43 protein-coding genes and 1 other RNA gene (1 of these 44 running past the window's edge) are annotated in these 57,671 nt (G+C 65.9%); 20 read left to right on the forward strand and 24 right to left on the reverse strand.

The annotated features are described in order from the left end of the window. Positions 1-409 precede the first annotated feature (409 nt). Genes J7367_RS04900 through J7367_RS04910 form a run of 3 tightly spaced genes read right to left on the reverse strand, consistent with a single transcriptional unit; the run spans position 410 to position 3,538 of the window. Positions 410-1,459 carry an ABC transporter substrate-binding protein gene (locus J7367_RS04900; RefSeq protein ID WP_007971217.1) on the reverse strand — a complete coding sequence of 350 codons (1,050 nt, stop codon included), beginning with the start codon at positions 1,457-1,459 and terminating at the stop codon, positions 410-412. Further along, entirely contained in the window at positions 1,459-2,844 is a 1,386-nt protein-coding gene (locus J7367_RS04905; protein WP_057663737.1) for a sensor histidine kinase, read from the reverse strand. The genes J7367_RS04900 and J7367_RS04905 overlap by 1 nt, the downstream gene beginning before the upstream one ends. After that, positions 2,837-3,538 carry a response regulator transcription factor gene (locus tag J7367_RS04910; protein WP_007962611.1) on the reverse strand — a complete coding sequence of 234 codons (702 nt, stop codon included), beginning with the start codon at positions 3,536-3,538 and terminating at the stop codon, positions 2,837-2,839. The genes J7367_RS04905 and J7367_RS04910 overlap by 8 nt, the downstream gene beginning before the upstream one ends. A gap of 266 nt (positions 3,539-3,804) precedes the next feature. Here J7367_RS04910 and J7367_RS04915 point away from each other — a divergent pair, with 266 nt between their 5' ends. From J7367_RS04915 to J7367_RS04930, 4 genes are all read left to right on the forward strand, one after another. Further along, complete coding sequence (locus J7367_RS04915; RefSeq protein ID WP_057663741.1) at positions 3,805-4,998, forward strand: OprO/OprP family phosphate-selective porin; 1,194 nt, start codon at positions 3,805-3,807, stop codon at positions 4,996-4,998. A 226-nt stretch (positions 4,999-5,224) separates the two neighbouring features. Next, positions 5,225-6,553, forward strand: a complete 1,329-nt coding sequence (locus tag J7367_RS04920) for a CitMHS family transporter (protein WP_057663744.1) — start codon at positions 5,225-5,227, stop codon at positions 6,551-6,553. A 124-nt stretch (positions 6,554-6,677) separates the two neighbouring features. Beyond that, entirely contained in the window at positions 6,678-7,418 is a 741-nt protein-coding gene (gene phbB / locus J7367_RS04925) for an acetoacetyl-CoA reductase (protein WP_007962607.1), read from the forward strand. Positions 7,419-7,657: 239 nt separating this feature from the next. Continuing rightward, positions 7,658-8,689 carry a LacI family DNA-binding transcriptional regulator gene (locus J7367_RS04930; protein WP_007963280.1) on the forward strand — a complete coding sequence of 344 codons (1,032 nt, stop codon included), beginning with the start codon at positions 7,658-7,660 and terminating at the stop codon, positions 8,687-8,689. A gap of 140 nt (positions 8,690-8,829) precedes the next feature. On the opposite strand, the gene J7367_RS04935 is transcribed toward J7367_RS04930, so the two are convergent. Continuing rightward, complete coding sequence (locus J7367_RS04935) at positions 8,830-10,149, reverse strand: MFS transporter (protein WP_057663747.1); 1,320 nt, start codon at positions 10,147-10,149, stop codon at positions 8,830-8,832. Positions 10,150-10,414: 265 nt separating this feature from the next. On the opposite strand from J7367_RS04935, the gene J7367_RS04940 reads away from it, so the two are divergent. Next, a complete protein-coding gene (locus J7367_RS04940) occupies positions 10,415-12,871 on the forward strand; it encodes a TonB-dependent receptor (protein WP_057663752.1) in 2,457 nt (818 codons plus the stop codon). Positions 12,872-12,905: 34 nt separating this feature from the next. After that, positions 12,906-14,825, forward strand: coding sequence for an alpha-amylase family protein (locus J7367_RS04945; RefSeq protein ID WP_057663755.1), 1,920 nt, complete (start codon positions 12,906-12,908; stop codon positions 14,823-14,825). Between the two features lie 178 nt (positions 14,826-15,003). On the opposite strand, the gene J7367_RS04950 is transcribed toward J7367_RS04945, so the two are convergent. Then, positions 15,004-15,684, reverse strand: coding sequence for a type 1 glutamine amidotransferase domain-containing protein (locus J7367_RS04950; RefSeq protein WP_007963298.1), 681 nt, complete (start codon positions 15,682-15,684; stop codon positions 15,004-15,006). 171 nt (positions 15,685-15,855) lie between these two features. Here J7367_RS04950 and J7367_RS04955 point away from each other — a divergent pair. Beyond that, positions 15,856-15,931: non-coding RNA, sX9 sRNA (locus J7367_RS04955), on the forward strand. Between the two features lie 46 nt (positions 15,932-15,977). Here the strand turns inward: J7367_RS04955 and J7367_RS04960 are convergent. Continuing rightward, positions 15,978-17,240 carry a flavohemoglobin expression-modulating QEGLA motif protein gene (locus J7367_RS04960; RefSeq protein ID WP_057663759.1) on the reverse strand — a complete coding sequence of 421 codons (1,263 nt, stop codon included), beginning with the start codon at positions 17,238-17,240 and terminating at the stop codon, positions 15,978-15,980. After that, positions 17,240-18,331: a ribosome small subunit-dependent GTPase A gene (gene rsgA, locus J7367_RS04965; RefSeq protein ID WP_057663762.1), complete on the reverse strand. Its 1,092-nt coding sequence runs from the start codon at positions 18,329-18,331 to the stop codon at positions 17,240-17,242. Before rsgA ends, J7367_RS04960 begins: the two co-directional genes overlap by 1 nt. A 152-nt stretch (positions 18,332-18,483) precedes the next feature. Here rsgA and J7367_RS04970 point away from each other — a divergent pair, with 152 nt between their 5' ends. From J7367_RS04970 to J7367_RS04980, 3 genes are all read left to right on the forward strand, one after another. Further along, entirely contained in the window at positions 18,484-19,755 is a 1,272-nt protein-coding gene (locus J7367_RS04970) for a pyridoxal phosphate-dependent aminotransferase (RefSeq protein WP_057663764.1), read from the forward strand. Next, a complete protein-coding gene (locus J7367_RS04975; protein ID WP_057663767.1) occupies positions 19,755-20,405 on the forward strand; it encodes an SGNH/GDSL hydrolase family protein in 651 nt (216 codons plus the stop codon). The genes J7367_RS04970 and J7367_RS04975 overlap by 1 nt, the downstream gene beginning before the upstream one ends. Before the next feature lie 453 nt (positions 20,406-20,858). Further along, positions 20,859-21,530, forward strand: a complete 672-nt coding sequence (locus J7367_RS04980) for a class I SAM-dependent methyltransferase (RefSeq protein WP_057663770.1) — start codon at positions 20,859-20,861, stop codon at positions 21,528-21,530. Positions 21,531-21,680: 150 nt separating this feature from the next. Here the strand turns inward: J7367_RS04980 and J7367_RS04985 are convergent, their stop codons facing one another. After that, complete coding sequence (locus J7367_RS04985) at positions 21,681-22,472, reverse strand: polysaccharide deacetylase family protein (RefSeq protein ID WP_007963688.1); 792 nt, start codon at positions 22,470-22,472, stop codon at positions 21,681-21,683. A 45-nt stretch (positions 22,473-22,517) separates the two neighbouring features. Here J7367_RS04985 and grxD point away from each other — a divergent pair, with 45 nt between their 5' ends. Together grxD and J7367_RS04995 are read left to right on the forward strand one after the other, a co-directional pair. Next, complete coding sequence (gene grxD / locus J7367_RS04990; protein WP_057663772.1) at positions 22,518-23,444, forward strand: Grx4 family monothiol glutaredoxin; 927 nt, start codon at positions 22,518-22,520, stop codon at positions 23,442-23,444. Between the two features lie 198 nt (positions 23,445-23,642). Further along, a complete protein-coding gene (locus J7367_RS04995; protein WP_057663775.1) occupies positions 23,643-24,512 on the forward strand; it encodes a hypothetical protein in 870 nt (289 codons plus the stop codon). A 154-nt stretch (positions 24,513-24,666) separates the two neighbouring features. On the opposite strand, the gene J7367_RS05000 is transcribed toward J7367_RS04995, so the two are convergent. Further along, entirely contained in the window at positions 24,667-25,233 is a 567-nt protein-coding gene (locus J7367_RS05000) for a DUF924 family protein (protein WP_173644191.1), read from the reverse strand. A gap of 133 nt (positions 25,234-25,366) precedes the next feature. Here J7367_RS05000 and J7367_RS05005 point away from each other — a divergent pair, with 133 nt between their 5' ends. The 4 genes from J7367_RS05005 (at position 25,367) to J7367_RS05020 (ending at position 30,626) form a co-directional block, all read left to right on the forward strand. Next, positions 25,367-26,776, forward strand: coding sequence for an amidohydrolase (locus J7367_RS05005; RefSeq protein ID WP_057663777.1), 1,410 nt, complete (start codon positions 25,367-25,369; stop codon positions 26,774-26,776). After that, positions 26,773-28,053 (forward strand): amidohydrolase family protein, encoded by a 1,281-nt coding sequence (locus J7367_RS05010; RefSeq protein WP_057663780.1) that lies wholly within the window; start codon positions 26,773-26,775, stop codon positions 28,051-28,053. The genes J7367_RS05005 and J7367_RS05010 overlap by 4 nt, the downstream gene beginning before the upstream one ends. Before the next feature lie 300 nt (positions 28,054-28,353). Further along, complete coding sequence (locus J7367_RS05015) at positions 28,354-28,680, forward strand: hypothetical protein (RefSeq protein WP_057663783.1); 327 nt, start codon at positions 28,354-28,356, stop codon at positions 28,678-28,680. Between the two features lie 356 nt (positions 28,681-29,036). Continuing rightward, entirely contained in the window at positions 29,037-30,626 is a 1,590-nt protein-coding gene (locus J7367_RS05020; protein ID WP_057663786.1) for a rhamnogalacturonan lyase B N-terminal domain-containing protein, read from the forward strand. Between the two features lie 389 nt (positions 30,627-31,015). Here the strand turns inward: J7367_RS05020 and J7367_RS05025 are convergent, their stop codons facing one another. Beyond that, entirely contained in the window at positions 31,016-31,831 is an 816-nt protein-coding gene (locus tag J7367_RS05025) for a cellulase (protein ID WP_007963675.1), read from the reverse strand. Positions 31,832-32,312: 481 nt separating this feature from the next. Here J7367_RS05025 and J7367_RS05030 point away from each other — a divergent pair, with 481 nt between their 5' ends. After that, positions 32,313-33,257 carry a DegV family protein gene (locus tag J7367_RS05030; protein WP_007963674.1) on the forward strand — a complete coding sequence of 315 codons (945 nt, stop codon included), beginning with the start codon at positions 32,313-32,315 and terminating at the stop codon, positions 33,255-33,257. 218 nt (positions 33,258-33,475) lie between these two features. Here J7367_RS05030 and def read toward each other — a convergent pair whose 3' ends face one another. Further along, positions 33,476-33,991, reverse strand: coding sequence for a peptide deformylase (gene def / locus J7367_RS05035; RefSeq protein ID WP_007963672.1), 516 nt, complete (start codon positions 33,989-33,991; stop codon positions 33,476-33,478). Between the two features lie 333 nt (positions 33,992-34,324). Further along, positions 34,325-34,747, reverse strand: a complete 423-nt coding sequence (gene arsC / locus J7367_RS05040; RefSeq protein ID WP_007963670.1) for an arsenate reductase (glutaredoxin) — start codon at positions 34,745-34,747, stop codon at positions 34,325-34,327. A 346-nt stretch (positions 34,748-35,093) separates the two neighbouring features. Between arsC and J7367_RS05045 the strand changes: the two genes are divergently transcribed. Together J7367_RS05045 and J7367_RS05050 are read left to right on the forward strand one after the other, a co-directional pair. Continuing rightward, positions 35,094-35,519 (forward strand): hypothetical protein, encoded by a 426-nt coding sequence (locus tag J7367_RS05045; RefSeq protein WP_022559930.1) that lies wholly within the window; start codon positions 35,094-35,096, stop codon positions 35,517-35,519. Further along, on the forward strand, positions 35,512-37,170 hold the full coding sequence (locus J7367_RS05050; RefSeq protein WP_057663791.1) for a PA domain-containing protein: 1,659 nt from the start codon (positions 35,512-35,514) through the stop codon (positions 37,168-37,170). Before J7367_RS05045 ends, J7367_RS05050 begins: the two co-directional genes overlap by 8 nt. A 232-nt stretch (positions 37,171-37,402) precedes the next feature. On the opposite strand, the gene J7367_RS05055 is transcribed toward J7367_RS05050, so the two are convergent. From J7367_RS05055 to J7367_RS05110, 12 genes are all read right to left on the reverse strand, one after another. After that, positions 37,403-41,932, reverse strand: coding sequence for a cellulose biosynthesis protein BcsC (locus J7367_RS05055; protein ID WP_057663793.1), 4,530 nt, complete (start codon positions 41,930-41,932; stop codon positions 37,403-37,405). Continuing rightward, positions 41,914-43,086, reverse strand: a complete 1,173-nt coding sequence (gene bcsZ, locus J7367_RS05060) for a cellulose synthase complex periplasmic endoglucanase BcsZ (RefSeq protein ID WP_057663796.1) — start codon at positions 43,084-43,086, stop codon at positions 41,914-41,916. Before bcsZ ends, J7367_RS05055 begins: the two co-directional genes overlap by 19 nt. Beyond that, on the reverse strand, positions 43,083-45,410 hold the full coding sequence (gene bcsB / locus J7367_RS05065; RefSeq protein ID WP_057663798.1) for a cellulose biosynthesis cyclic di-GMP-binding regulatory protein BcsB: 2,328 nt from the start codon (positions 45,408-45,410) through the stop codon (positions 43,083-43,085). The genes bcsZ and bcsB overlap by 4 nt, the downstream gene beginning before the upstream one ends. A gap of 44 nt (positions 45,411-45,454) precedes the next feature. Continuing rightward, the gene (bcsA, locus tag J7367_RS05070) at positions 45,455-47,599 is read right to left on the reverse strand and encodes a UDP-forming cellulose synthase catalytic subunit (protein WP_057663801.1); all 2,145 of its coding nucleotides are present in this window, start codon (positions 47,597-47,599) and stop codon (positions 45,455-45,457) included. 83 nt (positions 47,600-47,682) lie between these two features. Then, positions 47,683-48,159: a hypothetical protein gene (locus J7367_RS05075; RefSeq protein ID WP_057663805.1), complete on the reverse strand. Its 477-nt coding sequence runs from the start codon at positions 48,157-48,159 to the stop codon at positions 47,683-47,685. Between the two features lie 28 nt (positions 48,160-48,187). Beyond that, the gene (locus J7367_RS05080) at positions 48,188-48,643 is read right to left on the reverse strand and encodes a hypothetical protein (RefSeq protein ID WP_022559937.1); all 456 of its coding nucleotides are present in this window, start codon (positions 48,641-48,643) and stop codon (positions 48,188-48,190) included. Between the two features lie 201 nt (positions 48,644-48,844). Next, the gene (pncB, locus tag J7367_RS05085) at positions 48,845-50,032 is read right to left on the reverse strand and encodes a nicotinate phosphoribosyltransferase (protein WP_057663808.1); all 1,188 of its coding nucleotides are present in this window, start codon (positions 50,030-50,032) and stop codon (positions 48,845-48,847) included. 389 nt (positions 50,033-50,421) lie between these two features. Then, positions 50,422-51,390 carry a hypothetical protein gene (locus J7367_RS05090; RefSeq protein ID WP_039732032.1) on the reverse strand — a complete coding sequence of 323 codons (969 nt, stop codon included), beginning with the start codon at positions 51,388-51,390 and terminating at the stop codon, positions 50,422-50,424. Beyond that, a complete protein-coding gene (locus J7367_RS05095) occupies positions 51,372-52,667 on the reverse strand; it encodes a hypothetical protein (protein WP_057663810.1) in 1,296 nt (431 codons plus the stop codon). The genes J7367_RS05090 and J7367_RS05095 overlap by 19 nt, the downstream gene beginning before the upstream one ends. Positions 52,668-52,716: 49 nt before the next feature. Then, complete coding sequence (locus tag J7367_RS05100; RefSeq protein ID WP_057663814.1) at positions 52,717-54,624, reverse strand: glycosyltransferase family 2 protein; 1,908 nt, start codon at positions 54,622-54,624, stop codon at positions 52,717-52,719. A gap of 10 nt (positions 54,625-54,634) precedes the next feature. Continuing rightward, positions 54,635-55,669 carry a hypothetical protein gene (locus J7367_RS05105; RefSeq protein WP_057663816.1) on the reverse strand — a complete coding sequence of 345 codons (1,035 nt, stop codon included), beginning with the start codon at positions 55,667-55,669 and terminating at the stop codon, positions 54,635-54,637. Positions 55,670-55,796: 127 nt separating this feature from the next. Next, the gene (locus tag J7367_RS05110) at positions 55,797-56,636 is read right to left on the reverse strand and encodes a glycosyltransferase family 2 protein (protein ID WP_057663819.1); all 840 of its coding nucleotides are present in this window, start codon (positions 56,634-56,636) and stop codon (positions 55,797-55,799) included. 602 nt (positions 56,637-57,238) lie between these two features. On the opposite strand from J7367_RS05110, the gene J7367_RS05115 reads away from it, so the two are divergent. Beyond that, positions 57,239-57,671, forward strand: partial view of a phosphotransferase gene (locus J7367_RS05115; protein ID WP_057663825.1) — the 5' end (the start) only. It continues 725 nt past the right edge of the window; only the first 433 of its 1,158 coding nucleotides appear in the window; it begins with the start codon at positions 57,239-57,241; its stop codon lies off the right edge, out of view.

Here is a 57,671-nt window from a genome sequence, read left to right on the forward strand (position 1 = left end):
GCCGGCGATGGGGAGCGTGCGTCTGTGAACCGGGAAATTCCCGCGGAAAGCGCCAGAAATGGCGAAATTCCGAAGTTCCAAAAGCCACTCTTCGGAACGACGCCACCTTCCGCCCTGTCAGGTCTCGTTGTTCAGACCTTCCCTAGAGTCTGTCGTGTACTTTGAGGTGAGTGCGAAGCGTCCTGTGGCGCGCCCAGGCAAGACGTGCGCTGCAGCCCGGGCTGGCCGCCTGGGGCAAGGCGCACAACGTGGTCGGCGCGCCACAGGGCGCTTCCCGGAGGGTTGGCGGTCAGCGGCACGGAGCGCGCGCCGCGCAGCTTGCCTTGGCGCCAGCCAAGCCGGCGCCACGCAGCACCCGCTCCGTGCCGCTGACCGCCAACGCATCTCATCTCAACGTACATAACACGCTCTAACGCGGCGGCTGTGTGCTCGCCCGCCAGGCATCCAGAAACTGGCGGCGTTTGAGCTTGTCCAGGTACACCAGCAGGCCGGGGCCGAGCGGGATCGGGCGGAATGGTGGCTGCGCCGAACCGCCGCGGCCGCCGGCGGCCGGCAGGATCGGCATCAGCCGCGCCTCGCGCGACAGCACCTGCTGGCCGCGTGGCGAGAGCAGATAGTCGAGAAACCGGCGCGCCTCCGGTGCATGCGGCGCCGTCTTGGGGATCACTGCCGTGCGCAACGCCACCAGCGTGTAGTCCTGCGGCTGCACGATGCCCAGCGGTGCCCCCGCATCGATGCGGGCCTGTGCGTAGGAGCCAAGCACATTGTAGGCCAGCAACAGTTCGCCACGGCTGACGCGGTCGAGCAAGCTGCCGGTGCGCTCTTCCAACACCACCCGGTTGGCCCCCAGCGCCGCGAGCAGCGCACCGGCGATACTGCCCACCTGGCCGTCCTGGGTCGCGAACAGATACCCCACGCCGCTACGTTCGACATCGTAGGTGCCGACCTTGCCGCGCAGCGGTGCATCGGGCGCGCGCAACAAGGCCAGCAATTGCCGGCGCGTGCGCGGCACGCGGGCGGCATCGAGCTTGCGCGTGTTGTAGACGATGGCCACCGGCTCGTAGCTGATGCCGAACACTTCATGGCGCCACTGCGCCCATGCCGGCAAGGCTTCGGTCTGTGCGGAGCGATGCGTCAACGCGTGGCCGTCGTTCACCAGCTTGGTCTGCAGATCCATGCTGGCGCTGATCAGCATGTCTGCAGCAGGTGCGCCATAGCCTGGGTGCAAATAACGGTCATAAATGTCCCAGGCGATCACGTCTTCGTAGATCACCTCAGTGCCCGGATGCAACCGTTGGTAGTCCCGGATGACTGCACCGAACACTTCCAGGTCGGTGGAGCCCTGCACGCGCAGCTGCACACGCACCGGGCCCTGTGCAGGAAAGCGCCGCACATCGCCTGGCGCCGCGCAGGCGATGCCATGGACCAGCAGCAACACCAGCATCCACATCGGCCGCATCACGCGCCTCCTCCAGGAAAATGCAGCGAGGCGATCAAGCCGCCACCGATGCGGTTGGCCAGATCAATGCGCCCGCCATGCGCTTCCACCACGCGCTTGACGATGGCCAATCCCAGCCCGGCGCCGCCGGCCGGCGCATCCACCCCGCGTACGAAACGCTCGAATACACGCTCGGCTTCGGCGGCCGGAATGCCAGGGCCATGATCGGCAATGGTCAGTACGTGGTGGTTGCCGTCGCTGGTGAGCACCACCTGCAGCGGGGCACCGGCACCGTATTTGCAGGCGTTGTCGATCAGGTTTTTCAGCGCCTCGCGTAGCAGCAAGGCATCGCCACGCAGCAGCGCCGGTTGCGGGTCGACTGCCAGCTGCACGCGCGGTGCGCCTGGGCTGCGCGGCAACGCTTCGTGCAAGGCCTGATGCAACACCTCGGCCAGATCCACGGTGGCAAAGCGCTGCAGGTTGGCACGATGGATCACGCTGGCATCGCTGAGCAACTGATTGAGCAACCGGCTCATGTGGCTGGCGTTGCGCTCGATCGCCACCAGGCTGCGTTGCATCTCGCGCGGGTCGTCGTCGTCCATCGCCAGCTGCGCTTGCGCGCGCAAGGCCGCCAGCGGCGTGCGCATCTGGTGCGCGGCCTCGGCCATGAAGGCGCGCAGGGTTTCGTTGCTGGACGAAAGCCGCGCCATGAACCGGTTGAGCGCGGTCACCATCAACTGCATTTCCTGCGGCGCCGGCACGTTCAGCGGCTTGAGGTCGGAGGGCTCGCGCCGCGACAGATCGCCCTCGATGCGCTGCAGCGGCCGCAACGCGCGGTAGACACCCAGCCACACCAGGCCCAGCGCCAGCAGCGACAGCACACCGATCGCGACCAGGGCGTTGAGCACCACATCGCGCGCCACCGCATCGCGTGCGCGCCGGGTCTGGCCCACCTGCACGCGCACCTCGCCCTGCCCCGACGCCGACGCCACCCGATGCATCACCACCGCAAAGCGCACCGGCTCGCCGCTGTACTGCGCATCGAACAACAGCGGCCGCTCGTCGCGCGGCGCACGCGGCGGCAGCGGCAGCGTGTCTTCGCCGGTGATGGTGCGGCCCTGCGCATCGAACACGCGATAGAACACGCGGTCTTCCGGCGCCATGCCGAGCAGATCCAGCGAGGCGTACGGCAGATCCACCTGCCAGTCGCCGCCGACCAACGCCACGCTGTCGATGATCGACAGGGCCGAGGACACCAGCAGGTGATCGTAGGACCGATTGGCCGCACGCTGGCCGTAATCGCGTGCGGCAAAGAACAGCACCACCGCACCCAGCAGCGACAGGCTGCCCAGATACAGCAGCAAGGTGCGCCGGATGGACGGTGCCACCGTCAGCGGCTCAGCCATCGACGCCCGGCTCCATCGGCGCGTGCGGGTCGGCTTCTTCGAGTTTGTAACCGGCACCGCGCACGGTGACGATACGCAACGGCGCGGCGGCCAGCTTGCGCCGCAGCCGGCCGACATACAGCTCGATCGCGTTGGGCCCGGCGTCATCGTCGAAGCCGAACAGGCCGTTGCCGATCTCGTCCTTGCCAACCACCTGCCCGAGCCGTCCGATCAGGATTTCGAACAGGCGATATTCGCGATTGGGCAACTCGATCGGCACGCCATCCAGCAACAGCGTGTGCGCGGCATTGTCGAAGACGAATCCACCGATCTGCACCACCTCGCTGGCCTGGCCCCGATTACGCCGCAGCAACACGCGGCAACGCGCTTCGAACTCGCGGAAGTCGAACGGCTTGCCCAGGTAATCGTCCGCACCGACATCCAACGCCTGCACGCGGTCTTCGATGCCATCGCGCGCGGTCAGCATCAGCACCGGCGTGGTATCGCCCCGCTCGCGCATGCCGGCCAGCACCCGCAGTCCATCGAGTTTGGGCAAACCGATATCCAGCACCACCAGATCGAAGCTCTGATACCGCAACACACTCGCCGCCGCCAACCCATCGGCCTGCCAATCCACCGCATGCCCGCTACGGCGCATGCGCCGCACGATGGCATCGGCGAGGTCGGCATTGTCTTCGACTAGCAGAAGGCGCATGGGGCGGGGATTCGTGAATAGGGAATGGGGAATTGCAACGGCGCTGGGCCGCGGCCGGAAGGTAACAGGCCCAGAGAACAAAAGCTTCTACACCTCGGCAATTCCGCTGCCGCGATTTCGCTGTTGCGATTCCCCATTCCCGATTCCCCATTCCCACGCACTGACAGGTCCATGACAGCTTCGCCGGACTAGGCTGCTGCCCACGCGCCGCGGCGGTTGTGCGGTGCATCGCTGAACGTGATTCACACATGTACCTGGGAGGGTCTGTGAGCAACGACACTTTGCGTTTGCGTGCCTTCGGCGCCTGCGCGGCGATCTGCCTGGCACCGGCGGCACATGCAGCCGACGAGGCCGGCCCGGTCACTGCCGAACTGGGCGGACGCGTGCATTGGGACTTCACCGTGTTCGACAACGACGACCGTGGTGCACGCGAGCACAACGACACCCAGTTCCGCCGCGTGTGGCTGGATGTATCCGGCAAGTTCTACGGGTTCAATTACAAGGCCGAGGCAGATTTCGCCGGCCTGCAATACGAGGCAGGCAGCCGCGGCATCCTGGCGCGCGATGTCTATATCGCCAAGAAGTTTTCGGCCGGTACGTTGACCGTCGGCCAGTTCAAGCAGTACTTCTCGCTCGATGATCGCACCGGCTCCAACTACGGCCCGTTCCTGGAACGCGGCTATGCCTCGACCACGCTGGCGCCGATCTACCGCAAGGCCATTTCCTGGCAGACCAATCGCCCGGATGCGACTTGGTCCACGTCTGCCTACAGCCTGGAAAGCATCGATAATTCTTCGACCAAGGGCGGTGCGCTCGGCACGCGCCTGACCTACGCGCCGGAGATGGGCCAGGCACGCCTGCGCCACCTGGGTATCTCGCTGGCGCACGAGCGCTATTCGCATCCGGGCAGTGGTGGCGCTTCATCGCTGTTGATCCGCCCACGTCCGGAAAACGATCTGGCCAACAATAGCCGCATCACCCTGGCACGCTTTGCCGATGGGCGCGATACCGATTTCGATAAATGGTCGCTGGAATATGCCGAAGTGCTCGGGCCATGGTCGTGGCAGAGCGAATTCAGTGGCGGTCTGCTCGACGATGGCGCGCAGCACGCCGAGGTGTTGGCCAGCTATGGGCTGGTCAGCTGGTTCGTCACCGGCGAATCGCGCGGGTACGACCGCAAGACCGGCCGCTTCAGCCGCATCGCCACGCCCAACCGCCCCTCCGGTGCGTTCGAGCTGGCATTGCGCTACGACTACATGCGTGGCGACCAGCATCTGGACGGGCAGCCGGACTTCATCAACGCCAGCACGCAATCGTGGACGCTGGGCGGCAACTGGTATTTCAAGCCGAACCTGCGCGTGATGCTCAACGTGATCGATAGCCGCAACCGCAACCGCATCGCCAACGCAGTGGTCGACCGCACGCTGGCGGTGACCGGCCGCTTTCAGTACGACTTCTGATGCGCAACTGCATCGTGTCGGCAATCGGAAAGACCCACATGCGCACGCTGTTCGCGCATATCTGCGCAACGCGCCGCTACGTCGGTACGCCCGCGCGCAACGCCGCGCTTGCGTTACCCCGCGTGCGTCCAGCAGCAACCGCGCACCTGCATGGTCAGCGCTGCGCACCTTGCGCAACGCTGAGCTCCACTCTCCCCCTGTTGTACGCCTCAAAGGATTCGCCCGCATGCTGACCGCGCTCGGTTTCGGAATGGTGATCACCTTCATGTACCTGATCATGAGCAAGCGGCTATCGCCGTTGGTGGCTCTGATCACGGTACCGATCGTGTTCGCGTTGCTGGGCGGCTTCGGCACTGGCATCAACGAGATGATGCTCGAAGGCATCAAGAAGATCGCGCCCACCGGCGTGATGCTGATGTTCGCCATCCTGTACTTCGGGGTGATGATCGATGCCGGGCTGTTCGACCCGCTGGTCGGCCGCATCCTGCGCCTGGTCAAGGGCGACCCGCTGAAGATCGTGATGGGCACGGCGATCCTGGCGATGCTGATCTCGCTCGACGGCGACGGCTCCACCACCTACATGATCACCGTCTCGGCCATGTTGCCGCTGTACCAGCGCCTGGGCATGAACGCGCTCAACCTCACCTGCGTCACCATCCTTGCCAGCGGCGTGATGAACCTGACGCCGTGGGGCGGCCCCACTGCGCGTGCGGCCACCGCACTGCATGTGGAACCGGGCGATGTGTTCGTGCCGCTGGTGCCGGCCATGCTGCTGGCGATCGCCGGCATCCTTGCACTGGCATGGTATCTGGGCATGCGCGAACGTCGCCGCCTGGGCGTGGTGCGTCTGCCGGCGGACGGCAACTGGCTGGACACCAGCATCCCCGAAGACAACGACGCCCTGCCGCGCGTGGAAGACACCGAGGACATGAAGCGGCCCAAGCTGCTGTGGGTGAATCTGCTGTTGACGTTGGTCTTGATGGGCGCGCTGGTGAAGGGCGTGCTGCCGATGCCGGTGCTGTTCATGATCGGCTTCGCGCTGGCGCTGATGATCAACTACCCCAATCTGGCCGAGCAGCGCCGCCGCCTGGTCAACCACGCCGGCAACGTGCTGTCGGTGGTGTCGCTGATTTTCGCTGCCGGCATCTTCACCGGCATCCTGTCCAACACCGGCATGGTCGAAGCGATGTCGCGCAATTTTCTGGCCGTCATTCCCGACAGCTGGGGTCCGTACCTGGCGGTGATCACCGCCATCGTCAGCATGCCGTTTACGTTCTTCATGTCCAACGACGCGTTCTATTTCGGCGTGCTGCCGATCCTGTCCGAAGCCGCAGGCCATTACGGCATCACCCCGGTGGAAATGGCCCGCGCTTCGCTCGCCGGCCAGCCGGTGCACCTGCTCAGCCCCCTGGTGCCATCGACCTACCTTTTGGTCGGGTTGGCCAAGGTCGACTTCGCCGACCATCAACGCTTCACGCTCAAGTGGGCGGTGCTGATTTCGCTGTTGATGCTGGGCGGCGGGTTGTTGTTTGGCCTGTTCCCTTTGGCGCGCTAGCCGCGCGCCGGAATTCGGCATTCGGGATTGGGGATTCGCAAAACGCGAACGCCAATGACCGCTGTGGCGAATCCCCTCATTCCCGATCCCGAATCCCAACTCCCAACTCCGAAGGAGTTACACAATGACTCTCCGCATCGCATACGTCACCAGTGGCATGGGTAGTGTCGGTACCGCGATCTGCCAGAGGCTGGCGCGCAGCGGGCATACCGTGGTTGCCGGTTGCGGGCCTAATTCGCCACGCAAGGCGTCGTGGTTGCGCGAGCAGCGCGAGTTGGGCTTCGATTTCGTGGCATCCGAAGGCAATGCCGCCGATTGGGAGTCCACCGTGGCTGCGTTCGCCAAAGTCAAGGCCGAAGTCGGCGAGATCGATGTGCTGGTCAACAATGCCGGCGGCAGCCGCGACACCTTGTTCCGGCAGATGACGCGCGACGACTGGAATGCGGTGATCGCCAGCAACCTGCATTCGCTGTTCAACATCACCAAGCAGGTGGTCGACGGCATGACGTCGCGCGGCTGGGGGCGCATCGTCAACATCGGCTCGGTCAGTGCACACAAGGGCCAGATCGGGCAGATCAATTTCGCCACCGCCAAGGCGGCAATGCATGGCTTCAGTCGCGCGTTGGCGCAAGAGGTCGCCTCGCGCGGGGTCACCGTCAACACCATCTCTCCCGGCTATATCGCCAGCGCCTCGATCAGCAGCTTTCCACCGGATGTGCTCGATCGCCTGGCCACCTCGGTGCCGGTGCGCCGGCTCGGCAAACCGGCCGAAGTTGCCGGACTGTGCGCCTGGCTCGCCTCCGATGAGGCCGCCTATGTCACCGGTGCCGATTACGCGGTGAATGGCGGGCTCTACATGGGCTGAGCAGCGCACACCCGACGGCCGTTGCGCTGTACGCACAACACGCTCTCGCCGCGCACCTGTGCATGTCCCGCTGCCCGCCCGCCCCGCATGTCCGGCGCCCGATCTGCGGGAGCGCCCACAAGGCCAGCAGATCCGTGCGCGTGTGCGCCCCGCCAGCGTGCACAAGCAGCCGCCACCGTGCGGACAACCCGCCTCTAGTGCGAACTGATTACACTCTGGCTTTTCCGCAGCGCGCTGCCATGGCCAAACCTTCAGACCGCACAACGCTCACTGCCCGTCCGCAGATGGCCGACATCGCGCGCATGGCGGGCGTGTCCGAATCCACTGTGTCGCGTGCCCTGGCCGGCAGCCCGGTCGTGGCCGAACGCACCCGCGCCTATATCAAGCAGATTGCGGCCGATGCCGGCTATCAGGTCGACCCGGTGGCACGCAGCCTGCGCGCCAAACGCTCCAACACCGTGAGCGTGGCAGTGCCGATGATGCATGCGCTGGATCAGCCGCTCTCGGACCCGTTCTTGATGACCATGCTGGCGCTGCTGGCCGAAGAGCTCACCGGACGCGGTTACAGCATGCTGCTGTCCAAACTGGACCGGCATCAGGATGGCTGGGTGGAACAACTTGCGCGCGGCAGCCGCTCCGACGGCGTCATCGTGCTGGGGCAAAGTTCCGAACACGCCGCGCTGGATGCAGCCGCACGCGACGGCCTGCCGATGGCGGTATGGGGCAGCCGCATCGATGGGCAGTCGTACATCAGCGTGGGCAGCGACAATTTCCAGGGCGGCGTGCTGGCCACCGAACATCTCATCGCCAGCGGCCGCCAACGCATCGCCTTTTTGGGCGATGACCAATTACCAGAGGTGGCGCCGCGATTTGCCGGCTATCGCCACGCGCTGGAACGGCACGGGCTGGAATTCGATACGCGGCTGCACGCGCGCAGCCATTTCGTCAGCGAAGATGCTTACCGCCTCACCCGCGCGATGCTCAAGAAAGCCGACCCACCCGATGGCTTGTTCGCCGCTTCCGATGTGATCGCCGTGGGTGCAATCCGCGCCCTGGTCGAGGCCGGCCACCGCGTGCCGCAGGACATCTCGCTGGTGGGCTTCGACGATATCCCGCTGGCTGCCTACAGCCAACCGCCGTTGACCACCGTGCAGCAGGATCTGGGCCTGGCAGCGCGGCTGTTGGTCGATCGGCTGCTGGCATTGATTGCAGGCGAGCAAGTGCAATCGGTTGAAATGCCGGTAAAGCTGGTGGTGCGCGAGTCGGCGTGAGGCCGGGAATCGGGAATCGGGAATCGGGAATCGGGAATCGGGAATCGCAAGAGCCTGCACAGCCGCAAGCCGGGCGCAACTGCGGCGTGGTCGCCACGGCATTGAAAGGCGGCCGTTATGCAGCGACGCAGGCGGGGTGACTACGCCTGCACCGCCTTCGGCTTGCGCAAGCGCACGCACAGCATCGCCGCTGCCGCTGCCAGCATCAGCGCGCCGGCCAGGCGGACCACGTTGCGCGGGTCGCCGTGCAGCACATGCTCGTAATACAGCGGCAAGGTGACGATCTGGATCAGCATCGGCAGCACGATGAACAGGTTGAACAGGCCCATGTACACGCCGGTGCGCTCGGGCGGAATGCTATCGGCCAGCATCAGGTACGGGTTGCCCATCATGCTGGCCCAAGCCAGGCCAATGCCGATCATCGGCAGCAACATCAGCCAGCGATTTTCGATGCCAGGCAGCAGCCACATGCCGATACCGGCGGCGACCAGGCAGGCCGCATGCGTGTACTTGGGACCGAAGCGACGCACCACCGGCACCATCGCAAACGCCGCCACAAACGCGACGAAATTGTAGAACCCGCCGATCTGCCCATTGACCAGACCGGCCTCGCGGAAACCATGCGAGGTGGGGTCGGTGGTGCCGAACAATGTGGTCGACAGCGACAGCACGATGTATTGCCAGTAGCAAAAGATCGCGTACCACTGAAACAGCATGACCGGTGCCAACTGGCGCATGGTGGGCGGCATCTCGCGCAGCGCGGTGCCGATTTCGCGCACGGTCGCCCCCAGCCCGGCGCCGCTCTGGCGGATGCGTGCGATCTCTGCCGGCGCGATCGCCGGTTCGCGCACGCTGCGTGCCGTGAGCAGGATCGAGCCCGCTGAAAAGCCCGCGCCGATCACGAACGCAGCGATGGTGACGTAGGGGATGTGGTGTGCGTTGGCAGCGTCCTGGTTCATGCCCATCCACACCAGCAACGGCGGCGTGAGGTAGGCCAGCGTCTGCGCAAGGCCGGTAAATGCGCTCTGGGTGAGATACCCCAGCGGTCGCTGGGGCGGCGCCAGTACGTCGCTCACCAGCGCACGGTAAGGCTCCATTGCCACGTTGTTTGCCGCATCCAGCACCCACAGCAGGCACACCGCCATCCACAGCGCGGTACTGAACGGCATCGCCAGCAGGCACAGGCTGCACACCAACGCCCCCAGCACCATGTACGGCATGCGCCGGCCCCACCGCGTCACCGAGCGGTCGCTCCAGGCCCCGACGAACGGCTGCAGCACCAGGCCGGTGATCGGCCCGGCCAGCCACAGGTATGGCAGGTTGGCGTGGTCGGCGCCCAGGTAGTTGTAGATCGGACTCATGTTGCTCTGCTGCAGCCCGAAGCTGTATTGCACGCCAAAAAAACCGGCGTTGAGCGCCAGGATGCGCGCGAAGGAGAGCGGAGGAACGGTCGACGACATGCAAAGCCCTGGGCATCGGTGCGGCTCCCGGTGGCCGCAGCGCACTGTACCCTGCCGTCTTTGCAATCGATTGTAACGCTGCGTCGCAACACATTATCCGTCTGGAATAAATCAGATCTATTTCGATGTTTATGCTGCGCCGCAAGATTGCAATCGATTGTATTGCGGCGTATTACTGCGCTCGCACTGCAGGCCACATGGCCGCTCCCTGGGAGGGGACGATGCAGGCGTTGGCACACCACCATCTGTGAGAGAGAGAATCGCAATGTCCACCTTGCACACCATGCGCCTGCATGCCCTGGCCTGCGCGGTCGTGTCCTGCCTGTGCGCGCCCGCGGCGCTGGCCCAGGACACCGCCGCGGCTGCACCGGCCACGCCGCCGGCTGCCGACAGCGCCACGGTCAATCTGGATTCGGTGTTCGTCACCGGTACGTCCACCGCCACCACCAAACTCAAATCCAGCGTCTCGGTCAGCACCGTCGGTGCCGAGGCCATCGAACAATCGGCGCCGCGCAGCACCGCAGAAATCTTCCGCAATATCCCCGGCATCCGCTCCGAATCCAGCGGTGGCGAAGGCAATGCCAACATCGCCGTGCGTGGGTTGCCGGTGGCCTCCGGCGGCGCGAAATTCCTGCAGCTGCAGGAAGACGGCCTGCCGGTGATGGAGTTCGGCGATATCGCCTTCGGCAACTCGGACATCTTCCTGCGTTCGGATTTCACCCTGGACCGCATCGAAGCCATCCGCGGCGGTTCGGCGTCCACCTTCACCAGCAACGCGCCCGGCGGCATCATCAACTTCATCAGCAAGACCGGCGACACCGCAGGCGGCAGCGTCGGCGTCAGCCGCGGCCTGGACTACGACAACACCCGCATCGATTTCAATTACGGCGCACCGTTCGCAGAGCAGTGGCAGTTCAACATCGGCGGCTTCTTCCGCCAGGGCGATGGCGTGCGCGATGCCGGTTACACCACCGACAAGGGCGGCCAACTCAAGGCCAACCTCACCCGCCTGTTCGACAATGGCTATGTGCGCGCGTATGGCAAATACCTCAACGACCGCGCCGCCGGCTACCTGCCGGTGCCCACCTCGGTGCGCGGCCGCGATGGCTCGCCAGACCTGGGCGGCTTTCCCGGTTTCGATCTCGGCAACGACACCTTGTACAGCCGCAATTTCCGAACCGACGTGGGCCTGGACGGCAACAACCAGCCGCGCCGCACCGATCTGGGCGACGGCATGCACCCCATCTCGCGCACCATCGGTGCCGAGGCCTGGTTCGACCTGGGCAACGGCTGGAACCTGAGCGAGAAGTTCCGCGTCGCCGACAACAGCGGCCGCTTCGTCAGCCCGTTCCCGGCCGAAGTCACCGACGCCGCGTCGCTGGCCGCGTCCATCGGCGGTGCCGATGCGCAGCTGGTGCAGGCCAGCGGCCCCGACGCCGGCCAGACCTATACCGGCAATGCGATCCGCACGCACCTATTTAACGTAGCCATCAACGACCTGGGCAACGTCACCAACGACCTCAGCGTCTCGCGCGAGTTCGGCGGCGACGGGCGGACGCTGAACCTGCGCATGGGCTATTACAGCTCGCGCCAGACCATCGACATGGACTGGACCTGGAATTCCTACGTGCAGAGCCTGGGCCGCAATTCGCGCTTGCTCAACGTGGTGGACGCGGCCGGCGTCTCACGCTCGCAGAACGGCCTGTACGCCTATGGCACACCATTCTGGGGCGACTGCTGCGTCACCCGCAGCTACGATGTGCGTTACGACGTCAACGCGCCCTACGTTGCGCTGACCTTCGACAGCGGCAAGTTCAGCATCGACGGCAGCCTGCGCTACGACATGGGCGATGCGCGCGGCAGCTACAACGGCACCGCCATCGCACAGAACCTGGACGTCAACGGCGATGGCGTGATCCAACCGGTGGAACAGCGCGTGGCCACGGTCGACACCGCCAATTCGCGGCCGGTGGACTACGATTGGAATTACCTGTCGTACTCGCTGGGCGGCAACTATCTGATCACCGACGACCTGGGCGCGTTTGCGCGCATCAGCCGCGGCGCACGCGCCAACGCAGACCGTTTGTTGTTCGGCGTGGTGCGCGACGACGGTTCGGTATCTTCCGAGGAAGGCGTCAATGTGGTGCGCCAGGCCGAAGCGGGCCTGAAGTGGCGCCGCGACGGGCTGAGCCTGTTCGCCACCGCGTTCTCTGCGCGTACCCAGGAGCAGAACTTCGAAATCACCAGCCAGCGTTTCTTCAATCGCAGCTATGAAGCGCACGGCGTGGAACTGGAAGCCAGCTACCGCTATGAAGGGTTTACCCTCAACGGCGGCCTGACCTGGACCGATGCAGAAATCTCGCGCGATCAGATCACCCCGGAAAATGCCGGCAACGTGCCGCGCCGCCAGGCCGATGTGGTGTGGCAGCTCACGCCCAGCTACCGCGGCGACAACTACCAGTTCGGCGTGAACCTGATCGGCACCACCGACGCCTACACGCAAGACGCCAATCAGTTGAAGATGCCCGGCTACACGCAGGTGAACCTGTTCGGCGACTACCGCGTCACCGATGCGCTCACCGTGGCGCTCAACGTCAACAACCTGTTCAACACCTTTGGCCTGACCGAAGCCGAAGAGGCGACCATCCCGGCCAATGGCATCATCCGTGCGCGTTCGATCGCCGGCCGTACCACCAGCATCAGCCTGCGTTACGACTTTTAAGGACCCCGCGCCGGGTTCTGCCCGGCGGCTTCCAATGAGCACCTGCCCGATCGATTCCCCCGCACTGCGCGCGGCTTTTGCCGGGCCGCTGGACCCGCAACACGCCGAGGTGCTGTTGTCGCGCTACGACCAGCACGCGTCGCGTTTGCTGGAGGCCTTGCATGCGCTGTACGGCCAGCGTGCCGACTATGCGTCGTGGTTGGCGCAATGGCTGGGCGAGGTGGGCGACATCGCCCGGCAACGTCCGCAAGCGTTGCAAACGCTCGACAGCACGCGGCACGCTGGCTGGTTCGGCGAACCGCACATGCTCGGCTACAGCGCCTATGCAGACCGCTTTGCCGGCACGCTGCAAGGCGTGGCCGAACACGTGCCGTATCTGCAGGAACTGGGCGTGCGCTACCTGCACCTGCTGCCATTCCTGCAGGCACGCGCCGGCGACAACGACGGCGGCTTTGCGGTCAGCGATTACGGCCAGGTGGAACCCAGCCTGGGCAGCAACGACGACTTGATCGCGCTCACCAGCCGCCTGCGCGAAGCCGACATCAGCCTGTGCGCTGACTTCGTGCTCAATCACACCGCCGACGATCACGCCTGGGCACAGGCGGCCCGCGCCGGCGACGCACGCTATCTCGACTACTACCATCACTTTGCCGACCGCAACCTGCCCGACCGGTACGAAGCCACGCTGGGGCAGGTGTTTCCGCACACCGCGCCCGGCAACTTCACCTGGGTGGACGACACCGCCCAGTGGATGTGGACCACGTTCTACCCGTATCAATGGGATTTGAACTGGAGCAACCCGGCGGTGTTCGGCGACATGGCCCTGGCGATGCTGCGGCTGGCCAATCTGGGCGTGGAAGCATTCCGCCTGGATTCCACGGCCTATCTGTGGAAGCGCATCGGCACCGATTGCATGAACCAACCCGAGGCGCACACCCTGCTGGTGGCACTGCGCGCGGTGACCGATATCGTCGCGCAGGCGGTGGTGATGAAGGCCGAAGCCATCGTGCCGATGACGCAACTGCCACCGTACTTCGGGAGCGGCACGGACCAGGGCCACGAATGCCATCTGGCGTATCACAGCACCTTGATGGCGGCCGGCTGGTCGGCACTGGCGTTGCAACGCGGCGACATCCTGCACCACGTGATCGCGCACAGTCCGCCTTTGCCGCGCCACTGTGCATGGCTGAGCTATGTGCGTTGCCATGACGATATCGGCTGGAATGTGCTGCAGCACGAAGCCTCCGGCAATGCAGCGCAGCCGCCGTTCTCGCTACGCGATGTGGCGCGCTTCTATGCCAACGCGGTGCCGGGCAGTTACGCACGCGGCGAGAGCTTCCAGAGCAGCGGCGACGGCGTGCATGGGACCAATGGCATGGCTGCTGCACTTGCGGGCATTCAGGCCGCGCAGGAGGCAGGCGATGCAGCGGCGTTGGAAGTTGCAGTGGACCGGCTGGTGTTGCTGTATGCCGTTGCGCTTGCCATGCCGGGCGTTCCGTTGATCTACATGGGCGACGAATTGGCGATGGTCAATGACCCCGGCTACCGCGATGACCCGCACCGCCAACATGAAGGCCGTTGGCTGCATCGGCCGGCGATGGATTGGCAGCTTGCCTCCCAGCGTCACGATGCCAAGAGCCTGAGTGGCACCGTGTACCGACGCTTGCGTGGATTGATCCGGCAACGTGCCGCGTTAGGCGCGTTGGCAGCAGATCAAGCACTGGCAAGCATTGCGCTGAATGATCCTCGCTTGTTCGCGCTGGCGCGTGGCGACAGTTTCATCGCCTTGCATAACTTCAGCGACCAGCCGCTCGACGTGGAGCTTGCGGCGATCGGCGTCGATGGATGGACACTGCTGGCCATCGATGACGCGGTTGCTGGCGCCGCTGCAAGGGACGATGTATCGATCGTGCTTCCGGCCTACGGCGTGCGCTGGCTACAGCGTGGGGACTGAACATGCACCCGATAAGCGTGCGCGGTGGTCTGCCGCGCGTTTGGTGAGCAGCACCTTCGTCTGAGCCGGCTGTGCGCTGACCCATTTACTAGCGCAACACGGCCCGCGCGCGGGAGCGCGCGGGCCGTGCATTGAGTCCCGACGGGAACGGGCTCTTCAAGCCCGTCAATGGCCAGGATCAGCGCTTAGCCATTGCGAGCAAGGTCTCTGCGGCCTTCTCGGACGAGGCGGGGTTCTGGCCGGTGACCAGGGTGCCGTCGGTGACCACGTACACGCCCCAGTCGGCGCCCTTCTCGTAGTTGCCGCCGAGTTCGGTCAGCACGTCTTCAACCAGGAACGGCACGATCTTGGCCAGGCCCACGCCTTCTTCTTCGCGATTGGTGAAGCCGGTGACGCGGCGACCATTGACCAGCGGCTTGCCGTCGCTGCCCTTGACCCGACGCAGCGCGCCTGGTGCATGGCACACAAGACCGAGCGGCTTGTCGGCCTTGGCGAACGCTTCGATCAGCGCGATCGAATCGGCGTCCTCGGCCAGATCCCATAGCGGTCCATGGCCGCCCGGGTAGAACAGCACATCGAAGTCATCGGCCTTGACGTCGGCCAGACGGTGCGTGCTTGCCAGGGCCTGTTGCGCCTCGGAATCCTGCTTGAAGCGCTTGGTCGCATCGGTCTGTGCGTCGGGCTCGTCGCTCTTGGGGTCCAGTGGCGGCTGGCCGCCCTTGGGCGAAACCAGGGTGATGTCTGCGCCTGCATCCTTGAACACGTAGTACGGCGCGGCGAATTCTTCCAGCCAAAAACCGGTTTTCTTGCCGGTGTCGCCGAGCTGGTCGTGGGACGTCAGCACCATCAAAACTTTCATCGCGTTGCCTCGTGTCATGGCCCAACTGGGCAAGGAGGCCAGTGTGCAGTTCAGCCCGTTGCAGCCTCGTGTAGAGTCCTTGGCGCCCGCTGCAAATGTTCATAGATGTAGCGATCGCGTCCAACACACCAAGGCGCCCGACAGGCGTGAGCCGCCGGTGCTCGTCGCCGCAGGTGCCTTTCGGACACGCCGGCTCCTGCGCGCCATCAGCGCCCACCCAGCCACTGCTCGCTAGGCGTTGCGAGCCGCTCCAGGGCACCGCAGTGCGCCGCAACGGCCGCATGTGCCTTGCCTCACACATTCATTGCCGGCGGCTGCAGTTGATCCATGCGGATGCGGTTGGCGAACAACGAGAACGCCAGCATGCCAGCCAGTCCGCTGACACGGCTCACCCACGGCGGCAGCCAGCGTGGGGCCAGCAGTACGCCGCTGTCGAACAACGGCGCAAGGCGCGCTACATCGCCCAACGCCATCTTGCCGGCGAACAGGTAACGGCACAGCTGCAGCTGGTCGCGCTGCAACGAATGGCGGAAGAAGGTGTGCACCGCGACCAACCCACGCAGATACACGGTGTCCTTGGTGAAGGCACCGCCGCCACTGGTCGGCACGCCGCGGAACACGCGCTGCGCCGACGAAAAACTTTCTGCAGCGCTCTGCCCGCCTGCGGTGAAATAGCGAAATACCTCGATGAAATCCGCACCCGAGCGTGCCATCGCAATCGCTTCGATGCGCAGGCTGATGCGCTTCATGCGTTCGATATCGATGCTGCCGGTGATCTGCTCGGCAAACGTGGCCAAGCCTTCCTGCGTTGCGGTCGTGCGCGGTGAAGAAATGCCCAGGCTGGGCAGATGCACCTGCGCGCGTCCGTTGAGCGCCGTCAGCGAATGCACCAGCGCTTCGTGATGGAACAGCTGCGCGCGGTCGTAATCGCTGAACGTGGCACCGGTGCGCAAGCGAATGCGATGCGCGCCGGCAGCCGCCTTGGCGAGCAGATCCGGATCGAGCGTGACAGTGATGACGCGCCCCTCGAAAAACCCATCCAGATCGTTCTGCAACTGCATGCGCAACGCCGTCGCCGAGACCGGCACCTGCTCTTCCGGCGCCATCAGCTCGCGATCCAGTTCCTGCGCGATCTGGATGAAATGCTGTGCCGCTTCGCGGGTACTCGGCCCGTTGCCCGGCATCGGGTCTTCCGGCACGCCGAACAATTGCGCCGAGTAATCGCTCACCGCCGTGGTGCCCAACGACTCCAGCAACCCTGCGGCAAGACTCCAGCTATGCGCCGAATCGATGAGGTATTCGCCCAGCGGATGATGCGTGTCGGCATCCCTGGCGATGGCGGCCAGTTCGCGCCGGGTATCGCCGAAATCCAGCGTTGGGTACTCGACCTGCGGCAGTTCCGGCTGCCCGCGCGCCACGCTGTCGAGAAACGGCTCCTGCAGCGAGCGCGGCCAGCTGGCCAAGGCCAGCAGACGCACACCGCGCACGGCCTTGACCAGGCGCGCATCCAGCGCCGCGTGATGGACGATGTCCGGCGGCCCCTTGCGCGAGGGCATCAGCGCCGTCCGGGACGATCGACGCTGGCCGGCCGCTTGCCAGAGCCCTTGCCGCGATTGTTCTGCGCAACACGGGCGGCGAGTTTTTCGGCCGCGCTGGCCACTTCCATGCGCAGCTTCATGTAGTTGGCCACCCGCTCCGGGTCCAGCTCGCCGGCATCGATCGCCGCTTGCACCGCACAGCCCGGCTCGGCGACATGCGCGCAATCGTTGAAGCGGCACTGCGCCGCCAGCGCCTCCACGTCCGAAAAACCGCCTTCGGCCAGATCCTCTTCGCCGGTCGGCTTGAGCTCGCGCATGCCGGGCGTGTCGATCAGGCACGCCCCGGACGGCAACGGAATCAACGCACGGTGCGTGGTGGTATGCCGGCCACGCGAATCGTTCTCGCGCACGGCATTGGTCTTCATCTTCTGCGTGCCGAGCAGCGTATTGGTCAGGGTCGATTTGCCCGCACCGGACGAGCCCACCAGCACCGCGGTGCGGCCATCGCCCAGCCACGGCCGCAACGCGGCCACGCTGTCCGGATCCCTGGCATTGACCGCGTGCAACGGAATATTCTGCGCCTCCAGCTCTTCCAGCACCGCCAACGCGTCTTCGGCGTATTCGATCTGATCGGCCTTGGTCAGCACCACCACCGGCTGCGCACCGCCACCGCCCACCAGCAACAGATATCGCTCGATACGACGCGGATTGAAGTCCGCATCCAGCCCGCACACGATGAACACCGTATCGATATTGGCCGCGATCACCTGCTGGTGGTAATGCTCGCCGGCCGCTCCCCGCTTGATCGAGGTGCGCCGCGGCAGCAGCGCCACGATGCGCTTGCCCTCCATCAACACCCAGTCGCCCACCGCCGCACGCTCATGGCTGGGAAAGCGCGGCCGCTGCCACTCCGGCAACGACTCGGCCTTCAGGCTGGCCTCGGGCGTATCGGCCACCACATAGCCGGTACGGTGCTGCTCCACCACCCGCGCCGGCAGCGCCTGCGGATGCGCGGCGAAGACCGCCTGCCAGGACGCTTCTTCAGGCGGCCCCGGCCAGGGCCAGCCAATGGATTGGAGGGTGGGGTAATCGGGGGATGTGTCGCTCATGGGGCAATTCTAGCTGGCTGGCCACAGCGGCTTGTGCAAGCGTGTTGCTGCCCGGAGCCTGACGCCCCTTGACATCGTTGCCGATGCAAGCATGTCCGCCTGTCATATTTCCGATACCATGCCAAGTCTCACGCCTACAACCGGCCCATCGCATGTCCACAGCCCCGCAAAAGCCGCTCGCGATCCGTGAGCGTCTGTCCGAAGTCCGCTACGAAATCCGGGGCGAACTGGCACGGCGAGCGCGGGAGTTGGAGGCGCAGGGCCGCAAGCTGATCAAGCTCAATATCGGCAACCCGGGCGCATTCGGGTTCCGTGCGCCGGAGCATCTGCAGCGCGCCATCGCCGACGACATGGGCCGCACCGACCCGTACACCCATCAGCAAGGCCTGCCGGAGGCACGCGAAGCGGTCGCCAAGGCATATTCGCGGCGCCAGCATCCAGATGCGCATCCGGACCGCATCTTCATCGGCAACGGCGTCAGCGAGCTGATCGATCTGTCGCTGCGTGCGCTGCTCAACCCCGGCGACGAAGTGCTGGTGCCCTCGCCCGACTATCCGCTGTGGTCGGCCGCGACCATCCTCAACGACGGCCGCCCGGTGTATTACCGCTGCGCACCGGAGAACGGCTTCCAGCCAGACCCGGTGGAGATCGAGACGCTGGTGTCCTCGCGCACCCGCGCCATCGTGCTGATCAATCCGAACAACCCCAGCGGCGCCAGTTATTCGCGCGAGTTGCTGGAACGCATCGTGGCGATCGCCACCAAGCACAATCTGCTCTTGATGGTCGATGAGATCTACGACCAGGTGCTGTACGACGGCGCAGCGTTCGTGCCGGTCGCGCCGCTGGCCGGTGCGCACCCGTGCATCACCTTCAGCGGGCTGAGCAAGGTGCACCGCGCCTGCGGCTGGCGCGTGGGCTGGGCGTTGCTGTCCGGCGACCAGGCGCGCATCAACGACCTGCGCAATGCGATGGACCTGCTCGGCGCCTTGCGCCTGTGCGCCAACGTGCCGGGCCAGTACGCCATCGATGCGGCGGTGAACGGGCCCGACACCATCTCGGCGCTATGCGCGCCTGGCGGGCGTCTGTATGAAACCCGCCGCGCAGTGATCGACGCCTGCGCGGCCAGCGAGCATCTGTCGCTGGTGGTACCGGCCGGTGCGCTGTACGCATTCCCGGCAGTGGTGGGTGCGGCGGCGCGCAACTTCGATGACCATGCGTTCGCACTCGATTTGATGAATGAAGAAGGCGTGCTGGTGGTTCCCGGCTCCAGCTTCAACGTGCCGTATCGCCATCATTTCCGCGTGACCTTGATGCCGGAAGCCAGTGTGATGCGCGATGTGTTCGCGCGTATCGATCGTGCCTTGGCACGCCGCGCCGAAGCCGCCACCAAGGTGGTTCCACTCAAGCCACGCAGCGTGGCCTGATGGCTGCGCTTGGCACGCCGCTGCGCTATGTGGCGCTTGGCGATTCGTACACCATCGGCGAAGGCGTTGCGCCTGCCCAGCGTTGGCCATCGCAACTGGTCGACGGCTTACGTGCTTACGGTTGGAACGTGGCGCCGCCGCAGATCATCGCCACCACCGGCTGGACCACCGACGAATTGCAGGCCGGGATCGACGCGGCTGCACCGCAGGGGCCGTTCGCGTTGGTGAGCTTGTTGATCGGCGTCAACAACCAGTACCGCGGGCGCTCGTTGGACGAGTACCGCCAGCAATTCGATGCCCTGCTGCTGCGCGCAGTTGCATTCGCAAACGGCCACCCAGCACGCGTGTTCGTGCTGTCGATTCCCGATTGGGGCCTGACCCCATTTGCGCGCGCGCGCAGTGGCGATGCCGCGTTGATCGGTGCGCAGATCGACGCATTCAACGCGATCGCTGCCGACCGCTGCAGTGCGCATGCGGTGCGCTTTGTCGACATCACGGCCACCAGCCGCGATGGCGGCGATGCGGTGGACATGCTGGTGGACGACGGCTTGCATCCTTCCGGTGCGATGTATGCGCGTTGGACAGCACTGGCGCTACCGGCAGCGCGCGATGCGCTGGGGGCAGTTGGATCGTTGGACACACTCGTCTAAGCGTCGCTGGGCAACGCAGACTGTGCCGCCGCCAGGTGGCTGCGGCCAGCGCTCGGAATCAGGATCTAGCAACCTTCCGCTGCACATCTTGCATGCGGCCCACGCCCATCTGATGACTGCACGCTACGTGTAGGCAAGGCATCAGGTCAAAGCGTTGTCCTGCGCTTTTGTGCGCGGTGGATTTGCGCTCATGCGCTTTGCACCTGCCTGGCAGCGCGAGATGTCGCACCCAGTCTGTGCCAGTCGTCTTTTTGACGTCGATGCGGCAGGACCAGGCGCTGCGCACAGGCCTTTCAACACGCGCAATACGGAGACCCGGCACCGATGCATCCGCGGTCACGCACCGCATACTGCCAACCCGCCCTACCCCAACCAGCCCGGCAAGCCCTAAGCTAGCCTTGCAGCACGCCTGATTGCCAAGGAACGACATTGCACACCACTGCCACCCAACCGATGAGCCGCGCGCAGGCGTTGACGATTGCACGCGCATTTCTGCCGGCGCATCCGCTGGGCAACCGCTACGACTACTACTACACGCAAGCCAAGCTGCGCACCGACCCGCTGTATCCGGGCGTGCTGGCCGAGCTGCGCACCACCACTGCGCCAGTGCTGGATCTGGGCTGCGGGCTCGGCATGCTGGCCCATGCACTTCGCGCCGATGGTCAGGCATTGGCGTATCACGGGGTGGATGTGGATGCGTCCAAGATTCGCCGCGCACGGCACATCGCGCAGCGCTCGAACCTGGACACTACCAAGTTCGAGGTAGTGGATCTGAGCGTGGCATGGCCGCAGCATCGGGGCAGCGTCACCATCCTGGACGTGCTGCAGTATTTGCAAGCGGACATGCAGGCCAGTCTGCTGCGCAGCGTGGCGCAGATGCTCACGCCCGGCGCGAAGCTGGTGATTCGGAGCGCACTGGGCGATGCCAGCAGCCGTGGCCGCACCAGCCGTGTCACCGACGTCCTGGCGCACCTGAGCGGCTGGATGCAGCGGATGCCGCGCAGCTATCCCACGCGCGACAGCCTGCAGGCGCATCTGGACGCGGCCGGTCTGCGCGCCACGTTTGCGCCGTTGTATGGCAACACGCCGTTCAACAACTGGCTGATCGTGGCCGAGCCACGCTAGGCACCGCGCTGCCTGCGACGAGCTACCCGTAGCGAGCAATCGTCGACTACACAGAGAGCGCGACGGAATTGCCGTGTACAGGCGGTACAGGGCCACCCAATACCGGCCGCGCCCGCCAGGCGGTGAGCGCAGTCGTTTTGTTCGTCGTGCTTAATCCGGCCGCCGCCCCACCAACCCACGCGCCTGCATCGCCTCCAGCACGCCGCGCAGGATGGTGAGGTTGTGGCCGTGCGCAGCGCCTTCATGCAGCAGCACGATGGCGCCGGGTTGCAGGTCGCGCACGATGCGGGCAATGGTGGTGTCCGGCTCGCAGCGCACGCCGTCGAAACCGCGCGCGCTCCAGGCCACCCGGGTCAGGCCGTGCGCGCGCAGCGGCGAGGCGACGAAGGGGTTGGTCATGCCGACCACCGAACGGTACAGCCGTGGCGCCTGGCCGGTGATGCACGCCAGCACGCGCTGCGCTTGGCCGATTTCCTGTGCCATCCGGCGCGGCCCCAGCGCCCAGAACCAGGCTTGCGGATGGGTGTGGCTGTGGTTGCCGATGCCATGCCCGCGACGCACCATGTCGCGCACCAGCTCGGGCCGCTGCTCGGCACGCGCGCCGACCACGAAGAACGTTGCCTTGGCATCGTAAGCATCCAGCAGGTCGAGGATGGCCGCGGTGTCGTCGGACGGGCCATCGTCGATGGTCAGCCACACCTGCGGCGCGCGACCGGGTAACCGGGCCAGCACCGGCGCGTACAGCCCCGCGCGCGGCAGGAACACCGGCACCACGAACAGCGCGTGCGACAGCAGCAGCGCAGGCAGCCCCCAGGCCCAGCCCAGATGCCACCACAGCAGTGCCACCGCTACCTGCGAGAGGGCCAACAGGCCTACCCAGCGGTAGGGGCGCGAAGGGGTGCGATACAGCGTTTCCGGCGTGGTCATGCCCAATGATGCCATGCGGCGTAGAATGCCCTGTCTCCACGCTGCCACCGAAGTACTGCCATGTCTCTCGATCCCGCCCTGCGTTCCCGTATCGATACGCTGCTGCAGTCCAGCCGCGTGGTGCTCTTCATGAAAGGCCAGCCCGGCATGCCGCAATGCGGTTTTTCGGCCAAGGCGGTCGGCGTGCTGGACGGCCTGGGCGTCGACTATGCCCACGTCAACGTGCTGGCCGACCAGGAAATCCGCGAGGGCATCAAGGCCTATGGCGACTGGCCGACCATCCCGCAGCTGTACGTGGACGGCGAGCTGATCGGCGGCAGCGACATCATCGTGCAGATGGCCGATAGCGGCGAGCTGAGCAGCATGCTCGGCCTGCAGGCGCCCGACCGCAGCCCGCCCAAGATCACCATCACCCCAGCCGCGGTCGAGATGCTCAAAGGTGCGCTGGCCGATGCGCCGGATGCCTCGCTGACGCTGGCCATCGATGCCAATTTCCAGCCCAATTTCCAGCTGGCGCCGACCAACCCGAACGCCATTGCGGCTGAATCCAACGGACTGCGCGTGCAGTTCGACCTGGCCAGCGCGCGTCGTGCCGACGGCATCACCATCGATTGGGTCGACGACATCCGCGGCCGCGGCCTGGCCATCGATAATCCCAATGCACCCAAGCCGGTGCAGGAGCTGTCGGTGCGCGACGCCGACGACCGTCTCAAGGCCGGCAGCCTGACCCTGGTGGACGTTCGCCCGGCCGACGAGCGCGCGCTGGCCACGGTGGCCGCACCGTTCCGCACGCTGGATGCGCACGAGCGCGCCGCCATCGAACAGTTGCCCAAGGACACCCCGCTGGCGTTCCTGTGCCACCGCGGCGGCCGCAGCCTGCAGGCCGCCGAACATTTCCGTGGCCTGGGCTTCACCAACGTCTACAACGTCACCGGCGGCATCGATTCGTGGTCGGACGAGGTGGACAACGGCGTGGCGAAATACTGAGCAAGACATCAGCGGTCGTCGCACGGTCGCGGCTGCCGCTCACCGGTCATGCTCCCTCTGCAGACTGCCGCGCTTGCGACGACTGCGTGAGCGCAGCTTGCTCAGAAGCAGGCTAGGCCGGCACACCGCATACCGAAACGGGCGCTCCCTGGAGCGTCCGTTTTTTCATGGATCAACCTGCACAAGGACATCGCTGCAATGCATACCCGCCTGCTCTCTGTCGCCCTGGCCGCGCTGCTACCGTTGGCCACCCACGCTGCCGAACCGTCGCGCGCGGTGCTGTTGGTCCAGACCTACGACAACCAACCGAGTGATGATCCGCTGGAATACATCCCGGTCTGGCTCGGCAAGGGCGTTGCCAAGGAATCGACCCTACCCAAGTCACTGCTGGGCCAGCCGTTGCAGGTCTTCAACGCAGGCGTTTCCACGGGCAACGTGCGGCTTGCGGCACTGACGGTGGACGACAACAGCATGTGCGGCGGCACCGCGAAGCTGCGCATCAAGGGCAACCCCACGCTGTCCGATTCGCCGCTGCTGTCGACCGTGGATGTGAATCCCGGCAAGCGCTTTGCCGGCCGCGCCGCCACCACCAGCGAACAGGCCGAGCTGTTCGCCCAGGTGAACAACACCGCGCAGCTGCGCAAGCGCGTCAAGCCGGCAGCCCTGGCGCAGGCGCTGGCCGCGTTCAATGCCGATCGCGCGCAGGATCTGGCGGCGCTGCAGATCGTCACCGATACCCAGCAACCGCAGCGACGCGTGGCGATCCTGACCTCCAACCATCCGATCGAGACCGGCAACCCCGACAACCCCACCGGCGTGCTCGTCGTCCTTGCGATCTTCGAGCATGACGGCAGCCGTTGGCAGTTCCGCAAGGGTCACGCTGCCAGCGGCTGCGACGATTGCGAAGACCTGCCGCTGCGCACGCATCTGCTGCAATTCGGCGATATCGACGGCAACGGCACGCTCGATTTCGTGCTGGCCGAAAGCGGCTACGAAAGTTACGGGTTTTATCTGCTGCTCGGGGAAGGCGCCAGCTGGCGTTCGGAAGCATTGCCGGGCGGCTGCTGATCGCCCTTGACTGCTCGCGCACTGCCTGGTGCGGCATGGGCATGGCGGAATCTTCTGCGTTGCGAGGTCCGCCTCTGTCCGGCTGCAGCAGCGTCGTTGCCCGCGCTGCGCGGCAGACCTCGAGCATCGGCATGCAGATGGCCGATGCCGGTCTTTAGCCGGCAAATCCCCCGTCATCCAGAAACTGCTGCTCTTCTGCCGTGGCCTCACGCCCCAGCACCGCATTGCGGTGCGGGAACCGGCCAAAGCGCTGAATGATGCGCTGATGCTCCAACGCCCAATGGGTGGTCTGTGGATCGCCCAATGCAGAGATCAGCTGCACCGCTCGCGCCTGCTCATCGGCGTCTTCGGCATGCTCGAAGGGCAGATAGAAAAACAGGCGCAGTTGCGCCGACACCTGTTGATCGAAGCCGCTGGCGAGCGCCTGTTTGGCGTGCCGCAGTGCCAGGCCATCGGTGGCATAGGCATGCGCGCTGCCGCGGAACGCATTGCGCGGAAATTGATCCAGCAGGATCAGCAAGGCCAGTGCGTCTTCGGCGCGCGCCATCCACTGCACGTACTCGCCCCGTGCGGCGGCAAAATGCTGCTCGCTGAAGTGCTGGCGAAAATTGGCATCGAAGGCATCGTTGTGCGTGAACCAGCGGGCCGCACCGGCCAGCTCCCAGAAAGCCAACACCACATCGGCCTGCTTGTTGCGCTCTGTTTTGGCAATCATCGGCACACCCCCTGACGAATTCGGCATAGCATGCACGGGTGCATGTGATGAGCCCGCCGCTCTCAACCTCCAGCACTTGGCAAGCACGCCGCCGACGACTAGGTTGGCGGCTGACGTTTTCGTTTTACCGGGGAAATCCATGCGTTCCATCCTGTTCGCCGCGCTGGGCGCGGCGGTGCTGTGCGGGCCTGCGTCTGCGGCATCTGCAGCATCGCGCTTCGTGCAAGATCCCTACCCCAGCACCTATCGCGCGCTCGCGTCCGCTCCGGTGCTGATCCGGCACGCCACCGTGCTCACCGGCACCGGCGAGCGGCTGGACGATGCCGACGTGCTGCTGCGCGATGGCAAGGTGGCTGCGGTGGGCAAGGCGCTCGAGGCGCCCGCAGACGTGCGCCGTATCGACGGCACCGGCAAGTGGGTGACCCCCGGCATCATCGATGTGCACTCGCATCTGGGCGTGTATCCCAGCCCGGGCGTCAGCGCGCATAGCGACGGCAACGAGATGACCGCACCGGTGACGCCCAACGTATGGGCCGAGCACTCGATCTGGCCGCAGGACCCAGGCTTCGGCACTGCGCTTGCCGGCGGCATTACCTCGCTGCAGGTGTTGCCGGGCTCGGCCAATCTGATCGGCGGGCGCGGCGTCACGCTCAAGAACGTCGCCTCCACCACCTACCAGGGCATGAAATTTCCCGGTGCACCATGGGGCCTGAAGATGGCCTGCGGCGAAAACCCCAAACGCGTTTACGGCCAGAAAGGTGGCCCCGGCACGCGCATGGGCAACGTGGCCGGCTACCGCGCTGCGTTCATCGACGCGGCCGAGTATCTGCAGAAGAATGCACCGAAAAAGAAAACCGCCAAGAAGCGCCATTGGTGGAGCCGCGGCGGCGACAACGACAGCAGCGGCGATGCCGGCGGCAAGCGCGATCTCAAGCTCGACACACTGGCCGGTGCCATCAACGGCGATATCCGCGTGCACATCCACTGCTACCGCGCCGATGAGATGGCGACCATGCTGGATCTGTCCAAGGAGTTCGGCTTCCACATTGCCGCCTTCCATCACGGCGTGGAGGCGTACAAGCTGGCCGACCGCCTGGCGCAGGACAACGTCTGCGGCGCGCTGTGGGCCGACTGGTGGGGCTTCAAGATGGAAGCCTTCGACGGCATCCAGGAAAACATCGCGCTGGTCGATCGCCCCGCCAACAGCTGCGCCATCGTGCATTCGGATTCGGAAGAAGGCATCCAGCGGCTCAACCAGGAGGCCGCCAAGGTGATCGCCAACGCGCGCCGCAGCGGCATGGAGATTCCGCCAGAGCGCGCCATCCGCTGGCTCACCAGCAATGCTGCCAAGGCGCTGGGCATCGAGCAGCAGACCGGCGCACTGGAGCCGGGCAAGATGGACGATGTGGTGGTGTGGAACGGCAACCCTTTCAGTTCGTATGCGCTGGCCGAACAGGTGTATATCGACGGCGCGCAGGTGTATGACCGGCACAATCGCGCACTGCAGCCGGTGTCGGACTTCATGCTTGGCCAGGAGGTGGCACGATGAGCCGCGCAACCGTTGTGCGCCCGCGTTTGCGCGCGCTCGCGGCGCTGGTGATGGCCACGCTGGCATTGCCGGCCTTCGGGCAGCAGGTGTTGATTCGCGGCGCCACCGTGCACACGGCCACCGCGCAAGGCACCCTGCAGAACACCGACGTGCTGGTGCAGGGCGGCGTGATTCGCGCCATCGGCCGCAACCTGGCAGTACCCACCGACGGCCGCGTGGTCGAAGCAAAAGGCCGCCCACTGACGCCGGCCTTGTTCGGCGGCATTACCGAGATCGGTATCGAAGAAGTCTCCGGCGAAGAAAGCACCGTGGACAGCGGCGTCAAGCTGGCCGATCAACCGATGCGCCCGGAATTCGACGTCACCCTGGCCTACAACCCCGATTCGGTGCTGGTGCCGGTGGCGCGCGTGGAGGGCATCGGCTTCACCGCGTTGGGGGCGACCACCAGTGGCGCCTTCATCGCTGGCCAGGGCGGCATCGTGCGGCTGGATGGCAGTCCGGATCCGGTAGGCCCGCCTGCCTTGTTCCTTCGCATCGGTGCAGCGGCGTCCGATCTCACCGGCAGCTCGCGCGCGGCGCAATGGATGTTGCTGGATCAACTGGTCGCCGAAGCACGCGGGCGTATCCCGGCCGATTCGCCGCATGCACTGCTGGCCCCGGTTGGACGCGGTGTACTCGCAAACTATCTGGCCGGCCACGGTCGCATCGTGGTGCAGGTGGAACGCGCAGCCGACATCCGCCAGCTATTGCGCTGGGCGCAGCGCGAAAAGGTGCGCATTGCCATTGCCGGCGGTGCCGAAGCCTGGAAGCTCGCGCCGCAACTGGCGCAGGCCAAGGTCCCGGTGTTGGTCGACGCGCTGGCGGATCTGCCATCGACCTTCGACCAGATTGGCGCGACGCTGGAAAACGCCGCACGTCTGCGCGCTGCCGGCGTGGAGGTCAGCTTCACCCAAAACGGCGATGCTTCGCACAACGCGCGCAAACTGCGCCAGCTGGCCGGCAATGCGGTCGCCAATGGCTTGCCATGGGAATCCGGCCTGGCCGGTCTGACCCGCGTGCCGGCGGACATCTTCGGCGTGGGCGATCGCATCGGCAGCATTGCGGTCGGCAAGCAGGCCGATCTGGTGCTGTGGGAAGGCGACCCGCTGGATGTGGCGCATTATGCCGAGCAGGTCTGGCTGGGCGGCCACGACATGCCGATGCGATCGCGCCAGAGCGAGCTGCGCGACCGCTACATGCAGCAGCCCGGCCCGCTGCCGCGCGCCTATCTGAAGTAGGCGTGCGGTGGTTGCTCAAGCGCCACCTGAGCATGGTCTTTCATCGTTGGTGTACCGGCACAGCGGGTACCGGCACACCGCTTCACCGCTTGGCTGCTGTGCACAGGCGATGTGCTGTCATGGCGTCCTGCCGCACCTTGCTGGCGGCCTTCGCTCTAGTGATGTTTCCCACAAGGCCTATCGCATGTTTTCGGTTTCGCTCCTGACAGCGCGTTGCCGCCTTGGCGTCTTGCCCCGGCACATGCCACGCGCCCACCTCGCCGTTGCACGACCGTGAGCTCGCTCTTCCACGGTAGCGGCTTGCGTTCGATCGATCGTGCGGTGTTGCGCCAGGCGCCTGCCAATCTGCAACGCGGCATGGAAGCGGTGGGCGGGCGCCTGATTCTCACCGCCGATGCGCTGCTGTTTCAGCCGCATGCATTCAATGTGCAGTGCCAGTCGCTGAGCGTGCCCTTGCGGCAGATCGTGGCGATGCAGCCCTGCTGGACGCGCCTGTTCGGCCTGCTGCCGATCGCGCCGACATCGCTGGCAGTACGGCTGGATGACGGAAACCAATACCGCTTCGTGATCGGCAAGCGCACGCAATGGATGGCGGACATCGCCTCGGCACGGGATGCCTTGCGCTGAGCGATGCAACATCGCCGGTGCCTCGCACAAACCGCTGGCAGGGCGACTGTTCACTGCCAGGGCCGCAAGCGGCCGGTGATCCGTGCGGCATGTCCGCTCGTGCAGCGCATTTGCCGTCCGCCCTCCACGCCAACCGACAACGGTTCCTGGCGTTTTGGTAGCCTCTCCATGGCAGACGCCAGAACTGCTTATTGCAGTTACCCACTGTGGCGACGGTCAGCGATGCCCGCAAGTAACCAACGACTCTACCTTGATCGCTGGAATTTCGAACAGTGCGCACAGTCTCCATCTTCAGCACTCGCCTGGCATCGCGCGCACGCATCGCGACCACGCCTTGCTTCCGGACACTCACCCGCATGCCTCGCAATCGCCCACATACCTTCGCCTGTGCACTGCTGCTCTATGCCGGCGTCGGTACACCTGCGCTGGCCGACTTCGGGATCAGCCGCAGCGGCGACCGCGTGATCGTCGACAGCGGCGCCGAGCTGGTGTTTGCGGTCGATGCCCGTCATGGCGACATCGTGTCGATGCGTTATCGCGACAACGAACTGCAGACCACCGAATCGAAGGGCTCGCACATCGCTTCGGGGCTGGGCAGTGCCAGTGTGGATGCGCGCATCGTTGGCGAGACGATCGTGGTGTCGGCCAAGGCCGGCGACTTGGTCCAGTACTACATCGCGCGCAAGGGCCGCAACGCGATCTACATGGCCACCGATGCGCCAAGCTTGCTGCCGGTGGGCGAATTGCGCTTCGTCGCCCGCTTGAACGTGTCCACGTTGCCGAATGCGCAGCAGGAGCCCGATTCCAATGTCGGCAAAGCGATCGAAGGCAACGATGTCTTTCTGTTGCCGGATGGGCGCACCAGTTCCAAGTTCTATTCCGCACGTCGAACGATGGACGACCAGGTGCATGGCGTCAGCGGCTCTGGCGTTGCCGTGTTCATGCTGATGGGCAACCGCGAGCGCAGCGCGGGCGACCCGTTCTTCAAGGACATCGCCACGCAAAAAACCAGCGTGACGCATGAGCTCTATCACTACATGTATTCCGATCACACCCAGACCGAAGCGTTTCGCGGCGGCCTGCACGGTGTGTACGGGCTGCTGTTCACCGATGGAAGCGCGCCGTCGGGCGCGCAGCTGGACACCGCGTTCGTCGATGCCACGCTGGGCCTGAGCGGTTATTTGCCGGCAAGCGGGCGCGGCACCGTGAGCGGGCACGTCGGCGGCGTGCTGCCGGGCCAGCCGGCTGTCATCGGTCTGCGCAACGCGCAGGCGCAGTACTGGGCCACTGCCGATGGCAGCGGCGACTACCGGGTGACGGGTGTTCGCCCGGGCAGCTATCGCGTGACGCTTTACCAGAACGAACTGGACGTCGCACAACGCAACATCGAGGTTTCCGCCGGCGCCACTGCGCACGCCGCACTGCAGGCAGTCGTCTTGCCGGGCACGGTGAAGTGGCAGATCGGCATTCCCGATGGCACGCCGGCAGGGTTCAGACATGCGGACCTGTTACCGCGGGCGCACCCTTCCGATGCGCGCATGCACTGGTCTGCGGTGACCTATACCGTGGGATCGAGCAGCCTGAGCAGCTTCCCCGCGGTGCAGTGGCGCGGCATCAACACCCCGAGCCGGATCGACTTCACCCTGCCCGCCGACGAAGTGCGCGGCTATCGCCTGCGTATCTTCGTGCCGTTGGCACAGGGCGGCGCACGTCCGCAGATCAGCGTGAATGCACGCTGGAACGGACCGGTGCCTGCCGCGCCCATGCAACCAAAGACGCGCGGCACCGCGCGTGGCAACAACACCCTGTACGAAGTGGACATCCCCGCCGCTGCGTTGCAGGCCGGCAACAACCGCATCGAGATCGGCATTGCCTCCGGCTCCCCGGACAACGGTTACCTCAGCCCGGCAATCGTGTTCGACAGCATCCAGCTGGTGGCGTTATAGCAGCGTCCGAACACACGATCCGCGCCGCAGCCAGGCACGCGCGGCTGGTGCGTGGCGCCGGCGTGCAGCGCTCAGCCGTTCCGATGTTCTTCGCACCCGCACCGCCCGTTTAGCGGCACATTGCCAGCCGCTCCAGATCTGCGCGCCGGCACGTCCGCGACCACATGCCGCGCAGAGGCAGTCATCCATGCATCGCTCACCGTGAGCTCGCTCGAAATCCGATGCCGAGGCGACAGGCGCCACACACGGCACGTCGTTGTCATGTGCGCAGCGAACTACGCGGACAGTCACTGGCGCACAACGCACAGGCGGCGAGTCGCCAATCTCTGACAAAACCGTGTGCGTGCCGACCGGCACCGCCGACACGCACAACACCGCTGCGGCGGCGCTTACTTCGCATCCAAGGTCGCGCTGACCTTGGCCCATCCATTGCCGCGTACCACTTCAAAGCCCGCTTCGGCCGCGTGCAGATACATGCTGTTGCTGTAGCGGCCATCCTTGGAGCGGTTGTTCTGCAGCCAGGTCAGAAACGGCTTGGCATCCACGTTGAGGCTACCGCTGGTCTTCAGCGTCGGCTGGCCGGCAGTCCCGGTCGGGATGAAGGTGTAGACGTAATAGCCGGCGCCGGAATTGAAGCCTTCCCACAGGTCGAAGGTACGCCCGCCTGCGGTGATGACCTTGGTCGCAGTCACCGTGCCGACCGGCCAGGAATTGTGGTCGCCCCAGATCATTACTTCCAGCTGCGGATTGCCCTTTGCGGTGTCCCAGCGAAAGAAGATGTCGTAGGCGAAATCACCGGACAGGTTGGTGCCGCCTGCGCTGTAATTGAATTTGAATGGCAGCGAGCTGATCGAGGAGATCTGCTTGGGGAACAGCGTGTCGGTGGTCGGATTCCAGTTGTAATGCCAGCCGCGCACGATCGCGGGATAGCCGTAGAGGTTGTAGTCGGCGAAGTTGAAGGTCACCGTCAACTCCGGCGTACTGCCGGTGCCGAACGTCCCCTGGATGATGTTGTTGGGATCGTTGAAATTGTTCACCCACGCATAGTGGTTGCCAAAGATCTTGTACGGGCCGGCGAGCGCCACCGGGGTGAGCGCGACCAGACCGAAGGCGAGCGCCGCGGTCCACCAGCGCGCGGCGCGCCGCCGTTTGGTCGGCGCCTGGGCGCACGTCTGGACAAGGGAGCTGGATGGGCAGTTGTGCATAGTGACTCTCCGTATGATTCAACGCGGCGGCGCTGGTGCAGCGCCGTCGGGACCTGCCGTGCGGCAGCCGGGGTTGGACCCTAGCAGCGGCGCCGCGCGGGGAGCTATAACGATTCCGGCGGCGCCACCCGGCCAAGCGCGATAGCGGGCGCCACCTTGCACTTGGAGCGTGCGCTGGCTAGCACTTAGGTCACAGGACGCGGGCGCAGCGGCAGGTTTCGCGCGAAGACGCCCGGGCGTGGGGGCGGCGAATGGTGCATAGCCACATCCGCATCGGCCGTGTTCGCACGTGCCAGGCGGCGTCGCTTGCGCATGCAATGTCTTTGCACGCAGTGCCGCGTCGCTGCCACCGGTCTGCATCAGTCCGGCCGCCATCCGCGCGGTCGGTGCCCGGAACAAGCCCCACCTCAGGCCTACGCGACGGGGCCGTTTTGCGATAGCGTTCGCACTACAGACAACGCAACAGCCGGAGGGGGCGACGATGCGTATCGGAATCGTGGTGGACAGCGCGTGCGATCTGCCGCAGGACTTCATCCAACGTCACAACATCGTTGTATTGCCGATCAGCGTGCGCATCGGCGAGGCGGTGCTGGCCGATCACCGCGACGAGGAAGCCACGCTGAGCTTTCTGCAGGCGCACGTGGCCGAGCGCGGGCACGAAGCGGAAACCACGCCGTTCTCGGTCAGCCAGATCCGCGATCTGTTCCTGCAACGACTGGTCATCGACTACGACCATGTGTTCTGCCTGACCATTTCCAAACTCCGCAGCCAGATCTTCGACAACGCGATGCAGGCCAGTTTCGCGATCCTCAACGACTACAAGCCGATCCGGCAGGCCGCAGGCCACACCTCGCCGTTCGCGCTACGGGTGATCGACACGCTCAACCTGTTCGCCGGCCAGGGCATCACCGCCGTGGAAGCGGCCCGCCTGCGCGACCAGGGCCAGAGCGTGGCGGCCATCCGTACTCGTCTGGAACAGCTGGCCGAGCACACCTATGGCTACATGATTCCACGCGATCTCTATTACCTGCGCGCCCGCGCGCGCACCAAGGGCGATCGCAGCGTCGGCCTGATCGGCGCCGCGCTCGGCAGCGCGCTGGACATCAAACCGGTGCTGCGCGCCTACCGCGGCGTCACCGAGCCGGTGGCCAAGCTCAAGGGTTTCGAACCTTCGGCCGAAAAGCTGTTCGGCTTCACCGTGCGCAAGATTCGCGACGGCCTGATGACGCCCACGGTGTGCGTGGGCTACGGCGGCGAGCTGGCCGAGCTGCATGCCCTGCCCGGCTACGCCGCACTGCAGGGCGCCTGCCAGACCCACGGCGTGGAACTCCTGGAAAGCGTGATGAGCCTGACCGGCATGGTCAACGTCGGCAAGGGCGCCTTGGCGGTCGGATTTGCCGCCGAGCCACACGCGTTTTCGGCCTGAGACGTGGCCGAGGGTGCGCTACCCTCGCCGCTCGCCAGACACGCCGTCAATCCACCGCGAGTCGATTGCTGCGTTCATGCCGCCAACGCTGACGCTAGCGACGAGGGCACCGCGCCAGGCAGCTTGCTGATGGCCACCTTGAATGAGGCGAAATCCAGCACAGATGGCTGCCGTCCCATGGCCGCAGCCACGCCGCAATTTACACAGCGAACGACCTGCTAGAGATCGTAGGACAGCACGTCTTCGAAACCGAACGTGTCGAAATTCTCGATGCGCGAGGGATACAGGCGACCGACCAGATGATCGTATTCGTGTTGCACCACGCGTGCGTGGAAGCCTTCGGCGTCGCGCTCGATCGGGCTGCCGTCGGGTGCGAAGCCGCGGTAGCGAATGAAGCGATAGCGCGGAATCACTGCGCGCAGGCCGGGAATCGACAGACAGCCTTCCCAGCCGTTTTCCATTTCTTCCGACAGCGGTTCGATCTGCGCGTTGGCCAGGGCCGTGCGCGGCACTGCGGGCGCTTCGGGATAGCGCTCGCTGGCGTCGAAACCGAACACCATCAATTGCAGATCCACCGCGATCTGCGGTGCTGCCAGACCGACGCCACGCGCAGCGTCCATGGTTTCGAACATATCGGCCACCAGCGTGTGCAACTCGGCGCTTCCCAGGTTGGTGACCGGTGGTGCCACGCGTAACAGACGCTTGTCGCCCATGCGGATAATTTCGCGAATCATGCGGGTGCTCCTGACGATCGTGGCGTGGATTCTAGAGGGGCTGACGACCGGTAGCGAACAGGTGCAGGCGCTGCAATGGTACGCAAGCGCGGCAGCGTACGAGCGGTCGCTGCCGCGCTTGCGCATGCCCGGCTCCGGGCACCGCTCGCGCCAGCGCACGGTGCGTACAGTCACCTTGTCTTGCCGCGCTCAACAGGTGCCGTGCATGCGCAAGCGGGCGTGTAACAAGCTTGTTCATCGCCCTGTGCATAAGCGTACTGCGTCTATCGTCAGCGCTGCGGCCAACGTAACGGAGCACACCAGCTTCGCGCCGGTTGAACCGGCTCAAACATGTCAGCGGCCAATGCGTTGACCGGCCTCGTCCAGCACGCGTTCGCCGTCTTCCTTGATGAAGCCATGCGTGGCTGGCGGCAACAGGTCGAGCACCCGTTCGCAGGGACGGCACAGGCGCGTGCCGCGCGCGGTCTGGACGAATGGGCGGTTGATCAGGATCGGATGGGCGAGCATTGCGCTCAACAGTGTCGCATCGTCCAGGGTGGGATCGTCCAGTCCCAGTTCCAGATAGGGCGTGCCTTTCTGGCGGATGGCCTCGCGGACCGTGATGCCGGCAGCGGCGATGAGCGACTGCAGCGTCTGGCGGCTGGGCGGATGCTGCAGGTAGTCGACGATCTGCGGTTCGACGCCGATGTGGCGCATCAGGGCAAGGGTGTTGCGTGAGGTTCCGCAACCGGGATTGTGGTAGATGACGGCGTGCATGGTGGCCTGGCGCTGGGTTGGCTGGTGGATGGCGGGGCCGGCAACGGATGTCCGGACGACGACCAGACCGGCCAGTGTACGAGTGGCGTCCGGGGATGCCGAGCGCCGGGCCACGGCGTGCGCTGGCGCCTTGGTGACGGGCCGGCGGAAGTGAATTCCCAGACTGCAATCCTGCCGATGACTTTTTCAGGTTGTCGCTTCGCATTCGACGGCGAATGTGTCAAAAGATTGACACGAATCACGGATTAATGATTCAGTCATGAACAGACTGAAACGGAAGGATTCTCCCGAGCGCCGGTGTCAGCACGGCGTTTTTTCCCCTGTTGGACCCAAGGAAACCCCAACGATGATGAGCTTTCGCAAGCCCGGATGGATGCTGTCCGGTGTGTTGTGTGTCGCATGCCTGCCGGCGATCGCTGCAGCGCAGCAAGCAGCTACCAGCAGTTCCAAGGTCGGTATCGACCCCACCACCGGCAAATTGCGCCCGCTGACCGACGCCGAGAGCGCGGCGCTGGATCAGCAGGCGGCTACAGCCGCCTCCGCAGCACGCAGCAGCGCCGCACGCACCGCGGTTCCGCAGACCGAAGCGGCCGCACGCGCGACCGAGCGGCGCCTGCCCAATGGCACCGTGGCGCGCAAGTTGCCGGCCACCCAGATGAGTTCGCTGACGGCAACCCGCCAGGCCGATGGACGCATCGTCATCGAACACAGCGCAGAGGCCGACACCGCCCAACCCACCCACGCCGAGCACGGAGCGCTGCCGCATGAATAAGCCCTTGTTGCTGTTGTCCCTGGCCGTGGCGGCCGCACTGGCACCGCTGCATGCCCGGGCAGCCAATGTCACGCTGATCAATGGCGATGCCGGCACCGTGGTCGGTCTGAACGACCCGACCGCTGCCGCACCGCTGGGTGGCAACCCGGGCCGCTCGATCGGCGAGCAACGCCGCATCGCATACCAGTACGCCATGGACCTGTGGGGCGCGGTGCTGCAGAGCAACGTCGAGATCAAGGTCTATGCCTCGTTCGCGCGGCTGACCTGTACCGCCACCGGCGGCACGCTGGGCCAGGCCGGCCCGAACTGGATCGTCAACAACTTCCCCGGTGCCAAGGCCAATACGCTGTACCCGTCCGCGCTGGGCGATGCGATCGCCGGGCAGGACCTGGTACCGGATCCGTCCGATCCGGCCGACGTGTTTTCGCAGTTCAACGGCGACCTGGGCAAGGACGATTGCCTGGCCGGTTCGGGTTGGAACCTGGGTCTGGACGGCAAGACGCCCGAAGGCCAGATCAACTTCCTCAACGTGGTGATGCACGAAATAGGCCACGGTCTGGGCGCGGCGGGCTTCCTCAACAAGACCACCGGCGTGCTGGGTTCGGGCAGCGGCCTGACCGACGTCTATACCTCGCAGGCCTACGACAACGTCCAGAACAAGCGCTTCGACGACCCGACCATGACCAACGCCCTGCGCGCCGAAGCGATGCGCACGCCCGGCCGTACGGTATGGGCCGGGACGCGCGTGAACCGCGAGGCGGCGTTGATCCTGGATCCGCGCACCCTGCTGCGCGTCACCGCGCCGGCCAGCGCCGCAGGTAAGTTCGAAGTGGGCTTTGCCAGCTTCGGTCCGCTGGCCACCGCCGCCAATTTCCCGGCGCGTTCGGTGGTGACGGTCAACGACGGCGTGGCAGCCGCATCGGCCAGCGACGGCTGCGAAACCCCGTTCGTCAATGCGGCCGATGTGGCCGGCAAGGTGGCGCTGATCGACCGCGGCACCTGCGCGTTCGCGATCAAGGTGAAGAATGCGCAGCTTAACGGCGCGGTGGGCGTCATCGTCGCCAACAACGCGGCCGGTGTGCAGACGATGGGCAACGCAGCACCGCCGATCACCGACATCACCATCCCCGCCATCATGGTCTCGCAGGCCGATGGCGCGCGTCTGAAGGGCAGTACTGCGGTGGTCGCGGCGCTGTACGAAGATCCGCAGCTGCTGCAGGGCACCGACAGCGCAGGCCGCACGCGGCTGTACTCGCCCAGCGTGGTGGCCGGCGGTTCGACGTTCTCGCACTTCGATACCGATCTGCAGCCCAATGCCTTGATGGAACCGTTCGACACGCCGGAAGTGCAGGCGCACGTCAACATCGACCTGACCCCGGCGCTGTTTGCCGACATCGGTTGGACCTTGAACACCGGGCCGGCCAAGTTGGGCACCTGCAACACCTCGGTCCCGACGGTGGAGACCGGCGGCCTGATTCCGGGCGCGAACGTGTCTGCCGAAAGCAGCCTGTGCAAGACGCAGAACGTCGGCAACCGCCTGGGTTACCTGACCTGCATGGACGAACATGCGCGCGAGCTGCAGAGCCAGGGCGTGATCAGCCGCGTGCAACAGGCAGCGGTCTTCGTCTGCGCCACCAAGGTGCGCCCGTAAGCGACGAACGGGTGATGTGATGCGATGCGAACGGCGCCGGAAGGCGCCGTTCGTTTGTCTGCTGCCGCGTTGTTGCGTGCGGCCACGCGGTCCATGCAGCGTGGCGACGATTCACACCACGGCGCAGGCGAGGATGCGAACCCCATGCACGCGCGGCATCACGCCGCCTGCGTGCATTCGCTGCAGACCCTGCTGCGCGCCTTCGGAGCGAGGCACCAGGTTTGCCGGCACATCAATGCTCCGCCGCATACGGGGAGGTCAGCACCTGCGGCGCACGCCCCAGCGCAGCGCCCAGGCGATCCATCACGAAACGCAGGTAGAGGTTGCTGCTGAACTGGTTGTAGTCGCGTGCATTGTTGAAGGTCAGCCGCCCGCCCAGAAACAGCTGCGGCGCCACCTGCCATTCGGCCGCGCCACTGAGATTGTAGGACACGCCGGTGCGGCTTTCGCCCGCATACACCGGGTCGGTGTAGCGATTGACCAGGCCGAGCAGCGCGGCCAGCGATGCGGCGTCGTAGGCCGCCTGTTGCAGGGTCGGGTCGGTGGGGAAATAGGGCGAGGCCTCGGTGCTGAAATGCTGCACACCGACGCTGGCGTCGACCTTCCAGTTCACCGCCTGCCCGGCCGTGCGCCCGCTCCAATGCACCGGGAACCCCAGGTCCACATAGTCCTGCGGGCTGAAGTAGCCACCGTGCCCGTAAGTGAAGCCGCTGAGATTCTTGTCGTACTGCATGGTGGTCAGATTGACGCCGGCTGTGAGCGATTGATGCTCGGTCTCCAAGGCATGCACGTAGAAGCCCAGGTCGACCTGGCGATGGTCGTTGTCGGCCACGTTGTTGCCCTGCAGGCGGTGCGCGGCAAGGCTGGCGTAGCCACCGAGCAGGCCGTTGTCGGCAGTGGCCGACAGCGACAGACCGGTGCTGGTGACACCGCCCCATTGGCGACCGCTGCGCGCATCCTGCGCACCGGCAAACGACAGCACGCTATCGGTCACCGCACGCCGCGAGGCCTCGGCCGACCAACTGACGGTGTCGCCGAGCTCGCCGCGATAGCCCACGCCACCGATGAGGTTCTGCTCCTGGAACCCGATCGGGGTGCTGCCCAGTTCGGCACTGAAACCGCCATTGCGATACCGCACGCCGACGCCCACGCCGGTGTCGTCCTGGCTGAGCCGGCGGCTGCCGTTGCCGCTGGCGGCCATGGCATCGAGCGTGTCGGCCAGGCCGGTCGGCGTCTGCTGCGCGGCGGCCGTGCTGCCGGCCAGCGCACGCAAAGCGGCCGCGTCGCCTGCACCCAGCTGTTCGCTGAGCGCGGCATTGCCCAGGATGTCGCGTGCCAGCTGCCCAATCGGCGTGTTGGAGGCGTTGATGCTGAGCAGGTAGGCCGGCAGCGGCTCGTTGGCCAACGCAGCCAGCGCAGCGGCAGTGCTGTTGTTGTTCTCCACCAGCAGTGCATTGAACAAGCCGGTGTTCAAGGTGTAGCGGCGCAGGCGTTCGCGCGTGGCGGCGGTATCGCCTTCGGTGGCGAGCAACTGATACACCGGCGAATCGACCAGGGTGTCGATCGGGCCACGGTTGGCGGCCAGCGCATCGCCGATGGCGCTCTGCGGGCCGGTGCCGAAGCGGCTGGCGGTGGCGTAGTCGGTGCCGAGCGTGCCGGCATCCACCACGGTCGGTGTCAGCGTGACCCCGAGCTTGCCCTCGCCGACTGCGAATTCGGCCTGCACCGGCATTTCGATGTCGTCCAGACGGCCCAGGCCGTCTTCGCCGTCGCGCGCGCGGTACAGCGCGCCGCCGGCAAGGCCGTCGCTGTTTTCCGCCTGCACGGCGCGCAATTCGTCGAGCACGCTATTGCCGCTGCTGCGCGCAGGCAGTGCTTGCGCGGCGATGCTGCGCGGCTGCAGATCGCTGCCCGACACAGGCGGCAGCGCGCCATGCGTGGAAGCGCGCACGCGGCTGCTGGGCGCAGGCAAGGTGGAAGGCACGGTGCTGGCGCGTACCGGTTGCGGCAACGCGTCGCTGCTGCTATCGGCGGCGGCATTGACGGGTGCGGCAGTTGCGACACGTGCGGCGCCGGGCTGCATGGCGAGCGGCGCGATGTAGGCGACAGGTGCGGTTGCGACGTCGTTGTAGGCACTGCCGGCGTCCATGCGTTCGGACAGCACCGCCAGCGAACGCGGCATGGCGCCGGTCATGCCGGAGAATGGGTTGAGCGGGCGACCGGATGCGGCGGCGGCAGCCGGGCCACCTGCAGAAGCCAGGCCATTGTCGAGCTGCCCGGCCTGACGCTGCTGCGCCGCCAGCGCAGCACGGAAATACTGCTCGGCCTTGCGGTTCTTGCCGGCACTGCGATACACGCGGCCGGCGGCGGCGAGCACGTCCGGCGATTCCGGCGCCTGCGCCAGCGCGCGTTGCAGATAGCGCTCTGCATTGCGCAGATCCGATTGCGCGGCGGCGCTGTCGGCGGCGGCAGTGAGCGTGTCCAGATCGCTGGGCCGACGTTGCAGGATCTGCTGGTAGATCGCCAGCGCCTGGCGGTGCTCGCCGGCTGCCGCGTACAACCGCGCAAGCGCGGCCTGCGCATCGCGGTTGTCCGGCTGCTGTGCCAGCACCGGCGACAACGCGTCGTAGGCGCCTTCCAGATTGCCGAGCTCGCGCAATGCATCCACTTGCCGCAGCGTGTAGGCGCTGCGCAGGCCTTGGTAGCGGCGCAGCTGCTCCGGGGTCATGGTGGTGGCCTGAAGCTGTCGCAACACCGCCGACAGCTCGGCGTCCTGATGCGCGCGCAGCAGCACGCTGGCGTATTGCAGGCGGTCTTCGATGCGCGGGCTGGCGCCGGTGACCAGCCGCTGGGCCAGCACCAGCGCGCGCTGGGTGTTGCCGGCGTCGGCATGCGCGCCGGCCAGGGCGGCCAGCAGTTGCGGATCGTCGAGCTGATTGCCCAGCGCCGTTTCGTTACGCGCCAGCAACTGCTGCGCCTCGCCCACCCGACCCTGCGCGACCAGCTGCCGCGCCTGACGCGCCTGCAATTGGATCCAGGCGGTGGCGCGCAGCTGGGTCATCGCCGGCGTGCGTGCCGCGGCTGGAATGCGATCCAGACTGTCGTAGGCGCCCTTCCAGTCGCCGCCTTCCTGCGCCAGCAGCGCATTGGCGTGCAGCGCCTCGGCTTGGTCGCCATGCACGGCGAGCAGGCCGTCCATCACGCTGCGGGCCTGATCCGGGCGGCCAGCCTGCTGGTAAAGGCGCGCCAGATCAAGGCGGATCCAGGCATCGCCCGGACGCTCGACCATGGCCGCTTCCAGCTCGGTCTGCGCGCTGACCGCATCGCCGGCGTCCAGCAACTGACGCGCACGGGCGCGCTGCACATTGGAGCGCAGCAGGGCTTGGCCACCGGATTTGGCGCGCTCGGCCGCCGGCAGCCGGTCGAACAAGGCGCTGGCTTCCTGCAGGCGGCCCTGGCGGCTGTACAGCCCGACCAGGCCCTGCAATGCGCCGGCATTGTCGGCCTCGCGCGACAAGGCTTTGCGATAGCTGGCTTCGGCCGCGACCGGGTCGCCGGCGGCCTGCAGGTCACCCAGCGCCACGTGTCCGGCCGGCTCGTTGGGTAGCAGTTGCACCGCCTGCTCTATCAGCTGGCGCGCCTGCGCCAGATCGCCGCGCGCACGCGCGGCTTCGGCCTGCTGCAGCTGCTGCCAGTAGCGGGCGCTCTCCAGTGCGCTTTTCCATTTGCCGTTGCTGGCCGCGGCCGGTCGCAGCAGTTCCTGCGCCTCGGCAAAACGCTGCTGACGCAGACGTACCGAGCCCAGGCCGCCGAGCGCTTCGGGGTCGCGCGCACGTGCGCGCAAGACCTGGGTGAAGCGCTGTTCGGCTGCGCTCAGATTGTTGGCGCTCAGCGCGCGGAAGCCTTCGCCCAGCAGCACGCCGTTGGGATCGGCCGGCGTGGTGGCCACCGCGCGTTGCGCGCGCAGCTGGCCAAGTTTGGCGGTCACTTCGGCATCGTTCGGGGTACCGGCAAGAAATGCTTGGTACAGCGGCGCATCGGCCATGCCGGCGTTGAGCCACAGCAGCGCCTGGCGCCAGCTGCTGCGTGCCGGCCCACCCACGTCCGCGCGCTGGGCAAGCGTGCGCAATTGCGCGATGCCGTCGCGGCGGGTGGCTTCGCGGTAACTGAGCACCTGCGCCAGCGCCAGCTGCACGGACGGATTGCCCGGGTCGCTGGATTGCAGGCGTCGCAGGCCGTCGCGGGCGCGCTCCCAACCGGTGGGCGTGCCGGCCAGCGATTGGTAGTACTCCAGCGCCAGGTTCGGCGGCGGCGGCTTGCCGGCGAAGGCGGCTTCGTAACTGCGCGCCGCGTCCACATAGCGCCCGGCAGAGGCGGCACGACGTGCGTTGCGCAGATTGGAGTCTTCGCCCGCACCGCTGCCACCGCGCGCCCCCATCGCCACGCGCAGGCGCTGGGCCTGCGGCGATTGCGGATGCGCGCCTTCCAGTTGCTGCAGGCGCTTGCGCGCCTCGGACTGGCGCCCCTGCGCCAGATCGATCTGGGCCAGGCCGAGCAATGCGTCGGGTTGGTCCGGGTCGATGCCGAGCAGCTTCTTCCAGGTATCGGCGGCCAGATCGTCGCGACCCTGGTCGTGCCAGTAGTTGCCCTGCTCCACCAACTGCTGGGTGGCGCTGGTCTGCGCATGCGCTGCCGGTGCGGCGAGCAGGCACAGCTCCAGCATGCCGGCGAGGTAGAACGGCTTCAGGTCGTTGCGGCGCATGCAGGGGTTCTCCAGGCGGGCAACAGGCGCCCGTCTGCGGCAAAGCGGTAGCGGTTCTCAAGCCATCCCTGTCCGAACAGGGCCAGCGTGCGTTCGAAATACGGCAATGCAGCGGCGGCCGGTTGCGTGGCGGCGGGAACGCGCTGCGCCTGCGCCTTGAGCAGCGCTGGCTTGCCCAGCGCGCTCAGGTACGGCAACAACGCCGCAGAAAATCCCACCGGCAGCGCGCCGGTGCCCGCACCGCGCGCGGTGTCGATCTTTTCGGCCGGCGTCTGCTGCGCGGCGAGCAGGTCGGCCGGTCCGGACAGGTCCTTCAGCAATCGCGCGCGCAGCGGCTCGCCAGCGTCCAGCATGCCGGCCCACAGGTACACGCGGATGGCGTCGTAACTGCCCACATTGCCGCGCTTGGGATCGGCATTGAAGGTCTTGCCGTCCCACACCGTCCAATCCGGGGCAAACCCCACCGGCGCGCTGTCGCGCAGCACGCGCGCGCTGTTGGCGGCGATGGCCGCCCATGGGCCCTTGGGGTCGGCGTTGGCGCAGCGGCGCAGCACCTGGATGGGCAGATAGCTGGGATTGAGCGTCCAGCGCCCGTTGTCGACGAAGCCGGTGCGGCCCGGCAGCAGCATCGGGCCCAGCCCGGGCAGCGTGGCCGTTTCCTGCGCGCGGATCAGCTGCAGGATCTGCTGGCCGGCCTTGAGATAGCCCGGGCGGCTCCACAGCCGGCCGGCTTCCAGCAGCGCATAGGCAATCCACAACTCGCCATCGCTGGCGGTGTTGGCGTCCAGCACGCGCCAGGCGCCGCTGCCATCGCGGCCCCACAGCCATGCCGGCAGGTTGAGATCCGGGCGGCCGCCGCACAGGTTGTGGCGGGTCCAGCTCAGCACCTTGTCGAACAGCACCTGGTCGTTGTTGACCAGGGCGAAGAACAGCGCATACGACTGCCCTTCGGAGGTGGAGCGTTGATCCGGATTGAGAAAATCCACCACCCGCCCATCGGGCTGGATGTGCCTGTCGACGAAGGCGCTCCACAGCGGCCACGGCCCGCACTGGCTGGGCGCCGCCATCGCGGCTGCCGGCAGCAGCGCGGCCACGCCCGCCAATGCGCCTGCACGCAGCAGGCGACGGCGCGTCATGCCACCGTGCGTGCTCATGCGCCGCCACCGTCGTTGAGCCGCTCGGCGGTGTGCCTGCGCAGCAGCACGCGTGCGGCCAAGGCCAGCAACAGCGCCAGCAGCACCACGGTGAAGGCCAGCCACACCGGGTGGTGCGAGAAATACCAGCGCAGCCAGGTCGGCAGCGGCAGGTGCCCCACGTAATAGGTCTGGTTGCCGACCAGGCTGGTGACTTTGTTCTGCTGCAACACCACCACGCTGCCCTGGAAATCCTTGAGCAGGGTCGGGTCGAACCAGGCATCGAACAGGCGGCTCATGTTGGCCGGGTCTTCGGTCTGGAAGGCTACCACGCTGCGGCCGGATTTCAGCGGCGATTCGAAGCCCATCAACAGCACATCGTCCGGCTGCGGCTGCAGGGCGATCTCGGCGGTGGTGGGCAGGTCGGTGCGGCGCGCATCGAAGGATAAAAATCGCGGCAGTCGTTCGAACAGCCAGTCGGTCAGCGCAAAGCGGGGCGCCCGCCCGTCCTGGCCGATCGGCAGATGCGCGCGCCATTGCTTGAACAACGGTTGCGATTGGGCGCTACCGAGCAGCAACAGATCGCGGCCGGCATGCTGCTGCACTGCGCCGGCGCCAATGATCTGCGCATGCAGCGCCGGGTAACCGGTGGAAGCACCGAAATGCCCGAGCAGGGTCAGCACGTTGCTCAGGTCCTGATCGCCGGGATTGTCGGGCAGCACGATGGCGGATTCGGACAGGTCCGCCAGGCGCGTGAACGGGTAGCCGGCATTGGCGAACGCCGCCAGGTTCGGCATCGCCATGTAGTGGTGGAAGCCGCTCAGGTCGATGGTGGAATCGGCATCGATGGCGCCGGACACATCCGGGAAGGTGTTCTTGCACGCTTCGCCTTGCGGGCGATCGAAGAAGAAATGGAAGCGCAGCTGGCTGTTGGCCGAAAACGCGCCCACCGGCAGTGTCAGGTCCTGATGCACCGGCATGCTGCCGCGCGTCCCCAGGCTGTTCCACCAGCGCATCGGCGTGGATTCGGCGAACGGGCGACCGGTCAGCGGCAGCGTGGTCACGAACGATTCGTTGATGCTGACATTGAGCGCGGATTTGTTGTCCTGCTCCGGCAGCGTGTAGCGGTAGTTCAACGCCACCGGAATGCCATCGCGCTCCCACACGAACAGGTCCGGCGGCAGTTGCAGGCCTACCCGGATCAGGTCGGGGTGATAGCCGGTGACGTTGAGCTGGCTGGGCTGGGTGACCAGATCGCCGAAGCGTACCGGACGCTCGCTCGACACCCAGTTGGGTGCGTCGTAGGGCCGCCGCGGCGCAGGCGCGCTGATTTCGCCGATGCGGGCCACCGCACCGGTCAACGGTGCGTGCAGGGCCAGCGCGGTGGCGGCACGCTGCAGGTCTTCGCTGTTGCGGCCAAGCACCAGCAGCAGCTTGCCGTTGCGATCGTTGGGGTTGGCCAGCACCGCCACGGTGGGGCCGCGGATGTCGGCCACGCCGCTGTGGGCGGTCGCAAATTGCGCTGGCAAGGTGCTGGGCGTCGCGAAGACGACCGCGTTCCCGGACGCCGGCAAGGCCTCGGTGGATGCCGGGAACACCGCGCCCCGGTAGCCGGCCAGGCTACCGAACCACGAGGCCACCGTACCGGCCGCCTGCAACGTGGCGGTGTCCGGGCGCTGCGGGAAATAGAACGGCAATTCCAGCCGGCGCGTGTCGCGCACATCGAAGAACGGCACCGGCAGCAACGCCAGGTTGTTGGTCAAGGCCAGCGGCGTGGTGGTCAGCGACAGGCTGGTGGCCGCATCCACATTCGCCCACAGACTGCTGTGGTCGGGGTCTTCGCAATCGCGCGTGTAGTGGCCGATCAACTGCAGATCGAGTTGGTTGTAATCGGCGACCAGGCGCGGGTCGATCGGCAGATCAGCCGAGAGCAACTTGCCGGCGTTGGCCTTGTCGGTGGGCAGCGTGGCCACGGTGACGCCGTTGATGGTGACCTTGAGGTGCGACAGGTCGGGCAACAGCGAGGGCGAGTAGCTGTATTTGAGAGTCAACGTGGCCGCGGTGACGATCTCGTCGCTGCGCACGCTGAAGGGCACGCCGGCGCTGCCCTGCACCCCGCGCAAGGTGATTTCGTAGTCGATGCCCAGTTCGCGCAGCGTTGCCGCACGCGTGCTGCCTCCTGGCAAAGGCGCCGCTGCGAAGGCGACGGGCACCTGCGATGGCGTGGCTGCCTGCATCTGGCTGCCTGCCTGTGCAGATGGCATTGCAGGCATGGGCGGTTGCGCCTGCGCCAGGCCTGCCAGCAAGGTCAACGCACAGCTCAACACAGCCGGGAACATCCGCATCAGCTGCGTCCTGGTAAAGCAAAAAGAAACGCCACGCATCACACTTACGACTCCAGATCCACCGCGCGCCTCGGGCGAAAGCCCTGCCGCGCGCTGTCCACGATATGCCCGCCCAGTCGCCCGAATCCGCGTGCACTGGCTTCCAACACCTGTCCCATCGAGCGCCAGAACGCATCGCGGTCGTGCTGGCCCCACTGCGACAGCCAGATGTCGGCGCGCGCGAAGGTCGACGCCACCAGCCAGCGCTCCTGTTCCATCGACATCTGCGTGAACTGGATGCTGACCTGTCCATCGCGATCCTGGCGCACCACCGCCGGCAAGGTCTGCTCCACGCCGCGATGGCTCAGGCCGATCTGCACCGGCAAACCCGGCTCGATCGGCTGCGGCTGCGCGAGCATGATCGCCATGCCGCCCGTGGAAAAATTCACCGAGCGACTCGGCAGCACACCGCCATCGGGCAGATACAGGGTGACCGGCACATCCAGCGGCACACGGTGGGCGCTGCGCACCTGGCGCGTTTCGCTGGCGGTGGCAATCGTGGCGCCCAGCAGCACCATGTTGTAGAGCGTCCAGGCCAGGTTGAACCAGATGGTCTGCTGCTCGCCGCTGCCACCCACATAGATCAGCCGCAGCACACCGGCCACGACGCCCACCACGTTGAGCAACAACAGGAACAGATAGGGTTTGGCGATCTGCGCATCGAAATAGCTGCGCGCCACCAGCCCACCCTTGGGTGTGACGTTGAACTTGCCGAGTTTGGGATTGAGCAAGGCCACCAGGGTGGGACGGAAGATGTACCAGGCCAGCGTGGTTTCGTAGACCTCGTTCCACAGCAGATGGCGGAAGCGGCTCTGCACGCGCAGATTGGTCAGGTTGGCCTGCAAAATATGCGGCAGGGCGTAGGCCAGGATCATCAACGCCGAGGCCTGGATCACGTGCGCGCCAAAGAACAGATAGGCCAGCGGCGCAGTGAGATAGATGATGCGCGGCACGCCGTAGAAGAAGTGCAGCATCGCGTTGAGGTAGCACAGCCGCTGCGACAGTTTGAGCCCGCGACCCAGCAAGGGGTTGTCGATGCGTGCGATCTGCGCCATTCCGCGCGCCCAGCGGATGCGCTGCGCCACGTGGCCGGACAGGCTTTCGGTGGCCAGGCCCGCAGCCTGCGGCACGGCCAGGTAGGCGGTGCGGTAACCGCGGCGCTGCAGCTTGAGCGCGGTGTGCGCATCTTCGGTGACCGTTTCCACCGCCACGCCGCCCACTTCTTCCAGCGCGGTGCGCTTGATCACCGCACACGAACCACAGAAGAACGTGGCATTCCACTGGTCGTTGCCATCCTGCAGCAGGCCGTAGAACAACTCGCCTTCGTTGGGCACCTTGCCATGCGTGTCCAGGTTGCGTTCGAACGGGTCCGGCGAAAAGAAATAGTGCGGCATCTGCACCAGTGCCAGCCTGGTGTCGTGCAGAAACCAGCCCATCGCCACCTGCAGAAAACTGCGGGTGGGAATGTGGTCGCAATCGAAGATGGCCACATAATCGCCGCTGCACTTCTTCAACGCGGCATTGATGTTGCCGGCCTTGGCATGCGCTTTATTGGTGCGGGTGACGTAGTTGATGCCGACCTCGGCGCAGAACGCGCGAAACTCGTCGCGACGGCCGTCGTCCAGCAAATGGATGGTGATCTTGCCGGCCGGCCAATCGATCACACTGGCCGCCAGCACGGTGGTGCGCACCACCGACAGCGGCTCGTTGTAGGTCGGGATGAACACGTCCACGCTGGGCCACAGGCGCTGGTCGGCCGGGAGCGGCACCGGCTTGCGGTTGAGCGGCCACAGCACCTGGAAATAGCCCAGCACCAGGATCACGAAGGCATACAGCTCGGCGCCAAGCAGGCCCAGGCCGAGGATGAAATCCACCGCGCTGCCCACGCCCATGGTCTGGGTCATGCGCCACCAGATGTAACGGCACGACACCGCCAGCGACATCCCCATCATCATCAGGATGACCACCCGCCCGCCGCGGTTGCGCACCGCCAACGCCACCGCGAACAACACGCCGGAAAACACCAGCTGCTGCGTCACATCCATCGGCACGGCCACCACGAACACCAGCAGCAACGCACCCAGCAACCACAGCGCCCAGGTCGCCAGCGTGGGCAGCGGTGATGCGGAACGGCGGCTGGCAGCGGTCATCAATCGTCCTTCAGGCATGGCGGCGTGCGGCACAACAAGCCGCAAGCGCATGGCGCCTGCGGCGGGGAACAACGGGCAACAGGTCAACGCGAACGCAGGCGCTTGAGCGGGCTTTGCGCGCAGCTGCGCGCATCGGCCTGCAACAGGCGCTGGAACAAGCGCTCCAATGGCGTCTGCGCAGGCCGATCGGCCGGCTGCACGCCGCGCGGCGCCGGTTCGTCGAACTGACGCAACCTGCGCAGCGGGGCGAGCGCATCCGGCACCTGATCTGCTGCCGTCACGACGGGTTGCAAGGAACGCTCTGGCAGCGGGACGGTGGCCGGCATGCCCACGCCCGGCGTCGGCGCTGAAACCCCCACCGGCGGCTGCACGGCATCGGGCGCAATAGTGATCGGTTCGACCGCTGCCGGCGCATGGGCCTGCGTCAGGCCAGAGGTGCGCGGCGACAGCTGGGTGTAGGCGAAATCGTGGTACCCCTGGCTCGCCGGCGTTCCCAGACGCGCGAACAGGCCCGACACATCGTCATGTTGGATTGCGTCCTTGCCCTTCTTCGCTGTCATCACACTCTCCTTGCCCGATCAGACATGCTCATGCCGTGCGCGCCAACACCAGGCGGCGCAGATCAACGGTGTCGCTCGGCACGCTCTGCACCGCCAGGCCTGCCAGCATCCCCAATTGCTGAAACCACCCCTCATACACCCCCTGCAAGAACCCATCGCTCCACGCGGCGCCATTCAGCGCGACGCTCAACGGCGCCCCTGCGTGCCGGATCTGCACATGGTCGGTGTACTCCTCCAACGCGCACTGGCCCCAATCGCAGCAGTCCCACACCGCATTGGCCGCGTGCTGCGCGTCATCCAGCGTGGCGCAGGGCGCCAGCCGCTGTTCGCGTGCGAAGCGGCGGCCGATCCGCGCCATCAACAGGGCCAGATCGTCCTCGGACAACTCGGCGCCGAACTCCTCGGCCATCGCGCGCACAAACCCCAGCCATTGCCGGGAGCAACTGCGCGTGCGGTATAGCGGCAGCGGGTCGAGTGCGCTCATTCAACAGACTTCGCAAGGAAAGGGGCCGTCACATGCGACGCATGCACCCGATGTGATGCACGTGTGATGATGTTAACGGCCGACACCCCGGAATTGAGAGCTACGTCTCACTTTTTCCGGCATTCCCCAACAGCGTGTAGGGAATTTACTTAGCGGGTGGTCACCCTGCCAGTCACTCTTCTGCAGTGTTGCCCCGATCGATCATGTCTCTGCCATCGGCGGCAACCCGAACACGTCGCGCAGATAGCGCAGATAGCGCAGATACCCGATGTCCTCGCACATGCTCTTGCCGGGCGAGTCGCTGAGCTTGGCCACCGGCTGGCCATTGCAGCGGACCATCTTGATCACGATCTGCAGCGGCATCGGTCCCAGATCGTTGGTGAGGCTGGTGCCCACCCCGAAGGCCAGCCGGCAGCGCGTGTGGAAGTGCTGGTACAGCCGCATCACCTTGTCGATATTGAGCCCGTCGCTGAATACCAGCACCTTGGTCCGGGGATCGACGCGGTGCGCTTCCAGATGCGCGATGACGCGCTCGCCCCATTCGAACGGGTCGCCCGAATCGTGGCGCATGCCATCGAACAACTTGCAGAAATACAGATCGAAATCGCGCAGGAACGCATCCAGCCCGACCACGTCCGACAACGCGATACCCAGATCGCCACGGTATTCGCGCGCCCACGATTCCAGCGCCGCCACCTGTGAATCGCGCAGCCGCGGACCCAACGCCTGGAACGCCTGCAGATACTCGTGCGCCATGGTTCCCAGCGGGGTCAGCCCGTACTGCTTGGCGAAGTACACGTTGCTGGTGCCGACGAACTGCTCGCCCAGGCCATCGCGCAGCAGCGGCAGCAACTCGCCATGCCATTGCCGCGAATAGCGCCGCCGGGTGCCGTAATCGGCGATCTTGCAGCCGGCCGGCATGCTGCGCAGGCTGGCTACCTTCTCGCGCAGGCGGCTGCGGCCTTCTTCGAAATCCGGCTCGGAGGTATTGCGGAACCAGACCTCGTTGATGATCGCCAGCAGCGGCACCTCGAACAGGATGGTGTGCAGCCACGGCCCGCGGATGGTCAGCTCGATCTCGCCCGGATGGGTGGCCGATGCGGTCAGGCTCAGATACTTGCGATCCAGATGGAACAGCGCCAGGAAGTCGGCGAAGTCCGGCTTGATGAAGCGCAGGCTGCGCAGGTAATCCACTTCGTCCTCGCGCAGCCGCAACCGGCACAGCGCATCGATCTCGCGCGAGATCTCATCGATGAACTGCGCCAGGTCCACGCCGGGAGTGCGGCATTTGAAGCGGTAATCCACCTGCGCTGCCGGGTGCTGGTGCAGCACCGCCTGCATCATGGTGAATTTGTACAGATCGGTGTCGAGCAACGAATGGATGATCATGCCGCCGGATTATGCCCTTAGCGGCGATGGCGGGGCGTGCACTGCGCACGCCTCGCGTGACGACGCTCCGCACCTGTGTCGTCAGGCACGGACCGGCGATTGCCAAGTTGGGCCAGCGAGTTTCAACCAGTCCTGCGCAGCGCAGTTGCTGGGGAAAGGCAGAAGGCATGCAAAGTGACGCCAGCACGTGCAGCCGCGCCCGCCTGAGGCGCAGCACAGGTGCATACCATGCCTGTGCAGCCACGATTTAGCGCGACTGACCACCAAAGCGAGCCCGCATCACGTGGCGTGGCCGGCGCCTGAAGCCCAGGCACGCGAGCGGTATCCGGCGATCCGGTCACCGACCGCGCACCGCCTTGCGGCACGCGCAGCCGTTTGGTGAGCCGCCCTCAGCGCGCCAGCACCTGCTGCGCCGGCTTGCCCTGTACGGTGAAGTCGCTGTCGCCCGGGCCGCCGGCCTTGGGGTCGGTATACCAGCACCACAGCGCGATGCCTTCCACGCCATGCGCCTGCAGCACCTTGCGCCACTGCTGCAACACCTGCAGCTGCAAGCGCGTATCGACGGCGGCCGTGCGCTGCTCGGGGCTTTCCCACGGCGCTGCCAGACTACCGCGCGCCGAACGCAATCCCAGCTCGGCCACCCACACCGGCTTGCCCACGCGCTGACCCAACTGCTGCAGGCGTTGCGCCGCAGCGGTCATTTCAGCGCTGCGTGCATCGGCAGCTTCGGACAGGCGCGGATACAGGCTGGTGCCCACCGCATCGAACAACGACCAGTAACGGAAGCTCTCGGCATGCTCCATGCCGTCGGCCACATACAGCAATTTTCCGTGATAGACCTTGCGCACCGCCGCGACCAACGCCGGCCATTGCGGCGCATCCTGCAACTTGCGCAACTCGGTGCCGAGCACCAGCGCTTCGGCGTGTTCGTCCTGGGCCAACCTGGCCAACGGCAGCAACGCATTCTGGTAGGCCGCAAACCAGGCTGCCGGGTCGGTGGGTGCGGCATCGCCGGCCCAGTGCCCCGGAATCCAGACATGCACCTTGAGCGTCGGCTGCAAGCCAGCCTGCAGGCTTTGCCGCAACGCAGCGCGCATGGCGTCGACACTGCTGTCGCTGCCCAGCACCGGGTCGTTGGACTGCGGGCCGGCCTGCCACACGAACGCCACCAGCAACGCCTTGCTTGCACCTGTCTTGGCCAATGCGTCCAACGACTGCGCTGCAGCCTGGCTTTCCCACGGGGCGTTGGCGGAGACCTTGACGTTGGCGCCCATCCAGGTCGGCGCGGCCGCATTGCAGCCGTTTGCCAGCACACACACGCCGATCAACGTTGCGACGCTTAGAACGCGCTTGAACATGCAGCAGACACCTCGGCATTCGGCGGCGCCGCGTGCCGGGAGCACGCCGTCGCACGCAACGATGCATTGTTCTTGTCCTGCGGCGCCACCGTGGCCGCCGACGGGTTGGCCGGCACGGCAGTGTGGTCAGTTGCCGTTGCAGCCAGGGCCACCGCAGCGCTCTCGGCCATCGCCGACTGCCCTACATCAACATCCTGCGTAGTGGGGGCGTCCGATGCACGCAGCGGCAACGATACCGGCGCGGTCATGACAACGGCCTCGCCCTGCATCAAGGCCTGTTCGTCGGGCGCTGCGGCATGCATCCATCTGCCCCAACCCTGCGGTTGTGCCCAGATCGCACCAAACAGGCCCAGCACCAGCAATCCGGCCGCCTGGCCGCGTTGGTCGGCGTGCAGCGCACGCAGCAACAGCGCCGCCGGCACCCACAACAGCAGCAGGGTATCGAAGCCAGCCCAGCCGAACGCGAACGACAGCGCGGCCGCGCAGATCACGGTGCCGGTACTGGCCACCACGCCGCGCGCCAACGCACCGCTGCGCGCACGCGCCACCAGCGCAAGCACCGGGAAGCACACCACGGCCGCCACACCCCAGCGGACCGCCGGCAACCAGCCGTCGGCATGGCCGGCCAATGGCAACGGCAACGGGTGCGACGCCTGTGCGACGCTGGACAGCGTCGGCCACGGCGCATTGAACACGACCAGATTGACGTAGGCCCACATGCCGACCAGGAACGCGAACGGCAGATAGCACACCAGGTAGAACGAGCCCGGTGCCTTGCGCAGCATCTGCGGCGGCATGACCAGCAGCAGCCACGACGCGACCATTGTCGACAGCGCCAGCGTCTGCAGATCCAGGCACAGCAAGATGCACAACCAACCGGCGATGCGCAGATAGGTGAAGGCTTCCACCGGCGCCTGCAAGCGGCGCAAGGTGCGGCACAAACCGTAGAAGGCCAGCAACCCCACCGCCTGACTGCCGCCGGCAGCGATCGGCAGCAGGAACAGCGGGTTGCAGCCCACCAGCAGCGTCAGAGCGCTGGCCCAGCCGCGCCCGAACACGCCAGCCAGATCGCGCCACAGCAGCGACAGGAACAGCGCGTTCGCAGCCACCGCAACGCATGGCCAGACCTGGAACGGCAGATTCCAGCGATGCAGGGTGAGATCGACCGCCCACGCCAACAACCCGGTCGCCGGCACGCCGATGTCCGGCACAAGCGCGGGCACCGTGGCCACCGACTGCACCAGCAACGGCTGGCTCAGCAGCGACAGCGCCACCACGGCGATGAGGAACGCCGGCAGCCCGCTCTCGCGACGCTGCGCAACCGGCTCACTCTTCGAGTGCGGCGCGGCGCTCGTTTTCCGAATGCTTGCTGATGCCATGCGTGGTCTTCTCCCAATAGAACGGATTGTGGATCAGCTGCCAGAGACCCTTGTAGGCGGCGATCGACTGCAACGCCCAGTAGAACGACACCGTCAGTGCGTACGGCGCCAGCTTGAAGTAGTCGCGTTTGAACGCTGCAACCAGCGTGATGTAGATGAAGAACGCATTGGCCAGCAGCAGATTGACCAGCGAGACCGCCGCCAGCCACGGCGGGAAGAAGCGCTCGAACATCGAGGTGCCGGTCAGCGCCCACGCCGCGTACAACGCCCACAGCACCGGCACGCCCAATGCGGTGAAAAAACCGCCGCCGATGAAGAACTGAAACCCCCAAAATCCCTTGAAGCCGGTACTGCGATACAGATGCACCGGGTCGCGCATATGCACCAGCCAGGTCTGCATATAGCCCTTGAGCCAGCGCGAACGCTGCCGGATCCAGTTGGGAATGCTGACGTTGGCTTCTTCGAAGGTGGTGGAATTGACCACGTTGACGCGATACCCGTTCTGGATCAGCCGCACGCCCAGATCGGCGTCTTCGGTAACGTTGTACGGGTCCCACGCGCGCACCTGGCGCAACACGTCCAGACGGAAGTGATTGGAGGTACCGCCCAACGGAATCGGAATACGCAGGTATTCCAGCGCCGGCAGGTAGAAGTCGAACCAGAGCGTGTACTCCAGCGTGAACATCCGGGTCAGCCAGTTTTCGTCGGCGTTGTAGTAGTTCAACCGCGCCTGGATGCACACCACATCCTTCTCAGCCTTGCGGAATGCCGCAACCACGCGCTTGAGCTGGTCCGGCTCGGGCTTGTCTTCGGCATCGTAGATGGTGAGCAGCTCGCCACGCGCAAAATGCAATGCGTAGTTGCAGGCCTTGGGCTTGGTCTTGGGCTGCGACGGCGGCACCCGGATGATTTCGAAGAACGCTTCCAGGCCGAGTTTCTTGGCCGCTTCGATGGTGTCCAGGTCGTCCGCTTCCAGCACCAGCTTTACGTCCAGCTTGCTGATCGGGTAATCGAGCTTGCGCAGCGCGTTGGCCAGAATCGGCAGGACTTCCGGCTCCTTGTACATCGGCACCAGCACGGTATAGACCGGCAGCTCGTCATCGCGCAGCGCGGCCACTTCGTCTTCGGTGACCTTGATGTCGATGCGATGGCGCGAGCCGAACCACACCAGCAGCAACTTCAACCCGAAGGTGGCCAGAAAGCCCAGCGCCACCAGCACGTTGACGGCGATCAAGGCCGGCACCGGGAACAGCACCAACGTCACCAGCATCACCGCCGCCAGCGCCCACAATGCGAACTTCTGCCCGCGCGTGATGACCTGGCGTGCCGAATACGTCGGCGCATGCGCTGCAAGCAGATTCAGCGCGTTGTCGGTGAGCTGCTCGTCGGCGTAGCGCTGCAGGCTCCAGATGATGTCGAACTTGGCGGTACCGACAAAGCGCACGTCTTCGCCATAATGGGCGCGTGCCCAGGCGAACAGGGCCGGGTCCGGATCGGCCACCGCCAGCACCAGCACACCGTCCTCGCGCCGCCACGGCAACACCAGGCGTTGCGCGTAGCTATCCAGATCGCCGGGGGTGAGCAGCGCAGGATCCGGCGGTTGCTGCACCAGATCGATGAATTGCAGCCCGAAGTGCGCGGCAACGATGGCGTAGAACCGCTGCGCCGGCACGCCGCGCTGGGCCAGGATCACATCGCCGAGGCGCGAATTCCAGCGTTGCTGCAAGGCCAGCGCCGAGCGCAGCTGTTCGTCGGTGATGACGCCTGCCGACACCAGCGCACGACCCAGCAGGCCGCGTTCGCGGCCGATGTCCGGCGCTCGTCCCAGCGCGTCCGTTTCGCAGGTCACCGTCATGTGCGGCCCCTTAGAAACGCCACCAGGCGGCCACGAATGGCCCGCCCGCGGCACCGGTGTTGCGGCCCATGACCGGCTGCTGATACCCCACCTGCCACTGACTGCCACCCGGCGCCGTATACAGCGTGGACAACTGCAACTTGGTGAGATCGTAGTTGGTGCCGGTGGCGACGAAGCCCACGCCGCCACCGCTACCGGCAACATCGACGTTGCCACGCCCGTTGCCCAACCCCTGGATCACGTTGAGTTCGCCCAATAGCAGCCAACTCGGGGTCAGACTCAGACCTGTGGACGCGTCCACCCGCAGTTCGTCCGACGCCGCGCTTCCGCGCAGGCGGACCGCCCCCCCAAGATCGACGTAGCCGTTGCGGCCGCCCAGCGTGTAACCGCGCCCCCGGCTGTAGCGCAGCTCGAGGCCATAGTCGCCAAGACCAAGCGCAGGGTCGGAATTGGCGGAAGGATTGTTCGGGTGGTAGGTCTTGCTGCGCCCATATGCAGGGACGCTCACCAAGGCCTGGACGGCACTGCGCCAGACATCGTTCTGCGCGCTCGGCAGCGCATAGCGCAAGCCAATTTCCTGATCGGCAAAACCGGTCGTCGTGGTTTGCTGACGGCCATTGACGGCATCGTGGTTGCTGAAACCCACGTCGCTGAAATAGAAGTTGCCGATGAAGCTGAGCTTTTCGGTCAGACCATGCTCGACGTAGACGTTGAGCTGGTCCTGACGGCTGCGGCCATTGCCGTCGAATTGCTGGCCGTCGCCAAAGGTGGTGCGGTGGTGGCTGTCGTCGAACCACCCGCGACCATCGCTATGCAGCGCCTTGACGATCACCAGGGTGTCGCCCTGCGCCTGGGTCCACGCGCCGGCCAACGCGGCGCCCGGCGCCGCGGCCAGCACACAGCCCAGTGCAAGCGCCGATGCCAGGACCGACAGCGCACGCGGTTGCGTTGGATTTGGATGAGAAAGCGGGGCAACCGAACTGGACTGCAGCGAGGTAGCGCACGACCGACGTACCCGCCATTGCGGGTCGTTCTGTAAAGACATTGCACGATTCCTGATGGGGGACCCGGAAGGGACAGGAAGCTAGGGTTGATCACACTTCGGAGCGAAACGTATCACAGTTGCAGCCGGCGACCCTCACCGATTTATCACAAATTTAACGCGGTCGAGCTCACTTGTTTTGCAACAAACGCGGCACCTGTGCGGCTGCGTGAATCCAGATTGCAAGCCACACTCCGAACCGCGTCAGCAGCCCGCGCCGATCAGCCTCGAATTTACGAAAATAGCGCCACAATCCACGATGTTTGTGCCATTCCACGAAGAACGGCCGCGCGCGGCTGGAAACCCCGCGTACGTGTAGCACCTGCAGATCATTGGCTACCGCCACCAGCGCACCCGCCTGGCGGGCGCGCCGACACAGATCCAGGTCTTCAGCATGCAGACGGTAACTGCCGTCCCAGCCGTCCAGCCGGTCGAACAGGCTGCGCTGCATCAGCATCAATGCCCCGGAGATCGCATCCACCGGTTGCAAGGCCCGTGACGGATCGGCCGGCACCGCCAGATTGGCGGCGGCGCGCGGCGCGCGCAGCATCGCGGCAAAGTCCGGGTCGCGGCGGCGCACAGCCGCATCCGGGCGCCCCTGCTCATCCACCTGCTCCACCCCCAGCAGCACCGCCGGATGCCCCGCTGCGCGGTGGTACAGCTGCAGCAAGGTATCGCGCGCGACCATCAGGTCCGGGTTGATGAAGACCAGCCAGGGCGCCTGCGAATCGCGCGCACCCTGGTTGCAGGCAGTCGCAAAACCAGGGTTATCGGGATTGGCGATGAAATGCAGCCGCGCATCGGCCAAGGCATGACGCTGCACCACTTCCAGGGTGTCGTCGCTGGAAGCGTTGTCGACCACCCGGATCTCGCTGATGCCCTCGGCCGCGCGCAATCGCGACAGGCACGCATCGATGGTGCTGCTGCTTTCATAGGTGACGACGACGGCGGCGATCTGGACGGGAGTCATCCGGCCATTATCCGGTGCCGGAGCGGCGCAGCGCCATCTTGGGTTCGCAATGCACGCTGCGCGACAGGCGCTGCCGCGACTGCATTGCGTCGAGGGCCGGACGCGGGTTGACGTGCGCCACGCTCTCGCTTGCAAGCGGTGCCTGGCGCAAATGCGCGTTGCAGCATGGCGACCCATCGCCGCAAGGCGCATACTGCGCGCCCGGAGCCGCACGCGGTTTCCGTTGCCACACTTTTGTGCGACCGGCAAACCGACTGCGCAGCCAGGCAAGCGCGGGCAGCACTCGATGCATGTACCAGGCGTACATCCGCATCAGAGCGCGTCGCCCGTACGCACCTGACCGCCAGCCGTCTTGCAGGTTGCTTTTGGTGCACTCCCACACCTGATTGTTGAGATGACGGTTAGCGACCTTGCGGTTTCGCGCTGCCTCTTCATTGCCTGCATCGCCGCGACCTGATGGCCGACGCGATGCGGCAACGGCCCGGCAGCGCCGTTCTTGTCCTCGACGGCGCGCGCGCCGCGCCCTCCGCCGTACTCCTGACCACTTGGTCTATACCAATCACCCGCGCAGCACGGTTGCTGCGCCTGTCGGGCGTCGGCCCATGAACGTCCCGCACCAGGTGCATGGCATGAGCCTGGAACTGGCACTGCCGGACTGGCCAGTACTGACCACCGATGAAATCCATCGCGTGCTGCAGCGGTTTGCGGCGGTGGGCCACCTCACTGCGGTGCGCTGGCATAGCGCGCGCCCGTTCTCTGCAGCGGCATGCGTGGACACGGCAAGTGGCCCGGTCATCGTCAAACGCCACCACCGCAGTGTGCGCAGCGTGGCCGCGCTACGCGAGGAACACAGCTTCATGGCCCATCTGCGCTGGGCCGGCGCGCCGGTGGTGGAGGTACTGCACGACGCGCAGGGCCGCACTGCGCTGGCGCACGCCGATTGGGTGTACGAAGTGCAGCGGGTCGGCGCGGGACGCGACCTCTACCGCGATGCGTTGTCGTGGACACCGTTCACCGACGTTGCGCATGCGCGGG

The organism is Xanthomonas sp. D-36-1, assembly GCF_017746155.1.
In the GTDB taxonomy this organism is placed as follows: domain Bacteria; phylum Pseudomonadota; class Gammaproteobacteria; order Xanthomonadales; family Xanthomonadaceae; genus Xanthomonas; species Xanthomonas cissicola.

Excerpts from the sequence above, each read along its gene's own strand:
- J7367_RS05110 (WP_057663819.1), bottom strand. The coding sequence starts at position 56,636 with ATGACTCCCGTCCAGATCGCCGCCGTCGTCGTCACCTATGAAAGCAGC.
- J7367_RS04935 (WP_057663747.1), bottom strand. The coding sequence starts at position 10,149 with ATGTCGTCGACCGTTCCTCCGCTCTCCTTCGCGCGCATCCTGGCGCTC.
- J7367_RS05080 (WP_022559937.1), bottom strand. The coding sequence starts at position 48,643 with ATGAGCGCACTCGACCCGCTGCCGCTATACCGCACGCGCAGTTGCTCC.
- J7367_RS04900 (WP_007971217.1), bottom strand. The coding sequence starts at position 1,459 with ATGCGGCCGATGTGGATGCTGGTGTTGCTGCTGGTCCATGGCATCGCC.
- J7367_RS05005 (WP_057663777.1), top strand. The coding sequence starts at position 25,367 with ATGCGTTCCATCCTGTTCGCCGCGCTGGGCGCGGCGGTGCTGTGCGGG.
- J7367_RS05090 (WP_039732032.1), bottom strand. The coding sequence starts at position 51,390 with ATGTTCAAGCGCGTTCTAAGCGTCGCAACGTTGATCGGCGTGTGTGTG.
- def (WP_007963672.1), bottom strand. The coding sequence starts at position 33,991 with ATGATTCGCGAAATTATCCGCATGGGCGACAAGCGTCTGTTACGCGTG.
- J7367_RS04940 (WP_057663752.1), top strand. The coding sequence starts at position 10,415 with ATGTCCACCTTGCACACCATGCGCCTGCATGCCCTGGCCTGCGCGGTC.
- J7367_RS05105 (WP_057663816.1), bottom strand. The coding sequence starts at position 55,669 with ATGTCTTTACAGAACGACCCGCAATGGCGGGTACGTCGGTCGTGCGCT.
- J7367_RS04950 (WP_007963298.1), bottom strand. The coding sequence starts at position 15,684 with ATGAAAGTTTTGATGGTGCTGACGTCCCACGACCAGCTCGGCGACACC.
- J7367_RS04920 (WP_057663744.1), top strand. The coding sequence starts at position 5,225 with ATGCTGACCGCGCTCGGTTTCGGAATGGTGATCACCTTCATGTACCTG.
- J7367_RS05055 (WP_057663793.1), bottom strand. The coding sequence starts at position 41,932 with ATGCGCCGCAACGACCTGAAGCCGTTCTACCTCGCCGGCATGCTGGAG.
- J7367_RS04975 (WP_057663767.1), top strand. The coding sequence starts at position 19,755 with ATGGCTGCGCTTGGCACGCCGCTGCGCTATGTGGCGCTTGGCGATTCG.
- phbB (WP_007962607.1), top strand. The coding sequence starts at position 6,678 with ATGACTCTCCGCATCGCATACGTCACCAGTGGCATGGGTAGTGTCGGT.
- J7367_RS05025 (WP_007963675.1), bottom strand. The coding sequence starts at position 31,831 with ATGCACAACTGCCCATCCAGCTCCCTTGTCCAGACGTGCGCCCAGGCG.
- grxD (WP_057663772.1), top strand. The coding sequence starts at position 22,518 with ATGTCTCTCGATCCCGCCCTGCGTTCCCGTATCGATACGCTGCTGCAG.
- J7367_RS05045 (WP_022559930.1), top strand. The coding sequence starts at position 35,094 with ATGATGAGCTTTCGCAAGCCCGGATGGATGCTGTCCGGTGTGTTGTGT.
- bcsA (WP_057663801.1), bottom strand. The coding sequence starts at position 47,599 with ATGACCGCTGCCAGCCGCCGTTCCGCATCACCGCTGCCCACGCTGGCG.
- J7367_RS04985 (WP_007963688.1), bottom strand. The coding sequence starts at position 22,472 with ATGGCATCATTGGGCATGACCACGCCGGAAACGCTGTATCGCACCCCT.
- J7367_RS04995 (WP_057663775.1), top strand. The coding sequence starts at position 23,643 with ATGCATACCCGCCTGCTCTCTGTCGCCCTGGCCGCGCTGCTACCGTTG.
- rsgA (WP_057663762.1), bottom strand. The coding sequence starts at position 18,331 with ATGAGCGACACATCCCCCGATTACCCCACCCTCCAATCCATTGGCTGG.
- J7367_RS04960 (WP_057663759.1), bottom strand. The coding sequence starts at position 17,240 with ATGCCCTCGCGCAAGGGGCCGCCGGACATCGTCCATCACGCGGCGCTG.
- J7367_RS05030 (WP_007963674.1), top strand. The coding sequence starts at position 32,313 with ATGCGTATCGGAATCGTGGTGGACAGCGCGTGCGATCTGCCGCAGGAC.
- J7367_RS04980 (WP_057663770.1), top strand. The coding sequence starts at position 20,859 with ATGAGCCGCGCGCAGGCGTTGACGATTGCACGCGCATTTCTGCCGGCG.
- J7367_RS04930 (WP_007963280.1), top strand. The coding sequence starts at position 7,658 with ATGGCCAAACCTTCAGACCGCACAACGCTCACTGCCCGTCCGCAGATG.
- bcsZ (WP_057663796.1), bottom strand. The coding sequence starts at position 43,086 with ATGAGCACGCACGGTGGCATGACGCGCCGTCGCCTGCTGCGTGCAGGC.
- J7367_RS04970 (WP_057663764.1), top strand. The coding sequence starts at position 18,484 with ATGTCCACAGCCCCGCAAAAGCCGCTCGCGATCCGTGAGCGTCTGTCC.
- J7367_RS05010 (WP_057663780.1), top strand. The coding sequence starts at position 26,773 with ATGAGCCGCGCAACCGTTGTGCGCCCGCGTTTGCGCGCGCTCGCGGCG.
- arsC (WP_007963670.1), bottom strand. The coding sequence starts at position 34,747 with ATGCACGCCGTCATCTACCACAATCCCGGTTGCGGAACCTCACGCAAC.
- pncB (WP_057663808.1), bottom strand. The coding sequence starts at position 50,032 with ATGATCATCCATTCGTTGCTCGACACCGATCTGTACAAATTCACCATG.
- J7367_RS04910 (WP_007962611.1), bottom strand. The coding sequence starts at position 3,538 with ATGCGCCTTCTGCTAGTCGAAGACAATGCCGACCTCGCCGATGCCATC.
- J7367_RS05100 (WP_057663814.1), bottom strand. The coding sequence starts at position 54,624 with ATGACGGTGACCTGCGAAACGGACGCGCTGGGACGAGCGCCGGACATC.
- bcsB (WP_057663798.1), bottom strand. The coding sequence starts at position 45,410 with ATGCGGATGTTCCCGGCTGTGTTGAGCTGTGCGTTGACCTTGCTGGCA.
- J7367_RS05075 (WP_057663805.1), bottom strand. The coding sequence starts at position 48,159 with ATGACAGCGAAGAAGGGCAAGGACGCAATCCAACATGACGATGTGTCG.
- J7367_RS05050 (WP_057663791.1), top strand. The coding sequence starts at position 35,512 with ATGAATAAGCCCTTGTTGCTGTTGTCCCTGGCCGTGGCGGCCGCACTG.
- J7367_RS04945 (WP_057663755.1), top strand. The coding sequence starts at position 12,906 with ATGAGCACCTGCCCGATCGATTCCCCCGCACTGCGCGCGGCTTTTGCC.
- J7367_RS04905 (WP_057663737.1), bottom strand. The coding sequence starts at position 2,844 with ATGGCTGAGCCGCTGACGGTGGCACCGTCCATCCGGCGCACCTTGCTG.
- J7367_RS05020 (WP_057663786.1), top strand. The coding sequence starts at position 29,037 with ATGCCTCGCAATCGCCCACATACCTTCGCCTGTGCACTGCTGCTCTAT.